This is a genomic window from Treponema sp. OMZ 799 (assembly GCF_024181365.1).
Lineage (GTDB): Bacteria > Spirochaetota > Spirochaetia > Treponematales > Treponemataceae > Treponema_B.
In genome coordinates, this window is the sequence record NZ_CP051301.1 from 2,648,354 (window position 1) to 2,706,024 (window position 57,671).

Below are 57,671 nucleotides of genomic sequence, written 5' to 3' on the forward strand. Positions count from 1 at the left end.
TGCAGTCTTAAAAAAACACGGCCTCCGCGGCGGCAACATGGAAACCGTTTTGTACATTATGGAGTAAATCGAAGGTTTAGCTTACAAAAAAGGGCTGCCTTCCGGCAGCCCCGCATCATATGGAACAGATTTTTATGTAAACCGTTTAAGCAACGTAAATCGTTTACGCAACGTAAACGGCAAGTTTTTGTTTTTCGGCAGGCTTTTTAAGCTGTTGCAAGGCCTTCTTTTCAATCTGGCGGATTCTTTCTTTTGTAAGATTAAAGATAAGCCCTACCTCTTTTAATGAAAGAGGAGCATAACCTCCAAGCCCAAAACGATAGCGGATTATCTCCGCTTCCCTTTCATCAAGGTTTTTAAGCAGCTCGTCTACCTCATCTCTAAGGCTCATGTCCATCGCATACTCTTCAGGCATCTGATGAGTTTCATCCTGTAAAAAGTCGTTTATACTGGAGCTTCCGGGTTCATCAAAAACGGGAGCATCAATCGAAATAGGATCGCGGGCGGCATTCATAATCGTATGAACCATAGAGTTGTTCATATTTAAGATGCCTGCAATTTCATTGAGTTCCTGAGCTTCGTTTCCGGCAAAGTCGATTTCCTTTTTTGCCTTTTCGATTTGAACAAGCTCATTTGCCCTGTTCAAGGGAAGGCGTATCATTCTTGATTTTTCGCAAATAGCCTTTAAGATAGACTGTTTAATCCACCAAACAGCGTAAGAAATAAATTTATAGCCCTTCGAGACATCAAATCTTTCAGCGGCATTCATCAAACCTATGTTTCCCTCACTGATAAGATCCATAAGAGGAAGGCCCTGATTTTGATATTTTTTTGCTACATTTACCACAAAACGCAAGTTTGAATTTACCAGCATATTTTTGGCATATTCATCTCCCTTTTCGGCAAGTTTAGCATATTTTATTTCTTCTTCCGCAGTTAAAAGCGGGATCTGATTTATTTCTTTTAAATAAGTAGCCAACGAATTCTTTTCTGCGTCATAATTGTTTTTTGTCCTGTTATACATAACTTAACTCCTTGTATAAAATCGGGAAGCTTTTTCGGCCTCCGATATATACAAGCAAAAATCATGCTAAGACAAAAATATGCTAAAAAAAATACTTTTAACTTAGAAAAAAAAGGGGTTAATTCCATAAGTTTATAATGAATATATACTTACAGAATTTAATATCTGAGACCGAAAATAATCAAAACCTATTGCCTTTTTGGCTTTTTTTTCTTATATTTTATGGTATTCGGGATAGATGTACTGAAATGACACAACCCGAAATAAAACACAAAAAAGAGTGCCAAAAAGGCACAAAACAGGTTTTTGTGTTCTTTTAATTTTTCAGGAGGTCTTTTGATGAAAGTTAAACCCTTAGGAGACAGAGTTTTAGTAAAACCGGATGCCGTAGAAACAAAAACAGCCGGAGGAATCATCATTCCGGATACAGCTCAAGAAAAAACACAAAGAGGTGTTGTTGCAGCTGTAGGAGACGACAAAGAAAAGATTAAGGTTTCAGTCGGACAAAAAGTTATTCACGACAAATATGCCGGAACTCAAATTCAAATCGACGGTGTAGATCATTTGATTTTAAAATCAAATGATTTGGTTGCTGTTGTAGAATAAGGTTTAGCGTTTTTATCTGACAGATAAAAGCTTATTAAAAAAAGGCGGGTCTTGTTTAAAGCCCCGCCTTTTTTCGTTTTCAGTTTAAAAGAGTTTTATTTTTTCTCTATTGGAATCAATGGAAGTCTTTCAAGCTCAGCATCTTTTCCATATACTGTCTTCAATGCCTTAGCAGCAGCATCAAAATTATCGATTTTTTTGACATCAGTTATATCATAAAACGGAAGAGAACATTTGCAGACAAAATCTCCGATGTAAACGTATTTTACACCTTCAGGGACTTCAAGTCTTCCATTTAAAGGGATAGTTATTCTAAGAGCTTCAGCACCTGCAAAATGGTATTGTAAAGACTCAACATTGATATACCTTTGACCATAAGCAAAAGGCAGCTTTATCATAGCAAATTCAATTTTTTTAGCATCTTCGTCAATCAAACCTAAAATAGGAGTCCTACGGTTTGAAGCTTTAATAGTTATTTTATCCTTTGCATTTCGCGAGTCCTTTGTTTCCAACCTAGAATCAACAGCATACACATAATTTGAAAAGAAATCCGTATTAGGCTCAGGCTTAATTTTTAGCGCAAAAACAATAACAACTTCACTTTTTGCAGGAGGCTTTGGCGGCTTTTTATCGGCTGCAAATACTGTAATATTCACAAATGCAATAAGAAATAATAAAAGGTACTTTCTATTTTTCATTTTCAATCTCCTTTATTCTTTTGTCAATAAAAGCTTCCCACTTAGTATTTTTAAACTTACTCTTCATTTTATTCAAACATTTTAACTCGTACTTGGATTGTTCTTCACGCGGGTAAAGAGAAAGAGAGGCTGTAGAACCGCTAATTATGAAGTCATAAGCCCCGATAAACTGTAACCCGGTTTTCTTGGTAATAAATGTTATATTACCTGCTCTACCCAGACCGGGTGTGAAATTTGTGGTGGTTTTAGTAAACCAGTTACTATAATTCATTTCCAAAAGCTGAAAACTCAAACCTTTATCCATTGGAGGAAAAGCAAAAACTCCGCCTCCAAAAGATTTAGGCAAAAGCAACATAGGCTCTTTTGAAGTATCCATCTGAGCATATGTATGGAAGCCTCCCACATTCAAGTAACCGTATACAAGGCATTCCTTATCTGAATTTACCAAATCTTTTAATTTAACCTGTTCACCGTTGATACCGGCTTCTCCTTCAGTCACACCCTTGCCTCCTAAAGCCAAAAAAAGGCATGAATTAAGGAGCACCATTAAGCCTATACAGCATATAAGCGATGCGGCAATCTTGATAGAATTCTTTTTCAATTCCATAATTAATCTCCTAATATTTATTATATACGCACCGAAATACTTGCGCGAATTCCTATATTTGTTTCTTTTATTTCTTTAATATATGACCTGACAAGGCACTCAATACCGAATGATACGGCTGTAAAACTTACCGGTACAACCTCGATTCCTCCGCCATATTGAAGAAATGGCTCAAAGGGAGGTACAAATATACCCCCGCCTACGAAGGCTTGAGGAGCGATATATAGTGTATCCTTAATATTAAGGGGCAGCTGAAGCCGTAATTCCGGTCCCATTCCGAAACCGATTTTAGGCGGCTTACTAAAAGAAAAATCGGGCAGAATTCTAGGTTTATCGATAATTCCTGAGAAACCTATTTCTAAATATTTAAAGCTATAAAGATACCCTAAGGAGAATCCTGATGTCCAGCCGGTATCCTTTTTTAAACCTGTATAGGCTGCGTATATTCTCATTTTTGTCGGAATCTCTTCGATAGAAATAAAAGAACCGCCGGTACTTTGCTTTTCTTCTTTGGCCTTTTTACCGGTTTTTTCAGAAGGCTTTGCTTCAGGTGCTTCGTTTAAATTAGAGTCTTCAATTTGCCAAAAGTTGAGGTTATTTTTCCAAACGGTAAAAAATTTTGATTTTGCAGCCTCATCATAAAGCACAAACTCATAATTTTTACCGGTCTTTTTTAATCCGGCAATATCAATTTCGTTTTGAGGGTTGTATGAATTGTCCTCGGGATTTATAGAACTATATATTTCATAAGCAAGGGCTGTTCTGATTCCGTTTATTGGGTTTCCAAGTATTGAAGCAGCCAGAATCTCGGTTCTAAAAAGTTTAGGAGCTTTTCGCAAGGCTGTCTTATAGGCATCCAATCCCTCATTTATGGCATAGTCCTCAGAAACATACATTGCAATTTTTCGAAGCCGTTTTAGAATTTCTTCATTTTTTTGCTCTTCTTTATCAATCTTAAAATTTTTACAAGCTTGTGCAAATTCATCTAAAGCTGTTTTTAAATTGTTTTCTGCTAGTTCTCTTCCGCCAGAAACTCTTGCATTGATGAAATTTTTAATTGATGTTGCAGGAATTGCAAAATTGGTAGATTGCCTAAAAACGGCCTTGGCAGAATTTATGCCTATAATCTCATATCCGCTAGGGGAATTTGGAGATTTTATTAAAAGGGGCCCCCCGGAATTTCCGGAATCGATAGGGGCCGAATGCTGAATAAAAAAGGATTTTTTAGGATCAACAGCATTACTAAGCCTTGCCTTTGAATTGGTAACAGTTCCTTTTCCAAGCTGCCAAAGCGGTTTTCCTCCAAGCCCCGGATAACCTGCGGACCAGACATCAGCTCCATCGGAAGGAAGTTTAGCCGCAAAATTTAAAAAAGATTTTACTCTTTTATCGTTAACCTCGGCTATTGCAAGATCCAACTCTTCATCTATTGCTACCACAGGACAATTTTCGATTTTAATCTTTGCACCGTCAATATTTTCAACTTCAAGGGAAAGAGAAGAAGCATAGGCTGCAACATGGTAGTTTGTTAATACATAGGTTTTCTTATTTTGCCCCTGAATAAAGAATCCCGAACCGAAAACACCGTCTTTAGCATTTTCAAAAAGTTCAGCAATATTCGCATAACCGGCCTTTGCAAGCTCATCGGCAGCATCATTCATAAATTGTAAAGTTTTTTCATCATAATTTGGCCTTACAATACATACCACATCCCTTATATCGGCAAAAATAGTTAGGGTCAACAAAAAAAAGGCGATACATATAATTTTGTTTTTCATATAAACCTCCAAAATAAAACAGACTATCGGATAACATCTATAGTCTGTTTTGGTTAAGCTTTATTTTTATTTAATTTTTATTTTACTAAGCTCATTGTGTCCTTAGCAATCATAAGCTCTTCATTTGTAGGAATTATAAGCACCTTAACCTTTGATGAGGCCTTGCTTGCATCGGTGAGTTTTCCCCTTACCTTGTTCTTTTCGGAATCAAGTTCAACGCCGAGGAATTCCAAACCGTGACAGATTTTTTCTCGAAGCTCGATAGAGTTTTCACCTATACCGGCTGTAAATACTAAGGCATCTACTCCGCCGAGCTGAGCTGCATAGGAAGCTATGTATTTTCTAACCCTGTTGCAGAAGACGTCCAAAGCGAGCTGAGCTCTCTTGTTTCCCTGAGAGGCGGCAGCTTCAATATCCCTGAAGTCGCTGCTTACACCGGAAATACCCAAAACGCCGGATTTTTTGTTTAAAACATTGCTCATGTCATCGGCTGAGAGTTTTTCCTTGTTCATAATAAAGGGAAGAATGGCAGGGTCGAGGTCTCCGGAGCGGGTTCCCATTGCTAAACCTTCAAGGGGGGTAAGGCCCATGGAGGTATCTACACATTTTCCGCCCTTGATAGCGGCCAAGCTGGAGCCGTTTCCTAAGTGGCAGGTAATTACCTTAAAATCCGGTGAGGTGTTTTTAAGGGTTTCGGCAGCTTTTTCCGAAACAAAGCGGTGTGATGTTCCGTGGAAGCCGTAGCGGCGTATCTTGTATTTTTCGTAATACTCGTAGGGAAGAGCATAGATATAATTTTCGGCAGGCATTGTCTGATGAAAAGCAGTATCAAAAACACCAACCATAGGCGTATCAGGCATAAGAGCCTTACAGGCTTCAATTCCCATAATATTTGCAGGGTTGTGCAAAGGAGCAAGGTCGATACAAGCTTTGATACCGGCCATTACCCTGTCGTCTAAAAGAACGGACTTATTGAATTCTTCTCCGCCGTGAACTACCCTGTGGCCTACAGCAGTAATCTCATCCATAGATTTTACTACACCATGATTTTTATCGATGAGGGCATCCAAAACAAGCTGAATAGCCTTTTTGTGGTCATCCATTTTTTCTTCAATTAAAACGGCATCCATTCCTTTTTTTTCGTGCTTAATACGTGAACCTTCAATCCCAATTCTTTCGACAAGGCCTTTTACCAAAACATCTTCGTTAGTCATATCGATTAGCTGATACTTTAAAGAAGAGCTTCCGCAGTTGATAACCAATATCTTCATTATATATCTCCTTAAAAATGAAAAGTAATATTATTGAATATAATACCTCAAAATATAATAAAAGTCTATCGATACAAAGGCTTGTTTTTTAATAATTTTTACATTATAATGGAATTTATAATCCTCAATTGATAAAGCATTAGGAGAAATTATGGTCGAAAAAGAAACGAGTAAATCGGCATTTGCAGTTTTTTTGCAAAATAATCTTAATTTTATAATAGCAATAATTGTGTTTTTAATTTTTACGGCCTTCAGCTTTATTAAATTAGGAAGAAACATAGAAAATCAGGTCTACGATGCAATGTTAAGACTTAAACCTGAAATCAAAGAAAAGAGCGAAATTCTTCTTTTAAATGTCGACGACTTTTCTATAGAACAAGTCGGCTCATGGCCTTGGTCGAGGGATGTCTTAGCCGATGTTTTAATCCGCTTAAAGGAGGCCGGCGGTAAGGCTGCCGTTTTCGATATTGAGTACCTGTCCGCAGGAAGGACGGGTGCAAACAACACCTATGTAGAGCATGAATTACCGAAACAATATGCAGCCGTCCGTCAGGAATTCGGAGAATATATAAAAGATTTTTCGGATGCAGTAGCAACCAAAAACATTCCGCTTTCGGAAGTAAAAACGATAGGACAGGATATGTCCGAATATTTTGAATCAAGAATTGATGAGCTTTCCGACTCAATTAAACATAATGTGTTTCGAGATAATGACGCCTATATGGGAGCTGCAACAGGATTTTTCGAAAACGCTTTTTTAACCATAAACGCAGTAAATATAAACATAAGCGGCGAAACAAAGGAGCTAAAAGACTTTGCCTATAACAATTTCTTGTTTACCAATATCGAAGATGAAGCAGGTCTTTTAAAAAAAGAAACATTGGCAAACCGCAGGGCAGCAAATGAAGAGTACGGAATGGCTCCGGCCATTATGCCGATACTCAAACATGCAAGAGGAGCCGGATTTCCGAACGTGGTTATAGACGAAGACGGTGTACGCCGCCGCATTTCGCTTTTAACGGAATATGAAGGCAAGTACATAGGCCAGCTGGTTTTCACACCTATACTTCACATCCTTGAACCGGAAAAAATTATCCGGTCGGGCAGGAAACTCATTTTAAAAAATGCAAAAGACCCGTCGGATTTGGAAAAAAGAAAGGATCTTATAATCCCTCTTGATGAGGATGGAAACCTTTTAATCAACTGGCTAAAAAAACGCTTTGCCGATACCGACAACCCCGAAAACGGCAGTTTTAAAAGTCTATCGGTTTATGCCCTTACCTATGCCGACATAATGGAAAAGAATTTAGTTTCACTTTTGGAAGCCATAAAAAATTTGCAAATCAGAACATCGGAGGGCTATCTTTCTTATCACAGTGCGGTTAGTTCTCTGGAAGATGAATATGCAAGGCTTGGGGAGTGGAAAAAAGAGCTTCTCAATAAATCCAAACAAAATTTTAAAGAATACTTCGCAGCGCGTAATTCCTTTTTTGATCACTACAGCAAATTTTTAAGCGGAGACTTCGATAAAGAAATACACGGTCTTTTTGCAAAAATAAAAGAACAGAGCGGATCAAACCAATATGACGATATAGATGCCTATGTTGCAGAGCTCTTTAAAAATGCAAAAGAAGAATATAAAAACTATTCGGAACACATAAACTATATAAACGGCTTTTGCAACAATGCCTTTGCAATTATAGGTTACAGCGGTGTAGGAACCTCCGATTTAGGTGTTAACCCCTTTTGGAAGTCCTATCCCAATGTAGGTACCCATGCCAATATTTATAATACTATTATGAATGAGGATTTTATAACTCCGATTCCGAAATGGGTTTCAATAATCCTTGCTTTTGTAATAGCAATATTTACGGCCTTTATGCTAAAGAAAATAGAAAGAGGTTTTGTAAAAGTTATTTTAGGAATAGTTTTATTGAGCCTAACTCTTTCCTTAGGAATCCTTTTATTTGTATTCGGAAAGATATACTTACAGCTCTTTCTTCCGGTTATAACGGTAGTTGTAAGCTTTATAGTCATTCTATTACTTAACTTTATTTTTAGCGAAAAAGAAAAGGGGTTTTTAAGAAAGGCTTTCGGTGTTTATCTTTCGGACGATGTTGTAAACGAAATTATTTCCGACCCCGACAAACTCACTCTTGGCGGAGAACAAAAAAGAATTACGGCTCTGTTCACCGACATAAAATCCTTCTCTACCCTTTCGGAAAAAATTACGCCTGAGCATTTAGTTTCGGTTTTAAACGTTTACCTCACACAAATGAGCGATTTAATTCTACATGAAAAAGGCACAATAGATAAATACATTGGAGATGCCATCGTAGCCTTTTTTGGAGCGCCGACAGACTTACCGGATCATGCTTACAGGGCTTGCCTTGCCGCAATCAGGATGAAGCAGGCAGAAAAAGAACTCAATAAGCAGCTTTATGACGCAGGAGACATTCCCATGCCCATCTTTACGCGCATAGGAATAAACACCGGAGAAATGGTTGTAGGAAACATGGGCACCGAAAAAAAGATGAACTACACGATTATGGGAAATGACGTAAACCTTGCAGCCCGTCTTGAAGGTGTAAACAAAAAATACGGCACATGGATATTGGCATCCGAATCTACATGGAACGAAACTAATGATGCTTTCTTAGGCCGCCGCCTCGACCGCGTAAGGGTTGTAGGTATCAATACTCCGGTTCAGCTTTACAATGTTATGGCAGTAAAATCGGAGGCCCCTGCCGAAATGGTAAGGCTCGTAGGCATATTTGAAAATGCGATCGACTTTTACCGGCAAAGGGAATATCAAAAAGCCCTTAACCTTTTTAACAAGTGTTTGGAAGTTGCCCCGGATGATGAGCCTTCAAAGATGTATGTTGAAAGAATGAATATGCTTCTTGCAGATACTGAAACGGCCTCAACTCACAGCGATATCGTAAACATGACAACAAAATAAACCTCTTAGTTTATAAGGACACAAATTATGAAAAACTTAACTCAAGGAAATGAGCTAAAGCAAATAACGCTTTTTTCCTTACCGATGCTTTTAGGCAATATCTTTCAGCAATTATATAATGTGGTTGACAGCATTGTAGTAGGAAAAAACATAGGCGACCATGCCCTTGCCGCCGTAGGAATCTCCTTCCCGGTATGGTTTATTTTTATATCCCTTGTCATAGGCTTTACCATGGCCTGCAATATTTTAATAGCCCAATTTGTAGGAGCAAAAAAATATGAAGAAATAGACAGGGTAATTCAAACAAGTATATTGATCTTGTTTTGGGCAGGTCTTATAGTTACGGTCATAGGAATCTTTTTTGCGCCCTATATTTTAAAGATGATGAACACTCCCTCGGATGTCTTTGAAGAAGCCCTTATTTATCTAAGGCTCATCTTTAGCGGAATGATTTTTTTGTTTATATACAATGCCTTCAATTCAATGCTGAGAGGTTTCGGTGACTCGATGACACCTCTTTATGCCCTGATAATTTCTACCATAATAAACATAGGCCTTGACTGTTTATTTGTCATAGCATTTAAATGGGGAATTGCAGGAGCTGCAATAGCAACAGTGATAGCCCAATTTGTTTCATGCCTTTGGCTCATCCTGTATTCGAGAAAAAAATATGAGGCTTTTAGACTCAACTTTTTTAAGTTAAGGTTCGATAAGCTTATCTGTGTACAGTCCGTCAAAATGGGCTTCCCCTCAGGGATTCAGCAAGCCTTGGTCGGAGGAGGCTTTATGGCCCTCCTTTCGATTGTAAACACCTTCGGCACACAGACGGCAGCAGCTTATTCGGCCGCAGGAAAACTTGACGGTTTTATCGTTATGCCGGCCCTAAATATCGGTGTTGCCCTTTCATCATTTACGGGGCAAAACATAGGAGCCGGAAAATTGGACAGGGTAAAAAGGGGCTTACATGCTTCATTACTCTTAGGTCTCGGAATTACGGTTACGGCTACTACTGCAATAGTTATTTTCGGCAAAAGCGTTATGCATCTTTTTGTAAACAATCCCGAAGTAATCGCATTGGGAGCCCGATACCTGATAATAGTCGCCCCTGCATATTTTTTTAATACGATAACCTTTACCTTGAATGGAGTTGTACGCGGAGCGGGAGAAACGGTTTTCCCGATGATTTCGACCCTGATGGCTATGTGGGTGTTTAGGGTACCGGCAGCAGCTCTTCTTTCAAAATACTTAGGCTCGGACGGAATTTGGTTGGCAGTTTCTATCGGTTCGGCTGCAGGCTGTCTTTTAACCTTCATTTACTATTGTTCGGGAAAATGGAAAAAAAAGGCAGCCAAGATTCTTGATGCAAAAAAATAAGCGGATGATTTGACTTGGCGGATTTTCAATTTTAAATAACAACTATAGATTAATTTTTATTTTAAAGGAAAAAAGATGAAAGAAAAATTATTAAGTTTTTTTTACATTGTTTGCGGAGTTTTGATGATAGCATCAGGCATTCATTTCTTTTTGCTGCCTTCAAAACTGTCTTTGGGCGGAGCAACCGGTATGGCCTTGGTATTGTCAAAATACCTGCCGCTTTCTACAGGGGCACTGCTTGTCGTGGTAAACATTTTTTTGTTTGCCTTGGGCTTTTTAATCATCGGAAACAAATTCGGTCTTAAAACGGTTTGTGCAAGCCTCGGACTTTCAGGAGCCGTATGGCTTTTGGAAATTTTAGTTCCCCTGCAAGGACCGATTGTAAACGATAAATTTTTACAGCTGATAATCGCCGTTATCCTTTACGGCGGCGGCGTAGGTATAGTTTTGAATCAATATGCATCTACCGGAGGAAGCGATATTTTTGCAATGATCTTTCAAAAATATTTCGGCCTCGATTTGGGGAAGGGCTGCTTACTTACGGACTTCACCATCACCGTCTTTGCAGGTTTTGCCTACGGAACCGAAATAGCCTTGTTCTCTCTTGTAGGAGTTATCATAAACGGGCTTGTTATAGATTCGACAATTGACGGCCTTAATGTAAGTAAATACTGTATAATAAACACCGATAAACCCGATGATCTTTGCCGGTTTATGGTAGAACTCGGCCGCTCGGCAAATGTCTACAAGGCAACCGGTGCCTACACAAAGGCAGAGCGCTCCGTTATTCAAACCGTTATGAGCCGCCGGGACTTTGTAAAACTAAAGAGCTATCTAGCCCAAAATGATCCTAAAGCCTTTATGGTTGTAACCAATGCCCATTCCGTATTCGGTTGGCATTGGAGAAGAATAGGAGAATAAAAAAGGTACTGGATTATTTTTGCAAAAGCTGATATATTATTCTCATTCATCAATAGCATCTTAAGGAGTTAAAACTATGCTTAAAGAAATTCGCGGAAAGAGCGCAAAGAACTTGCGCGGAAGAAGCTTTCTAAAATTGTTGGATTTTACTACAGACGAAATCCGCTATTTACTCAACCTTTCAAAAAATTTTAAAGACATGAAAAGGGCAGGAATTCCTCACAGATACCTCGAAGGAAAAAACATCGTTCTTCTTTTTGAAAAAACCTCCACAAGAACACGCTGCTCTTTTGAAGTTGCAGGTTATGACTTAGGGATGGGCGTTACCTACCTTGACCCCAATTCCTCACAGATGGGACACAAAGAATCTATCGAAGACACAGCCCGCGTTTTGGGAAGAATGTATGACGGTATCGAGTACAGAGGTTTCAGCCAAGAGCTTGTAGAAACCTTGGCCGAGTATTCAGGCGTCCCCGTATGGAACGGCTTGACCGACCTTTTCCACCCCACTCAAATGCTTGCAGACCTTCTTACAATCGAAGAAAACTTCGGATATTTGAAGGGGCTAAAATTCACATACATGGGAGATGCCAGAAACAACGTAGCCAACTCCCTCATGATAGCCTGCGTAAAGATGGGAATGCACTTTACTGCATGTTCACCCAAACACCTCTTCCCCACCGAAGACTTGGTAGCTGAAGCAAAGAAGATCGCTGCCGAAACAGGCGGAAGCGTAACCCTCACAGAAAACGTAAATGAGGGAACAAAGGGTGCCCATGTTCTTTATACCGACATTTGGGTATCTATGGGTGAACCCGACAGCGTATGGGAAGAGCGCATTAAGCTTTTAAAGCCCTATCAGGTAAACAAGGCCGCTATGGACAATGCAGACAAGGATGCAATCTTCTTACACTGCCTCCCCTCTTTCCACGACCTAAAGACAACAAAAGGTCAGGAGATTCACAAAAAATTCGGTCTTCCCGAAATGGAAGTAACAAACGAGGTTTTCGAATCTCATAAATCGGTTGTTTTTGACGAAGCCGAAAACCGCATGCATACAATCAAAGCCGTTATGTATGCCACAATGTGCTAATCTCTTAAACTTTATTTACGATGTTTTTCATAAGCCGTTAAAAATCAACAACCCCGACGCAGAGCATCAGGGTATTAAACCCTCCGCACGAATAAAGGCTTATGAAAAACTCGAAGGTTAGCCATAAAAATTTTGACGGCTAACCTGAGACTCTTTCTAAAAAACTTAGGAAGAGTCTTTAATTTTTTTTGGAGGTCAGCCTTGTGATTCTTGAACTTAAAAATATTTCAAAAACTTATCCTTCAGGACGAAGAGCCTTGCAAAGCATTTCTTTTAAAATAGAAGAAGGAGAAATTGCCGCAATAATAGGGCTCTCCGGCGCCGGAAAATCCACGATGCTGCGATGTATAAACCGCTTGGTTGAGCCGGATGAGGGGGAAGTGATTTTTTTGGGAGAAAAAATAAACAGACTCAAAGGAAAAACATTAAGACAATACCGCTCAAAGATAGGAATGATTTTTCAAAACTATAATCTGGTCGAGAGGCTTAATGCCGTCGAAAACGTCCTCCACGGCTGCCTCGGTTCAATTCCGTCCTACCGCGGAGCCTTAGGCCTTTATACCGAAGAAGAAAAAGAAAGAGCCTTTGCCCTTTTAAAGACGGTGGGCATGGAAGACTTTGCCTTTCAAAGATGCAGCGAATTAAGCGGCGGCCAAAAGCAAAGGATAGGCATTGCAAGGGCCCTAATGCAAAACCCGAAACTTTTATTATGCGATGAACCCATAGCCTCCCTCGATCCCCAGTCTGCAGAAATAGTTTTAAACTATATTAAAGAATTTGCAGTAACAAAAAAAATAGCCTGCCTTATAAGTCTTCACCAAATGGAGGCCGCAAAAAAATATGCGGATAGAATAATAGCCTTCAATAGCGGCAAAATAGTTTTTGACGGAAGGCCTGATTCCTTAAATGACGAAATCCTCCATAAAGAAATTTTTACAAATTCTTCTACATGCAGCGGAGAAAAGACTTTATGAAGTTCGATTTAAAAATTCACGCAGAAGAAAAAAGGCATAGAAGGCATTATCATAAAAAAACGGCCTCATACTCTTGGGAAAAAAAGCAGATATTTTTTGCAAGAAAAAAACTAAAAGCAATTTGTATTCTTTTAAGCCTTATTTTAATTTATTACTTTGCGGCGAATATAACGGGCTTTAAAGACCTTAGAGCAATTTTTAAATTTCCGCTTGCGATAGGTTGGCTTATAAAAAACTTTATCCCCGACAGTGAAAGTTTAAAACACACTCCGGTTATAATAAAGACCTTGGGCGAAACCTGCGTGATAGCAGCCTCGGCAACTACGGCAGCGGCCTTTTTTGCAATTGTACTTGCCCTCCTCGGTTCCGAAACCACAGGCATAAATAAACCCTTTAAAATAGGCCTTACCTTGGCAGCTTCTTTTTTAAGAAACATTCCGCTTGTTGCATGGGCCATGCTTTTATTGTTTTCGTTTAAACAAAATAACTTTACCGGCTTTTTAGCCCTCTTTATAATTACCTTCGGGCATCTTGTAAGGGCTTTTAAGGAGATGATAGATGAAACAAGCGAGGAGTCTTTTACAGCCCTGCGTGCTGCAGGCGTTCCGTATTTTCCTGCCCTCTTTAATTCAGTCTTCCCAAGCATAGCACCCGGCCTTGTTTCATGGCTCCTATATACGATCGAAACAAATGTGAGGGACTCGGCCCTCATAGGGATTCTAACCGGAACGGGAATCGGTTTTTTATTTAATCTTTATTTTAAAAGTTTCAGGTATAACAGCGCAGGCCTTATTATTTTTAGCCTGATAATCGTAGTTTTATTCATCGACATTCTTTCAAATAAAATAAGGCGGATTCTTCTATGATTGAACAAGCAAAAAAAATCAGACAGACAAACAAAAAAATAAAGATAAAAAAATTCTCAAAACAAAGGCTTTTAATTTTACTTGTGCTCACCTTTTTATCCTGCCTTACAATCATAACCTTATTTAAAATCGAAAAGCCGGACTACGGAATTCAAAAAGCCTTTTTACAATTTACGGAATATTCAAAAGATTTATTTATTTACCCAAAGCTCTCGCAAAAATATTCTTATGCGGAAATCTTTTTTTCTCTTTTGGTAAGTTTAAGCCTTGCCCTTTTAACTACAGTATTCGGAATTGTGCTTGCCTTCTTTTTAGGAATAGCCGCCTCGGAAAATCTTTCAAACAAGTATCTTGTAAAAATCGTAAGAACCGCAATGTCCCTTATCCGCTCGGTGCCGACCATTATTTGGGTTTTAATTTTTTCGGTAACCGCAAACATCGGAGCGGAAGCCGCCGTCCTCGGTATGAGCTTTCACAGCACGGCCTACCTCGTAAAAGGTTTTTCGGAAAGCTTTGACGGCATAGACAAAAAAACTATCGAAGCCTTAAAAGCCTGCGGGGCAAGCTACATCGAAATTATAAGTCAGGCAGTTCTCCCTGCTTCAATAAACAATTTAATTTCGTGGAGCTTTTTTAGGTTTGAGATTAACTTCGGGAACGCTGTTGCCGTGGGTGCTGCTGCAGGAGCCGGAGGAATAGGTTACGAACTTTTTATGGCAGGCTCCTTAAACTTTAATATGAGTGAGGTCGGCTTTATATCCTATCTTATTTTCGGCACGGCAATTATTTTGGAAGTTACTTCGACCAGGATAAGAAACAAGATCAGGCATTAGGCCTTTAAATTTAACGGGACAGGAAAAATCAAAAAGATTTTTTTCTCCTGACCCGCTAAACATTTTCGTTAAAACTTTTAAGCTAAAAGAACTACTTGGCGTTGTTCTCTGCAATTTTTACAACAAGCTCAATTCCCTTTTCGATCGATTTTGTCGGGATGAGCTCGAAGCGGCCGTGAAAATTATAGCCGCCTGCAAAAAGGTTAGGACAGGGAAGCCCCATAAAAGAAAGGCGGGCTCCGTCTGTTCCTCCCCTTATCGGAACTATATGGGATTCGATACCTACATCGGCCATCGATTTTTTTGCAAGCTCGATTATTTCCATGTGAAGCTCGATTTTTTCTTTCATGTTGTAATAGGAATCTTTCATCTCCATCTTGATTATGTTGCCGTATTTTTTATTTAAAAAATCGACGGCAGCCTTCATCAGCTCTTTTTTATGAAGGAAGCTTTCCATAAAGTGATCGCGGATAATGTAGGACATCTTTGTAAAATCGACGCAGCCTTCGATAGAGGTTAAATGAATAAAACCCTCATAGCCTTCGGTGTATTCCGGCTTTTGCTCTTCGGGAAGCATGTTCTCCAATTCACGCGCTGCAGAAAGAGAGTTAATCATCGTGTTCTTTGCAGAACCGGGATGCACATTCTTTCCCTGAATCTCAATCTTAACGCTTGCAGCATTAAAGTTTTCGTATTCAAGCTCACCCAAGGGGCCGCCGTCTACAGTGTAAGCAAAGTCCGCTCCGAATTTTTTTACATCAAAGAGGTCGGCTCCTCTTCCTATTTCTTCATCGGGGGTAAAGCCGATTTTTATTTCGCCGTGTTTAATTTCGGGATGAGCCAAAAGATATTCTATAGCCCCCATGATAATCGTGATGCCCGCCTTATCGTCGGCACCCAAAAGAGTTGTTCCATCGGTTGTGATAATCTCCTGTCCTTCAAGCTCTTTTAAGAAGGGAAAATCTTTGACAGTCATTGTGTACTCATCGTTGAGTTTAATATCCCCGCCCTTATATACAAAGACCTTAGGATTGACACATTTTCCGTCCAAGTCGGGAGCCGTATCCATGTGGGCGATAAAGCCGATTGCGGGAACCTTTTTATCGGTGTTTGCAGGGAGGGACGAATAAACATAGCCGTGCTTGTCCTGCTCGGCCTTTAAGCCCATATCGGTCAACTCCTTTACAAGATATTTTCCAAGTTCAAGCTGCCCGGGAGTGCTGGGACAACATTCATTTTCTTCGTTGGACTTGGTGTCCATCGAAATATATTTTTTAAATCTTTCAAGATAGTGCATAGAGCCTCCATAAAAGTGTTAAGTTTTTACGAGAAAGAGCCTAACACTTTTGAGGGCTTATGTAAAGGGGGAGACGGCCCAATCCTTGATAGTTCTCTTTTCTTCATCAAAGCTTGAACCCACGGCTATTATCTTTTTACCGCTTCCTGAATATTTATCGGCATAGCCTTTCTCTTTGATTTGCTGTAGAGCATCTTCAGCTGTTCCGTTTGATGCAAGCTTAAACTCGAAGATATAGACCTTGTCTTTAAATTCAATAACACAGTCGGCTCTGCCTGTTGCACAATGAACTTCAGTTTGCACAAATTGGTTCATAAGAGCGAAGACAAGATAAACAGCCGTTTGATAGTTTTGCTCACGTAGGGCAAGATCTTTTTCCGTTAAGTTATCGTACGGAATACCCGAAATTATTCCCCTCATCTTTTGCATAAAACCTTCTACATCTCCGGCCTCGATTTGTTCATAAAATTCCCAAATAGAAAGCCCGGTTTTATCGGTTCTTATCGGGGTATAGGCAGGCAGTAAATTATCCAAAAATCCGTAGCGCACTTCTTCATTCGGAAAACCTAAACGGTAAAGACGAGAAAAATCATTATAGTCTTTAATCGTAAGATAGCCCGCTTGGAAGAGTATGGGCAAGGGATTGAGAGCTTCTGCCCTATAAGTTTCCAAACCGGCCTCGTTCATTTTTACATTTCCGTCAAGGTCGGGAATATTATAATAGGCCTTTTTTAAATATTCCACCAAAAAAGTAGGAGTTCCCGTTGCAAACCAATAATCCCGCATTTTTCCGTCAGCAAAAACATTTAACAAGCTAAAAGGATTATACATATTTTTTCCGTCTTCAGAAAATTTATAGCCGTCATATCTTTGCTTTAATTTTGTAAGAGTTTCCTCATAGCTCAAGTCATTTTTTTCTGCGAGGGCTTCAATTTCAGGGAGGAAGCCTGCTTCAAGTTCTTCTTGGGAAATGCCACATATAGCAGAATAATCGGACAAGAGGCTTAAATCCCGCAGATTGTTTAAATCGCTGAATATGCTTACCTTACTGAACTTTGTAACTCCCGTTAAAAAGGCAAAGCGGACATATTGATCGGAACTTTTAATAACGCCGTAAAAGCCTTTAAGTATTGTGCGGTAGGTTTCGTTTAGGGTTTCATCCTTCCACATTGTTTGAAGGAGAGGTTTATCGTATTCATCTATGAGAACGGCAACCTGCTTACCCGTTTTTTCATAGGCCCGGCGGATAAGGCCTGCAAAGCGGCTTGAAAAAGCGGTTTCGGACTTTTCTGTTCCATATTCTTTTTCCCATAAAGAAAGGTTTACATTTAAAAGCTCTTCCAAGTCCTCCCTTGTTTCGTATTTTGAAAGATTAAAGTCAAGGCAGAACACTGGATACTTCTGCCATATTTCTCTTTTTTCCTTTTCACCCTCTTCAAGCTTTTCGATAGCCAAGCCCTTAAATAGTTCTTTTTGACCGAGGAAATAGGCCTTTAATGTGGAAAGAAGGAGACTTTTCCCGAAGCGGCGCGGACGGCTTAAAAAATGAACACGGCTTGCATTTATTAATTTCCAAACAAGCTCCGTTTTGTCTATGTAGACAAAATTTTCTTTTCTTATAACTTCAAAACTTTGAACGCCGATAGGCATTTTGCGTGTACTCATAAATACAGTATAACAGAAAAATACAAAGTTGGCAATAAAACTATACTCTCAGAAACTTCCTCACAAGAAAATAAACTAACCTTCCCTACATCGAAAACTTTTTTTTCATTTGGCTGAAGATATCGGCGATGCGTTCTTCTTCGGCTTGGGCATCGGGCTCGTGGTATTCGACGAGGTCGGCAGGAATTTCATCCAAAAAGGGAGAGGGAGCGCATTCGGCGATTCCTCCCTGTTTCCGTCTTTGCCTGCAGCTTGTGATAAAAAGTTTTTGTTGGGCTCTGGTGATGGCCACATAGAAAAGGCGGCGCTCCTCTTCGACATCTCCGTCATTTTCTTCAACACTCCGCGCATGGGGAATAAGGCCGTCCTCGGCACCCGCAATAAAAACCACAGGAAACTCCAAGCCCTTTGAAGAATGAATGGTCATAATGTTTACCTCACCCTTATCTTCTTCAGTATCATCGCGGGTTAAAAGGGTAATGCGGTTAAGATAATCGTAAAGGCTTGCGTCCCAATTGTCGGGATTGTTTTCCCAATCGTCCATCGAGTGCAAAAAACTTTCGATATTCATCATTTTAAATTGAGCAGCCTTTTCGCTTTTTTGGTATTCGGCAATAAGGTATTCGTTATAGGCGATGTCGTCCAAAAGTTTTCTAACCTTTTGAGCAAGGCCCTTCCCCGAAAGAAGCTGAGTACGGTGTGCACTTATAAGCTCGGCAAATTCTTTTAAGTCCTCGATGCTCTTTCCCCTCATGTCCTCAGGAGGATTTTCAAGGAGGAGGCGGATTGCACTCCGCATCGAGCAGGCGTTTTCGGTTGCAAGGGCCGAAAGGGTTTCGAGAGTTTTTTTGCCTATACCCCGCCTCGGCGTGTTTATAATGCGCAAGAGGTTTACATCATCGTCAGGGTTTGCAACCACACGCAGATAGCTTATAAGGTCTTTTATTTCCTTACGCTGAAAAAAGCTCGTTCCTCCCGACATTCTATAAGGAATGTTTACTTCCAAAAAGGATTCTTCCAAGGGGCGGCTCAAACTGTTGGCTCTGATTAAAACTCCGAAGTCGGAATATTTAAAGCCTTCCCTTTGCTTTAAGCTTAAAATCATGTCCGAAATAAAGTCGGCTTCAGCAGCTTCGTTTTCGGGAATAAAAATTTCGATGGGCCGGCCCGAATCTTTTTCCGACCAAAGAGCCTTAACCTTGCGGTTTACGTTATGAGAAATTACCCCGTTTGCGGCGGCCAAGATTGTGCCCGTGGAGCGGTAGTTTTGCTCAAGTTTTATTTCAACCATTTCGGGGAAGTCTTTTTCAAAGGTGCGGATATTTTCAAAGCTCGCCCCCCTCCACGAATAAATAGATTGATCGTCATCTCCTACCACGCAGATATTTTTGTCGGCGATTAGCTTCATAAAATTATATTGTTGTGTACTTGTGTCCTGAAATTCGTCAACCATTATATATTGGTATCTTTCGCGGTATTCCGCCAAGACCTCGGGGTGCTCTTTAAATATTTTTATGGGGAGCATTATAAGGTCGTCAAAGTCTACGGCATTGTAAAGTTTAAGCCCTTCCTGATATTCTTTATAAAGAGCCTTGTAAGAATCGTGCTCGTTTGTCCAATCCTTTCTTCCCATTTTGATGTTTGAAAAAAGAATACCTACCTTGTAAACATCCAAGGCATCCGCCGAAAATTTAAGCTCCCTTCCGCATTCTTTAATCAGCTGATTGCGGTCGGTTTCGTCATAAATACTGAAGTTGCTCCTCCAGCCTATTTTGTCGATATGGGCACGCAGGACCTTGACTCCAAAGGCGTGAAAGGTGCTCACGGTCAGGTTTTGAAGTTTTTTACCTGTGAGTTCCTTTACCCGATCCGCCATTTCCTTAGCAGCCTTGTTGGTAAAGGTGAGGGCCAAAATCTGAGACTGAGGAATTCCCTTGTCGAGCATGTGGGCAATTCTAAAAGTGATAACGCGTGTTTTCCCCGAACCGGCTCCCGCAATTATAAGCACGGGCCCGTTAATTGTCGTAACGGCTTTAAACTGTTCGGGATTAAGACCTTCAGTAAATTCATTCATAGGAGGAGTGAGTATATCAAAAAAAGATGGATTTTGCAAGGATATGTTCTAGTTTCTGTTATAATGATTATTGACATAAATTATTTACAGAACTCATTTTTTCTTAGAAAAATTTAAAAAAAAGCACATTGATCCGAAACGATAAATTTTCAATCGTGATCCTTCAGCATTATCATTCCGCTGCCAGCGTTCTTTACCTCCCCACTGAACCCGGTTTCTTTCAAAATATAAACTCATCGAGTCTTTTGGCTGTGTTGATACCATCTCGGCTATATCTTCCTTTCCTTCTTTAAGAGAAAGCCCCGGACCTTCAGAATACATTTCCATTATTTTTTGTGTATACGCAAAAGCTCCGTCTGCTACATCTTTTTCTTCTATCAGTTTTAGATCCTTGTCATTATGATAAGTGTGCAGATCCTTAAGAGAGTTTCCACTGTATATGATCTCAAAGGACTGCCGTTGCTTTAATTCTTTTTGTTCTTCTTTTGTAAGTTTAAATGGCGGATATTCAGCTTTAACCTTATAAAGATAATAAACTAATTCTGAAGATTCATTTTGAACGACAATAAAGTATTCTTTTTTATAGTTTTGTACAAAGCTATAAAAACTCAGATGCGGCAGCGTATAATTATATAAAATATAACATTCCTCATCATTCTTAATTATATTACTATACCAACAAGCCTTCCATTTTAAAGAGCTTTTAATAGTCTTGTGAATCTCTTCATGTGAAGGAATATAGGTAACTCCCGGTGCTATTTTGGGATTATTGGGAGAAAACAATACGATATTGTAAATAAGACCTTCTTTTAAAATTTTTTTAAGATTTTGATTTGTTCCTTCCGGTTTTAATTCCATAAATTACTCTTCTCTTAGTGATAATATATCACTTTTAAGATTGAAAAGTCTAAAAAAAAGTTTAAAAAATCTTTGTGTGATTAATGATGAGTATTTATTATCCATTTTTCAACTTTTGTGATGCGATTGCCCCAAATTCAAGACTTGACAAATTTGACTGTATATGCTAGTCTTGTGCCTATGGTAAAATTAATTTTAAATGGCTTGCACTTTAATTTTTCTCACACCTCAAATTTAACGGATAAAGGTATTAGGAAAATGTTAGCCTAGGTTTACCCCCCCCCTCCTCCCCATTTTCTCTATTAGTTCTAATATCTCTATACTTAGATTACAAAATTCAAAATAAATTTTATTCTTATTTTAAACTTTTAAAAATTTCCTTTTATATTATAATTTTCTCATTTTTTGGTTTTTACAAGGTCTCTGTATTTTTTGCATGGTTTTTCTCAAAAGATAAACTCACAAAAAATTACATTATGCCTTGTTTAAATAAATTTAATTTCGCAGTTCAAAAACTGCAAAAGGAGTTTTAGATGAAACAGAAAAGATTCGTTTCGCGTGTTGTATCTCTCATTTTTTTAATGAGTGTATTAAGCATGGGCAATTTGTTTGCTCAAAAAGCCCCTAAAGAAAGCCCTGCATCCGATTTTAAGTACGACTTAAATAAAGCCGGGGACGGAGTCATAATTTTAGGTTATCGTGGAAAAGGAGGAGATGTTGTAATTCCATCAGAAATTGAGGGCTTACCAGTTCTGGAATTTTCAGCAAATAGCTATGATGGTTTTGCAAATGCTCCAATAACATTTATAGTTTTTCCTGATTCAATAACAATAATTTATGCGGATAAAACTTTTGTTACTAAATCTTTAGGAGGAACCGAGTATAGCTTTGATGAGAATAAGACTTTAAAAAAAGTTGTATTTCCCAAAAAACTAAAAAAAATTCCTGACAGCATGTTTTATCAATGTATTAATTTAAGTGATATAATGTGGCCTGAAGAGTTAGAAATAATAGGAACAAAAGATAGTGGATTTTTAGGTGCCTTTGAAAAAACTGGAGTTAAAGAAATTAAATTCCCTCAAACACTGAAAGAAATAGGGGTTAATTCTTTTTCAGATTGCTGTAAACTTACATCTGTAACATTCCAAGACAATATTGAAATAATTCATAGTAGTGCATTTATGAATACTTCTATAAAAACATTTATCTTACCTGACTCTTTAAAAGAAATAGGGTATGCAGCTTTCAAAAATTGTAAAGAGTTGGAAAGTATAACAATTGGTAATGGTATTGAATTTATAGATGATTATGCTTTTGCAGATTGCAAAAAATTAACTACAGTAAATATACCAGAAAAAAGTATTAGTTATACTAAAAAGCCATGGCTAAGAATGCAAACTTATGACAATTTTTCAGGATGTGATAAACTTGGTCTAAAAGAACGAAAAAAAATAAAAGATACAGGGTACAAAGGAAAATTTTAAATAAACCCTGTGTATCAGATATAAACAAATAACATAGGCTAAATGATGCCGAAAGGAGAATAACACTATGAAAAAATCCAAATGCAAAAAATGCGGTGCAACTTTTTATTATGATGATATGACACCGACAGAAGGATTAAAAGATTTTGCAAAAGACGTAATACCAGGTGCAGGGTTTATTTTTAGAGGTCCTAAGATTTGCCCTGACTGTAAAAGATTAGAAGAGACTAATAATTCAGGAAAGTCTAAAAGTCGTTCAGGAGGAGGATTATTAAATATATCAAACAGCGAATCTCCAGAAAAAATAGCTGAACTTGAAAAGCAGCGAGCCAAACGTGAAGATGCTGTAAAAAGTGACAACGAACGTCAAGATATTTCTAATTTAAATATTGAGGGGAATTCAGATGAAATACAATCTACCTTAAATAACCTTGTAAGTAGAGCGGCAGGACTGAAAGGAGGATTATTTGGAAATGCTCAGGATAAGCAAACTCTCAAAGTTATAAAAGAAAAACTGGAATTTGGTATTATGAAACTTAGATCTATGGGCAATAATAATGAAGCAGATTATTTTCAAAGTAAATTAGATAAAATAAAGTAAGTAAAATGCGTATTTATGTATTCCACACATTATACTTACTAAGTTTTGGTGTGTGGAATATAAATATATAACAAATCTACCTGAGATTTTAAAGCTAGTATCTCTTGTTCCTCCGCCCCTGCCTAAAACATAATATTTAACAATTTTATAGGAGAAAAATTTATGGATAAAATAAAAATTAATATTGTACAAACAATCCTTGCTATTGGTATAAATGTAATTATAGGCTTTGCGTTTTATAACTATGCTCATACGGAATACAAACTTATTTTCGGAATAGCAACAGGAATTTTATTGACTATTATTTCATTTTTAATGATGGGTATCAGTCATCCGAATGCTAAAACAAACCTAAATACAAAAACTGTATCGGGTATATTTTACGTAATTATACTGGTAACAAATTTAATTTTTATGTTTATAAATTTTAAATTACCGATTTTTATTATAATAAACGGGATTATATTCTTGACTTATATGAGCATTTATTCAGCGATACAAAAATCCCGTCAATAAAGAAGGCTTCAAAATAAATGCAGTATGCAAAAAACTCTCTTTATTCACGAACTTAATTCGGATAAAAATTCGAGTACGGGGCAAGTAGTAAAAATGCTATTGGAAAAGCACGGAATTGAACTTATTGTTCCGTCACTCGATATACTAAACCCCGAAAAAACTTTACAGGAAGTTAATTCTTTGATAAGGGAGCAGAATGTTTCTTTGATTATAGGGCATTCGAGGAAAATTATTATTGTAAGCCCAAGCTGATTACATTTTCTGCTGCACCCCAACCTTCAATTTTGCTTTGAGGGCATTTTGTAATTCCTGCGAAAAATTAAGATTGGCAGTTTCGGCAGCTTCTGCAAGCCATTCGGGAATTGTTACATTCTTTCTAAGAGATTTATCTTTCTTTAGATATTTCCTGTCCGTTTTGATGAGTGTAATAAATTCCGCTTCTTTAGGTTTTTTAATATTATAGACCTCTGACGGTATAGGGAGTTTTTCATTATCTTTTAGCATTAAATGTATGCGTCCGGTTAAAGCCTCTTCTGCCATAACAAAAGCTTCTTGCAGTGTATCACCGCAAGTAGCCAATTCAAAATCATAAAAAGCTACGGAATACCCGCCTGTTTCGTCTTTATAAAATATTGCCGGATATAAATACATTTTCTACTCCTTTAAGCCTGCTTGCTTTAAAATACTGTTTATAACTAACTTCGATAAATCTTTGTTACCATGAAATGGAATTGTAACCTTGCCTTTTTTAGTCTTGTGTAAATAGTGATAATGAGACCCTACTGTTGAATCTAAATACCAGCCGTCTTTTTTTATTATTTTTTCCATTTCTTTGAATGTCATAATTTATTATACACATTTATACGTATTCCGTCAAGATTATTTTTCCCCCAAAATTCCCAAATTCAAATCTTACAAATATAAGTTTTAAGGCTTTTTTTGGATGTACAAAGGCAAAGATAAAATTACCTGCTTCGATAGAAAAAATAGCCTATGATGCTTTTAACTGTAAAAGATCGTGGTGTAAAAAGATAATAGTTCCTACCAAAGATGTATATGAAAAGGTCGCTGCATTAAAGTATCCTTTGGAAAGGATTGTCTGTGAGGGCTTCGTTATCGAAGAAGAATAACAAATTGTATTTTGCTTATCGGGGAAGGGTGTAGAGCGTTTCGGTTTTTCTTTAAATACCACCAGCTTTCCACTCTTTTATCGTTCTTTTCCGTTCGTCAAAGCTCGCTCCGATAAGCATAATCGGTTTTCCGCATGAGGCGTATTTACCCGCATAGTTTTTCTCTTTTATCTGTGCGATTGCTTCATCCGGGCTCCCTTTAGCGCCGAGCTTAAATTCAAAAATATAAACGGCCGTTTCAGTCTGCACAATGCAATCCGCTCTGCCTGCGGAGCAATGCACTTCCGTTTCTACAAATTGTCCCATCAAAGCAAACACTAAATATACGGCAGTTTGATAATTTTGCTCACGCAGCTTTGCATCTTTTTTAGTTAAATTGTCATAAGGAATACCTGAGATAATCGCTTTTATCCGTTCCATAAAATCGTCCACATTGCCCTCTCTGATGGCTTTGGTAAATTCCCAAATGGAAATACCGGTATCGCTCAAACGAAGCCCTGTATATGCAGGTATCAAATTCTCCAAAAAACCGTAGCGGACTTCGTCATTAGGAAAACCTAAACGGTATAATCGGGCTTCTGCAATGTATTCTTTTATCGTTAAATATCCTGCCTGAAACAAAATCGGTAGAGGTTCTTTTGCGGCAGCCCGATATGTTTCAAGACCACTTTCATTTAACTCAACTTTGCCGTCCAAATCGGGAATATTGTAATGGGCTTCTTTTAAGTAGTCCACCAAAAAGGTCGGCGTGCCGGTGGCAAACCAGTAATTGCCCGGTTCTTTTTTTGCAAACGCATTGATAAGGCTAAACGGGTTATACACATTTTCACTATCAGGGTGAAAAAGATAGCCGTCATATTTTGCTTTTAATTTTGCGAGCATTGCCTCATGCGTACACGAAAACTTTTCCTCTAATGTTTTTATTTCAGGGGCAAAATTATGTTCCAACTCCGCTTGAGTAATACCGCAGACGGCACCGTAATCTTCTTCCATGCTGATATCACGCAAATTGTTTAAGTCGCTGAAAATACTGATTTTGCTGAACTTGGTAACACCCGTTAAAAATGCAAAGCGGATATATTGGTCTGAACTCTTTAAGACGGAATAAAAGACTTTCAGTGCATTGCGGTATTCTTCATTTAAGGCTTCATCTTTTCCCATAGTTTGAAGAAGCGGTTTATCGTATTCGTCAACAAGCACCACTACCTGTTTTCCTGTTTTTTCATAAGCGGTTTTTAATGCAATTTCAAACCTTGAAGCAAATGAATTTTTTTCCGCATCTTTTATTCCGTATTCATTTTCAATATTTTGTAAAAACAAGTGAAGCCGCTCTTCAAATGCAGTTTTATCGGTGTACTTTCCGACATTAAAATCAAGATAGAAAACGGGATACTCAATCCAGCTTTCGGTATTTGATGCCGCAGCCCGCTCTTCTTCGGCTTTTTCTATATATAAACCCTTAAACAATTCTTTTTGCCCTAAGAAGTACGCCTTGAGAGTAGAAAGAAATAAGCTCTTCCCGAAGCGGCGGGGACGGCTTAGAAAATAAGGCGATGATGTTTGCACCAACTCATTCAAATACCGGGTTTTATCAACATAAAAATAGTTATCGTTCCGCAGTTTTTCAAAACTTTGAACGCCGATGGGCATCTTCCGTAAAAAATCCATATTTTAACCTCCGCTTTCCATAATCTTCCGCTGTTTCCTATAGTTTCTCTTTAAAACTTAAGTCCCTTAATCCAATCTGCTATAATCGGTTCCAGAGTCTTTACATCGAAGCCTAATTTTAATACTTGGACCCTCTCATCTGAGATGCCCCAGTTTTGGTAAGGGTTGTCGTAGTTTTCATCAAAGAAATCGTAGATAAAATTCTCGGCATCGTTTTGCTCGTTACCGAACATCGAAATCTTTTGAACAGCGGACCTTTCAAGCACCTTTCGAATTGAAGGTCTTATGCCTTCAAAAAAGAGGCCTTTGTGAATTTGATATTTATCGCCTCTCATAGTCTTAATCATTTCGGATATGGAGCCTGAAGGATTCGTCTCAAGTTTAGGCCTTTCAAAATAAGAGCTCAAAATCGGATCTTCTTTTTTAGCTTCTGTAAGATTTTCTTTTTTGATTTCGGATTTTTTAACTTCCTCTGCTTTTTTATACTGAACTGTTTCTTTGTTTTGTGCAATATTATCTTTTTGCCCGGCAGCTTCCGAATTTTTTGAAACTTTTTTCAGGCTTTTCTTTTCAGCCTTTTTATTGGGAGTCTTTTTTTCTTTTTTCGGTTTTGCCTTCTCTTTTAAAGGAGCTTCCTTATCAGGAGCCGTATCGGAAAGTTCTGCTTCTTTTTTTACAGGTTCTATCGAAAGTTTTACTCTAGCCCACTCTCTTTGAAGATAAAGGTCTCCGCTTATGCTGTAGTAGTAACCGTTTACAAGGTTCAATAAAACGGCCTGCAAAATTTCTTCATCCTTCCAGCTTCTAAACCTTCCGATTTTTACGGCTTGAAAAATATTAAAATTATTGGTCTTATATTTTCGGCTGTATAATAGAACGATATTTTCAAAGCCTCCGTCAGCATAAACCGGCCAATACTTTAAGGTGTAGGCAATGACCTGATCTTCAACCCGTTTAATATCGGGAGAAATAATTATCGCATCTATTTGTTCTTTTGTAAAAACAATTTTTGAAAAGTCAAAGGTCTTAGGAGGCTTGTATGCAGCCCGTTCTCTTTTTTGACGTGACAAAATTTCAGCCTGTTCATCACGATAAGCCTTTACCGATGAAAGGGTATCGGTAACATAGAGGCGGATAAGCTCTGCCGATTTTTTCATAGCTGCCTGTTTAAAACCTATGATGTCCGCATATCGCGCATATTTTTCGGTAAACGAAATCGAAGCAAACCTGTCGGAAGAAACGGCCGAAACTATTTTTTCACACTCCTGCACAACATTGTAAACATCATTTGTATCAAGATTGGCCGTTCTTTCGGTAATAAACCCTATTACCTGCTTAATCTGCATGATGGTTTTTTGAGCAAGCTGAATTAAATTTGCAGTCAGCAATTCCTGAAACCTATGCGATCTCTGCCTATATGAAGACATCAGTTCATAGCGCATAGAATCATCGGGGTATTTGCGCTTTAGTTTTCCGTTATATAATAAAAGGGCTTCATTTAAATGCCCTGTCTTTCTAAGTTCAAAATATCTTTCAATATCAAGATCATCCGAAAGACTCACTTGCGGATATTCTTGTTTTAAGACTTGTTTTTCAAGTTCTGTTATTTCCATAAAAAGCCGCCGGTTTTAGGCAAAAATTATACCGTAATAATATAGTAAAAAAGGAAAAAAAACAAGAGCAAAGTCTGATTTTAAGCAGGCAAGAATTGAAGCTTGTACACCAGAGCAATTTCTTATCAAAATATCACACCCTTAAATCTACTGACGGAGGCGGATCGAATTTTGGCGGCTCTCCGTACCGGACAAAAACGGAGGCGGCTTCCGAATCGAAAAAACCTGACTCCTTTAAACAAAAAGTAAAAAGCTTTTCCAAATCCTCTTTTTCTTTTTTAGAAAGCTCAGCATCTTCACGCATAAATGTAAACTCTTTATCATGCAAAGAAAAGATCCAAGACTCATCCGCTCCGGACGGTTCTTTTTTAAAATTGCACCTAAGTACCAGAGACTTAAGTTCTTTTAAGCCTATATCCAGCAAGAGGGCTAAGGAGCCTGCTGCCTTGGAAGAATCGAATTCTCTTTCAAAGGGAAGGATAATCCAATGGAGCCCTTCGCCTTTTAAATGGTTTATCATCTCCAAGACCTCATCGTCATTTTTATCTCTGCCGCCGCCGAAAATAGCTGCATAGATTTGCGAAAAAAGCTCATCGGAAAGTTCAAGTCCCTTGCTTTCGATGAGGGAGGCGGCAAAGGCTCCTCTTTCTTTTTCTTTTAAACTTGATTTAGCTGCTTTTTTTTGCAAAAAGTTAAAAATACGGTTTATCGATTTTTCGTCGAGACGAGTTTCAGTTGCGGTAAAAAAGGCGATAATATTTGAGATTAATTCGTTTTGAGGGAGACCCAGTTTAGAAAAGATGTCCTTTGAAGAAGAGGTCTCGCTTCCTTTTTCGGGGAGGAGGAAAACTCTGTCAGAGTCAATGATGACCCGCATTTTAAGGCTGTCGCCTTCTTTGAGAGCACCTGAAACATTCCCCTCAAAAATATGGCCGTTAAAAAAAATACGGGCTGCTCCATCCGTCTTTAAGCTTAAAATTTTGGCATTTACAATGTCGCCGTTTTTTAAGCTCATCGAAGCTGAGTCAGCCCGTCTTGAAGCGGTAAAAAAAAGTTTTGTACCGTCCGTATAAATCACGAAGTCTTTCGCTGATTTAAAATTTTAAACTCAAAACTATGAGTTCTTTTTGGTGATAAGGGTTTTAATCTTAGCGGCCTTACCTACCTTCTCTCTGATATAGTAAAGCTTGGCTCGGCGTACCTTTCCGGGGCGTACCACTTCAACCTTGGCAATTCGAGGTGAATGAAGGGGGAAAACGCGCTCAACGCCTACACCATAAGAATTTTTTCGTACAGTGAATGTTCTTCCGATTCCGGAATTTTTAAAACAGATTACCAAGCCTTCATAAACCTGAATTCGCTCGGTCTTTCCTTCAACGATTTTAAAGTGAACTTTAACCGTATCTCCTACGCGGAAAACGGGAGGGTTTTCAGCCTTTTGCTGAGCTTCAATTTTCATAATAAGATCACTCATTTTCAAACTCCTTAAATATTTTTTCTGCTTCCTTTGTCCACATTCCGCAATTTCTTGCTTTTTCGATAAGTTCGGGCCGGTTTTTAAGCGTCTTTTCGATACGCTTTTTCAGCCTCCACTTATGAATGTTTAGGTGGTGTCCTGAAAGGAGCACTTCGGGAACCTCTCTTCCCTTAAAATTCCTTGGCCTTGTATATTGCGGATACTCAAGCAAAAATCCCGAAAAACTTTCCTCTTCAAGCGACTCACCGGAGATAACTCCGTCTATCAGGCGGTAAACCGCATCGATTATCACCAGGGCAGCAAGCTCGCCTGAGGACATAACGTAGTCGCCGACCGAGATTTCATCATCGACATATTCGTCGATAATTCTCTGATCGATGCCTTCGTATCTTCCGCAGACAAAGACGAGCTCTTCTTCTAAAGAAAGCTCTTTTGCAAGCTCTTGGTTAAAGGGCTTCCCGGAAGGAGTAACATAGATTACTCTTTTAGAAGAAGCATTAACCGAATCCAATGCGAGGCTTAAGGGTTCCGGTAAGAGCAACATTCCGGCTCCCCCGCCGTAAACGATATCATCGCATGAGCGGTGCTTGTCAAAGGCAAAGTCTCTGATGTTCACCAAGTTGCAGCTAATAATTCCCTTTTCTACAGCCTTAGCCATAATCGAAGTTTTAAAAAAAGCTTCGGGTATTTCGGGGAATAAGGTCAGCACATCGAATCTCATTCAAGAATCCAGCGGTGCATGAGCTCCACGGTTTTAGCCTTTAAATCGATTTTTCCGATAAATTCCTTGTTAAAGGGAACATAAAAGCTCGATTCCGCAGCAGCCTCGGAGGTTTTGCCGGCTATTTCTAAGAGGTAACCGCCTCCGCCTTCTGCTACACTTGTTATTTTTCCAACAAGAGTTCCTTCGCATACAAGATCACAATTACAAAGATCATGGACATAAACTTCACCCTCCTCAAGGGGGGCGGCCTTGTCCCTAGGAATAAACAATTCCGAACCCGTCAAGCTCTTGGCGGCTTCGGGGCTGTCTATCCCCTTAAATTTTATGAGAGCATCGGCCTTTCTCAAATTAACTTCTTCAATTTCAAACCAGCCATCTTTATACTTTTGCTCTCTTAATTTTTCCTGCGGGATACTTAAAAAAACTCTGTCAAATCCTAAAAAATGCTCATATTCCCCGGAAAAACTTTCAACTTTTACAAATCCTTCGACCCCGAAGGTGCCACGGATTCGTCCTGTTGCCAGCAAATCCATTATTAGTCTACAATTTCAAGCGAATAACGCTTTCCCGACTTTCCTGCACTTGCGCTCAGCAAGGTTCTGATCGACTTTGCGATTCTTCCCTGCTTTCCGATTACCTTGCCGATGTCGCCGGAGGCTACCTTAAGCTCTATGACAGTACCCTTTTCGTTTTCGCTTTCCGATACCGTTACGGCGGAAGGATCGTCAACAAGGGATTTGGCAATGTATTCTATTAAATCTTTTTGCATTTTGTTTTCCTTTTCACCTGTCAAGTGATTTTACACTTATAGAGTGAATTTTTTTTTGTTAAGTAAGCGTCTAACCGTGTCGGTGGGCTGTGCGCCTTTTCCCAACCAGTTTCTAACCTTATCGGCATCAAAAGAAATCTGATTTTCTGCCGTTTCGATCGGATGATAAATGCCGACTTCATCGATGGTTTTGCCGTTTCTGGGCTCTCTGGCATCCTGAACAACAATTCGATAATAAGGGCGTTTTTTAGTTCCGAGTCTTTTAAGTCTGATCTTTACCACGTAAACCTCCCGGGATTAACCCAAAATTTCAATATAAACCCCGTATTTTAATGAAAACAGGGGTAAGAACGCATAATACTATAAAGAAAAGAATTAGTCAATAGGGAATTCCGCGGATTATGCTACTTCCTGATATCCACCAAATCGGCCCCGTCTATCATGGTTTCGGTAAATTTTCCCATATTTTGCATTGTGAAAATAGCCCCTTCAAGCATCTTAAATATAAGGGGACAGCCGCTTCCCTCGCCCAGCCTCATTTTCATACCGAGAACGGGCTCAAGACCAAGCTCTGCCGTGCATATCTTAGCCCCTTTTTCTTCCGACTTATGAGAAGCAAAAAGGTAATCCCTTACAAGAGGATTTAAGTTTACGGCGCAGAGGGCTGCAAGGCCGGAAATATAACCGTCGATTACGGCAGGAAGTCCGCGGGCAGCAAGGCCTATGTAGCAGCCGCACATTGCAGCGATATCGAAGCCTCCGACCTTAGAAATACAGTCTACTGCATCCCCTTTTTTGGGAGCATTTATTTCGATTGCCTTTTTTACTGTCTTAATCTTAAGCTCATACATAGCCTGTGTTGTAGAAGCACCGCGCCCTACAGTCAGCTCAGGATCTGCCCCGCAAAGACCTGCAAGCACGGCGGCCGTTGTGGTGGTATTGCAAATTCCGAGTTCTCCTATTCCGGCAATATCGAAGCCCTCATCTGCTATTTTAAAGGCCGCCTCTATTCCGGTTTCAATCATGCGGATGCAGTCTTCGCGGCTCATCGCAGGGCATTGAGCTATATTTGCGGTACCGCATTTTATCTTTTTGTTGATGACATCTTTCCGTTCACTCGTTTTTATCATCCCGACATCGTAAACCCTGATGCTGCTTCCTGCCCATTTAGAAATTGCTCCTAAGCCCGTCTTTCCGGTGTGCATAATCTCGGCAAGCAAGAAGGTGGTAATCTGGGGCTGGGAGGTAATTTTCTCCGCATAGACTCCGTTATCGGCACAAAAAACAGCCGTTATTTTTTTATCGATTTTTAGGTTGTCAAGCCCCTTGATTTTCGCAAGCCTGACCGTCATCTCTTCAAGCTCTCCCAAAGAGCCCGGCGGATGAGCAAGGCTGTCCCAAAAAAGCTTAGCCTTCTTCCCCTCTTCTTCCGAAACGGGTTTAATCGAATTCAGCGTGTTTTCTAAAATATTCATAAAAGTACCTCTAAATAAGTTTTTAAGCCGATTTAATTTTTATTGACAAAAATGAGTAATTATACAACTCTACTTATAAAAGAATCTTAAACCGATTTTGCATAAGAATACATTCTTATCGTTTCAAATTCCTTAAAATGTTTATTTTCTTCTTATAGGTACATATACTAACGCAAAACGGAAGTATTTGTCAAGATTTTATATAAACAATAATTTTCAAAAACACAGTCTTACCCCAGCCTATAATAAACAACTGTCAAAATTATTACGGCAAAGGTTGCAGAAACCAAGCTTGTATAAAATATTTCTAAAGAGAAGATTTTTACGATTTCTTTTTTGGTGTAGGCCAAAGAGCGGTAAATCCGGATCTCGTTTTTTCTTTCTAAGACAGTAGTGTAAAAAATAGAAATTAAGGACAAGATTGAAACTGAGCATATCAGTATAAGTAAAATTCTTGAGAAGTCAAAAAAAGAAGCTATCTTGTTATAAGCTATACTTACTCGTTTTTGATGTACTTCATTCACTCTTATTTTTTTATTTTCTTTAAAGGCATTTAAAAGTTCAGTATGCTTTTCTGCGCTTAGATCTGTTTTATATAGTTTAAGGCCGTGTTTGTATAAACCGCCTTTTTTTATTTCAAAAAGATTTGTAAAGCCGTTTATAAAATAAACCGTGTGAGCTTTTTCGTTTACTTTTGTACTGTCGATAAGACCTGTTATTTTAATCTTAGGCAAACGGTATTCTGCCACAAAGAAAAAAGCATTTTCAACCAGACTAAAAACATACTTATCATCAAGCTTGCCTGTATTAAATTGATCTTCCAATCTTTCCCCGCCGATTTTAAGCTCTTTAAGCAAGGCTATTGCACCCGATGAACTCATAAGAACTTCGTCAGCTTTTTTGGGGAAACGTCCGGCAGTTATTATTTTCTTAAAGTAATCGTTAGAGCTTATATCTTCCAGATTTGTATATGAAAGAACAGGCTTTCCAGCTTGAAGACCTTCAATATAATTTGAACCTGCAATTTTTATTCTTGTATTATATGTATAGGAACAATGTTCAATATTGGGAAGCTCTTTGTATTGCATATTTAATTTTTCGACAAGAGTTTCATCACTTAGCTTTTCTTTTACAACATCCAAAACACTTGTTTTGATACCTTCTTGAAGATAGATATCATGCATATAGTTCTTAAAATAATCTGATTCCATAAAAATTGAAAACAATATAGAAAGAAAAATAAGGCCTATGATTATTATGTTCCTGATACTAGCCTTCGCCCGCCCTTTTAAATTTTTCAAAGGTAAGTATCGTGTATTTTTCTTATACGAGTTATTTTTTTTCGGCACACTCAATTTGCTTTTAATTGAATTTCCTGATTCTGCGTTTATATCCTTAGTTATATTTTCATCCTTTAGAATTTGTCCATCTATTAAACTTATAATTCTGTCGCTGTACTCATAAGCGAGTTCTTTATCATGTGTTACGAAGATCACGAGCTTTTCTTTTGAGATATCTTTTAGAATATCCATTATATGGTGTGCATTTTTTTTATCCAAACTTGAAGTCGCTTCATCGGCCAAAATAATATCAACCTCTTTTGCAAGCATTCGGGCAATTGCAAGTCTTTGTCTTTGTCCGCCCGATAATTGTGTAGGTTTCTTTTTTGTAAACTCTCCTATGTTTAAACTTTTTAATATAGAAACGGAATGTTCTTTCCGTTCTTTTATACTACCGGTAATACTGTCAGTCATACCTGCAATAATATTATCTTCACTTGATAAATGGTTTATTAAATTAAAGTCTTGAAACACAAAGGCTATTTTATTTTTTCTGAACTCGTTATAGTCTTCAATTTTTTTATTATTATAAAAAATCTCTCCGGAATCAAAACTACATAAACCGCCGATTATATTTAAAATTGTAGACTTTCCGCCGCCGCTTCTGCCTAAGATACTTACCAAGCCCTTATCGCCGAAAACAATGTTTAAATCTTTAAGAACCCTTTGCTCCAAACCGGCTCTAATCTTATATGACTTATTTATATTTTTTAATTCAAGCATAGTTCCTCCAAACTTTACCTTATAAGTTCATCGATATTAGTTTTTTTAAGCTCAGAGCTTATCGAAATTATAATTATCAAAATGATTATAAGAAAAGCCGCAGAGAGCGAAAAAACATCAAAGTTAAAAAGGCTCTTTAAATTTACTATTCTGCTGCAATCCAATAAGTTAATAAAATACTCGCCCAAAAATAAGCTGATTATCATAAAAAAGAAAACCGATGCAAGGCAGACAAAAAAAGAAATAATTAATCCTTCTTTGATAAACATCTTTTTTAATTCCTTTGTTGTATAACCCAATGAGCGGTAAATGCCGATATCCTTACGTTTAGCCGTAATTAAATTTTTTAAGCCGTTATATGCCGAAAGCACGGCAATAACACCGAGAATAATTAATGTAAAGATTATACTTAATTTATAACCGTAAATATCATCAAGATATGATTTTCTTTCCAGCGAAATATTATCGCTTCCCTTAAAAATGGACTTAAACAAAAGGTAATTAGTGTGCACCTTTTTTCTGGTATCTAAATTTTCATCTATAAATATATCGAAATATGTAAATTTATAAGCAGCTTCAGAAAGATAAATCTTACTTAGATATTTAGTAAATTCTTCTTCCAAAAAATAAATATTTTCATTTACATAGATCGAATCGGAGATTCCTTCTTCCCCTAAATAAAAAGGATAATTTAAATTAATTCCGATATTACGCATAAAGGCGACAAAACCGGACACATCCATATCTTCATTAAATTTTTTCATTTCAAAAAAAAGACCTTCATCAAAATCAGAGATGTATCTTAAGTCATCGATTATACCTACAATCTTTAAATCTTCATCGTAAAAGTCGGAGTCCTTTGGAATCTTCCCTGCAAATTTGCAAACGGTTTTATACGAAATAGGAAGTTCTTTTAAGCGGTTAAATAAATCGCCGGCGGAAATATTTTTAATATCAATAAGATTATCAAAAGTATAAAGCAGTTTAAGTGCATAATATTTGCTGAATAAAATCTCTTTAGGATTTTCAGGAAAGCGTCCTGCAATTATATCTTCCGAAAAGCTCGCCTTATTTTTTTCCTGCATCATATTTATAAAAACGGGTAATTTTTCTTTTTCGACCCTTATACTTGAAGGCAAGCCTAGAGTTAAACCGTAAATTTTTTCTTTAAATTTTCCGTTATAGTCTTCAATGTTTTGAAGCAAGGCGTTTAAACTCATACCAGCACTGCTTAAAGTAATTTTATCGGCCTTGTACTTACCGTAAAGATATTGATCTATTCCATAACTTACAGCCTTAAATGAGCCGATCGAAAATATAAATATTCCTAAAATAATAACTAAAAGTTGTAGCGAATTAAAAAGCTTTAATTTTTCGGATAGAATATTTATATAAAACCTGTTTTTAAAACTTGAATCTTCCGGCTTAATTTTACTTTCCGCTCTGTGTTCAATTTGTGAATCGGATTCAGATTGAGTTTTTTCTTTTATAGATTTTAGTTTTTTATTATCGATAGTTAAAATTTCATCGGCGTATATCCTTGCCAATTCTTCATCATGGCTTACAAAGATAATTGTTTTGCCCTTAAAAACTTCTAAAATTAAATCGCAGATTTCAATCTTTGTTGTTTCGTCCAAACTTCCTGTAGGCTCATCACAAAGCAGGATATCGGTATTTCTTGCCAAAGCTCTTGCAATACTCGCCCGCTGTCTTTCGCCCGTAGAAAGCATAGAAGGTTTTTTATAAATATGTTCGGATAGGCCGACTTTTTTAAGTAAGCTAATTGCAAGCTCTTCTTTATTTTCTATACCGTTATGGAGAGCAATTACGATATTTTTTAATAAATTTTGATGCGGAATTAAATTACTGTCTTGAAAAATAAAGCTGATATTTTCCCGCCTAAATTTATCGTAGTCTTGAATAGTTTCACCCTTATACAAAACCTCACCGGAATAGTTTTTGTCTATGCCTGCAATTATATTTAAAAGACTCGATTTTCCGCAGCCTGAGGGCCCCAAAATAAAACTTATTTTTCCCGAAGCAAAATTATGAGAAAGGTCATCCAAAACAATTTGTTTTTCATCTCCGATAGAATAGCTTTTAGTGATTGATTTTAATTTTATATCGTGCATACCTACATTTTAACATGGTATAGTTTGAGGTGTCAAGTTGATTTTTGGGTAATTTTGGTTATAAAACACGATAAAGCTGTACAAGGTCTTTTTTATTTTTTGTTATAATTTCAGTATCTAAAATTTGAAATCCGCTTTTTATATAAAAATTTATTGCCTTTTCTATTTTTTCGCATTCAATAAAAACAATTTTTCCGCTGGTCAAATTTAAAATATTTTTTACTTGCTTTAAAACAATATCCATTAAATCAGAACCATTAATTGATTTTGATTTTTTATTGAAATTTTTACTAAACTGAGCAATAAGAATCGCAGGTATTTTATAAGAATTAGAATCTTTATCATAATATCCAAAACGGCTAATAATTTTTATTTCTGACTTTGATAGAACCTCTTTTTTCAAAGTTAACATCTTTGTAGCTAATGTAAAATATCCTAAAATGTCGCATCCTTTTTTTGAAGAAACCACAAGATAGGTAGATGAGGTATTAAGTTTTGTTGATTGGACTGCTTTTTCTTTCAAGAATTCTTCAACATCTTTATTTGTTGAAGAAAACACATCCGACATAGATTTAAAAAAAATCTCCCCTCCTTCTGTTGCTAATAGATCAAATAATCTAATAATTTCAAAACTATTTTCTTTTTGCATTTATCAGTTCTATTAGGCGTTCTTGAGAAAGTGTTACAATATTGATATCTTTTAACGGCCTTTGGTTCTCTTGTTCTGAAAATAATTTTACAAAATTACCGGCTTCTTTTTTTGTTTTTATAACAAAAGATTTTGCCAAACTTGATGTAGCCATCTCTCACCTCCATACTATTTAATTATACTATATTTGAATAAAAAATTAAAGCCTCTTGGGATTTTATTGTCCGTAAAAATTAAAAGCACACTTAACCCAATAGTCCTTTAATTTCTTCGGGAGTTAGAGGGCGGTGTTTGCCGGGGGGAAGGTCTGATAGGTACACGCAGCCTATTCTGACGCGTGTAAGTTTTTTTATTTTGATATTAAAAAATTTTAAGACGCGGCGGATTTCGCGGTTTTTGCCTTCAATCAAAACTATGCGCATCTTGTTTTTGGCTAGGCGCTCAGCCGAGAGGGCCTTATAAAAAACGCCTTCAATGCGCACACCCCTTAAAAATTTTTGGAGAACCTCGTCGGGGTATTCAAAAACTGTTAAGACCTCATATTCTTTTTCGATTTCGGAAGAAGGGTGCTCAACCCTTGCAGAAAAATCTCCGTCGTTTGTAAAGATGATTGCCCCGCCCGAAAGCATATCCAAGCGGCCGATATTGTAAAGCCTTTCGGTGTAGATATCTTTTAAGAGGGAGGCAGCGATGAGTCTATCCTTCTCATCGGCAAGGGAACAAACATAGCCTTCAGGCTTGTTCAATAGAATATATCTTTTTTCGGCCTCGGGGAAAATTTGTTTTCCGTCAAAGCAGATTTTTTCCGTACCGGAAACCTTTGTGCCGAGCTCCGTTACAATCTTGCCGTCAACACTTACCCTTCCGTTTAGGATGAGGTTTTCCGAGGCTCGGCGCGAAGCGACTCCGCAGCGGGCTAAATAAACTTGAAGTCTTATTTCTTCCATAAAAATTAAAACACCTTATCGGGCAAGCTCGAATCTTTCTCTTTCGGTTTCATCCAGCTTCGGAAGATCAGCAATGCTGTTAAGCCTAAAAACTTTTAAGAACTCCTTTGTGGTGCCGAACATTGAGGGCTTGCCGGGAACATCCTTTTTGCCGACCTCTTTTATAAGGTCCTTTTCGGCAAGGAGGCGGATCATATTATCGGCGGAAACACCGCGGATAGCTTCAATTTCGGCCCTGGTTACCGGCTGGGAATAAGCAATTATCGAAAGGGTTTCCATGGCGGCACGGGAAAGGCGGCCCTCATTTTTTTTACCGTAGCGGTCTTTTAGGTGCTCCCACAATTCTTTTTTGGGCATTATCACCCAGCCGCCCATCATCTTAGCAAGCTCGATTCCGCTTTGAGGCGCAGCATAGGCTTCCTGCAGGGCCTTGATTGCATCGTTTACGATTTCGGGCGAGAGACCTGATATTTTACAAAGAGCCTCATCGGTTAAGGGGTCGCCTTCCAAATAGAGGATGGCCTCAACCAATGAGATTTCCTTTTCCAAATTATAATTCTGAACCATTATCCTGCTCCCACGGGCGTATTTTTATATCGCCGAACATTCTGTTTTGCCAGATACTCGCCATCTTAAATTTTACGGCTTCTAAAATTGCCATAAAAGCACAGACCACATCCATTAAATTGCCCTTACGCACAATCAAATCGGTAAACATACACTCACCCTTTTGATCCAAAAGTTCGTTCATGAGGGTAATCTTTTCGTTTACCGAAACTTCTTCGTAAAGGTCTAGGATGTGTTCGGCATTATAGTTCGACATAAGTTGTGAAAAGGTTTTTAAAAGATCCCAAGTATCGACCCGCTCCCAAAGTTCTTCTTCTCCAAAAGGAAGGGCGTGCTGAATTTTTTTTCTTTCAAAAAACCATTCCGCTTCGCTTTCTTTTTCTTCCATAAGTTCGGAAAGCTTTTTATATTTTTGATACTCGATGAGCTTATCGACCAGCTCTGAACGCGGGTCTTCAATGTCTTCATCATCAACCGAAACCTCAACCGGCAAAAGCATTCTGCTTTTTATATAAATTAAATTTGCGGCCATCGAATAAAAATCGACAAGGTTATCCAAATCGGGTTCAATTGCATAATCCAGATATTCCAGATATTGCTCGGTTATTTCTGCAATCGGAATATCGTAGATATTTACCTCGTTTTTGTTTATCAAAAAAAGCAGAAGGTCTAAGGGGCCTTCAAAATTATGCACCTTAAATTCCGTATTGGAATAGGTTGTTTCATGTGTATCAATCTGACTTAAAGCTTGTGTACTCATAATGCCGCTCCTCTTTTATTGTTCGGCATTTTAAAAAAAAACTTAAAAAAGACTGTCGTCTGCAGGAACACCAACTACTTCGGCTTTCTTTGTCTTTGAAGCAGCCGGTTTTTCTTCAAAATCATCATCTTCTTCTTTATTGCCTTTCGGAGAAGCTTCTTTTGAACTATCTTCTTTTTTAAGAGCTTCGACAGCCTTTTCTTGAGCTTCCTTTTGCTCCTTAGTTTTTTCTACAAAGCTTGAAACAAAGGGCCTGCCCGGGAAGAGCTTTTCTCTCAATTCTTTTTCGATTTTTTGAGTTATTTCTATATTATCTTCCAAGAATTTAACGGCATTGGGTCTTCCCTGTCCGATTTTATCGTCTCCGTAAGAATACCATGAGCCGCTCTTTCCGATTATCTCTTGTTTTACGGCAGAATCTAAAAGGCTTCCATAGGGACAAACCCCCTTCCCGAAAAGGATTTCCATTTCGACCTTTCTAAAAGGAGGAGCGACCTTGTTTTTTACAACCTTTACGCGGATCTTATTTCCCCATGCTTCATCTTCTCCCTTACTGAGAGTTTCAATCTTGCGTACATCCAATCGGACGGAGGCGTAAAATTTAAGGGCATTTCCGCCGGTAGTGGTTTCGGGGCTTCCGAACATAACGCCTATCTTCATTCGGATTTGGTTGATAAAGATTATCATACAGTTGGACTTGCCGATAATGGCGGTGAGCTTTCGCAAGGCCTGACTCATCAATCGGGCTTGTAAGCCCATGTGAGAGTCTCCCATTTCTCCGGCGATTTCTGCCTGAGGAGTTAGGGCCGCTACAGAGTCAATTACTATTATATCGACGGCACCTGAGCGGACAAGGCTTTCGGCTATTTCGAGGGCTTGCTCTCCCGTATCAGGCTGAGATACCCAAAGCTCATCAATGTTTACACCCAAGGCCTTAGCATATTGGGGATCGAGGGCATGCTCGGCATCGATAAAAGCAGCTATGCCTCCCTGCTTTTGGGCTTCGGCGACGGCATGAAGAGCTATGGTAGTCTTACCCGAAGATTCGGGGCCGAATATTTCGATAATTCTGCCTCGCGGATACCCGCCGATACCGAGAGCCTCATCCAAAAGAATGCTTCCCGAAGGAATTATCTCTATGTTTCCGATAGCGGAATTATTTCCTAACTTCATCAAGGAACCCTGCCCGAATTGTTTTTCAATTTGAAGACGGGCTGCCTCCAGAGCCTTTAACTTATCGTCCGGACTTGTAACCGCCGGTGTTTCAGTCTTTACTTTTGCCACAATGTTCTCCTATAAAAAATTTTTGAAGCAAATATCAATTTGCGAAAAAAGTTTTTCAAGTAGTTTTGCTTTTGCAAAACTACATACAATAATGCGATGTTTTGTGCAAAGCACAAAACTCGAAGATAAACAGTGAGGCTGAATTTCTGCCGAACTGTTTATCGAATCTCCTATAAAAAATTTTCTCATTCTACTAATATTGTATAAATAAAAAAGATTTTTTCTCCCTTTTAAAAAAAATATAAAAAAGTTTTAATTTTTCTTGATCAAATACAGTTCAAAATTAAGAACTGCTAAAAGATTTGTTTATTATATAGAATTTTTAGGCAAAAAGCAAGAAGTCTTAAGCGTTTTAAGTCAACCAAAAAGCTCCGGCCCTCATAAGACAACCGGAGCTTTAAGCAAGGTAGTTTAATTTAGTTCATAGATATTTATAGATTTTACATTCGGTGTTCTTCCATCCTCCGATTTGGGAATCTTTATCTCACCTGCTCTAATCTTATTTAAGATTTCTTCTCTGCCCTTGACATTGGAATCAAAACCTATAATCTTCCAGTTATTGTTTGTCACAGGTTTAATAACACCCTTTGACACATCCTTAACATATTTTACTATCAAGTCTCTTATACGCCCTGCATCTTGCATCTCCATATAAGAATCATAGTAAACATCTTTATCGCTTATAAGGCCAAGTTTTGTCAAAGTGCCGAAACGGTAGTTATTTACAGCCAATTTATAGGTCTTTTTCGGATCGATGGGCTTTCCTTTTATCCTTGCATTTTTAATCCTTTTTTCAGGTGCTTGAGAAATATCGATATCGTAGGTTATACCTTCAAACATATCGTAATTGTAGCCTCTGATATTGGGATTAAATGAAATTGTCACATCACCTTTTTTGGTAGTATTATAATAAGAAGCAGACCACTCCATGTATTTTAAAAGATTTTCACCGCTTATATTTACCCCCATCAAGGTGTTTGCATACTTATAAATGAAGGCTACATCTTTTTTCTTAAAAAGACCTGATTTCAAATTCATCTCAGACCTGAAGGCCGCGGCAGAAGAAACATCAGCCTTCGTATAATACAGCTGAACGGTATTTATAAGATCTATTAAGGCAGTATCCTCCAACTGGATGGTCGGCATGGTAGTAACCTTATCATCACCGGTAATATAATCGACGCGCTTTATAAAGTCCTCGGTTATATTACCTATTACCGTATTTGCATCACTTAAAGAAGTTTGATGAACAAATTTGAATTCTTCTTCCATCTGCTTATTAGATGGAACTTTTTTTGTTTCCCTATTCTCAGCCTTTACAGAAACAACCGTCCACTTATCCTTTTCTTTTTTGACCTTTACTTCTCCTACAGCCAAGGCCCATCCGTAGGCACCGGGTTCTATTATCCAGGTCTTATCCCCGTTCATACCATCCACTATACTTGCATATTTAGCGTGCTCATGCCCTCCGAAAATTATATCGAATTCCGGGATTTGCTTTGCAATTTCAATAACGCCTCCGTTAGAACCGTATTCGGCATTTCGGCCTAGGTGGAAGGCTCCTACCAAGACATCATACTGCCCCTTTAAAGAATCAACAGTGCGGCGCGCAGCATCCAAGGGTTCTTCAAAGCTTAAGCCCTTAAAGTGAGAAGGTGAAGAAGACTCCCACATCGGAATATGGGGCGGAATGAGTCCCACAACAGCAACCCTTACTCCTTCAATTTCCAATAATTGATAGGGCAGGACAAAAAAGCTCTTATCCTTTTCATTCCTGATATTTGCACTTAAGACTGCCCCATTAAAATTACGGATATTCCGTGCAAGAAATTCCTTTTCAAAATTGAATTCGTGGTTACCCAAAACCCAAATGTCATAGTTCATGTAGTTCATTGCCTGAACCATCGGGTGAGTTTCCAAGTCATTAAAAAGTTCGGCATTATTATCCTGAACGGTATCGCCTACATCAATGAGAACAGTGTTTGGATTTTCCTTTCTTAGCTCTTGGACTAAGGTAAATGTTTTAGAAAAACCGGCACCCGGCACCTCTTCACAAACAGCATACTCAAACGGATAAAGCCTGCCGTGAACATCTCCGGTTACACCGAAGGTGAGGGTTACATTTTCCTTTCCCGCTTCACCCTTCCTAATTACCGCATGAGTTAACTTAACCTCATCCGACTGCTTGCCTGTTGCAAGCATTTCCCTCTTTGATCTTACACTGCTATCTTTTACACGGGTCTCCAAACACGAAGTAAAAGAAAAAATGACAAAGATGGAAATTAAAACACACATCAACCTTTTTTTCATAGCATTCCTCCTACTATAAAATTTTTTTTTCGAGAAGTTTTGCTTTTGCAAAACTACATACAATTATGATAAACATAGAAACTTGCTTTTTAAGCCGGAATGTTTATCATATCCCGCTTCTTATTTACGTGGAAGCATTGCCGCAAAAAATGCCGTACAAGGAACGGAAGTGATTATACCCATGCTGCCTGCAAGCCCTTGTACAATATGTATTACAATTTTGGGGATATTTATAAATTGCCTTAAGCTCATACCATATCCCCATATCATCATTATCAGAGGTAAGGATGTCCCTGCAAAGGCCAAGATAAGAGTATTACTCATAGTTCCGGTTATATCTTTACCTACATTTAAGCCGGATTTAAATAATTTCTTTTTTTCGATTGAAGGATCTATTGTCAATATTTCGTGCATTGAAGAAGAGACGGACATGCTTACATCCATTACGGCCCCAAGAGAGGCTATCAAAATAGAAATAAAAAGAAGACCGTTTAATTTCAGATTATAGTCAGGAGCAATATTCAAAAGCTGTTCTCCGCCTTCCATATTCACACCGGAAAGATTTGCCGTATACGAAACTATTATCGAAATAAGCCCTGCTATGCTTATTCCGCAAATGGTTCCGAGTATTGCCGCATAGGTCTTGCGGGAAAAACCGCTTACCAAAATAAAACTTACGAAGGTTACTACTGAAACAAGTAAAATGGAAATAGGAATAGAAGCAAAGCCTGCAAATAAAGCAGGAACTAAAAGGCTCACAATAACGGTGCAGGTAAAGACCAAACCCAATAAGGACTTAAGACCTTGACGCTTCCCAAGGAAGATTAGGGAAAAAGAAAACCCCAAGGCTAAGATATAAATATGAGTATCCCGTTTTTGATTGTACAACCAAATGCTTTCTTTTTCGTCTTGAGTCCTGATTGTGAATACAGCCTTTAGATCCTTATAGGCCCTTGTATTATGCAGAGCACTTAAAGTATTGTAAGTCTCATAAACCTTATTTTTTTTACTGCCGTCCAGAATTTTTACTGAAATTTTTTGTATTCCGCGATAACGTCCGGCAACTATAGGATCCTCAGTAAGATCTTCTTCTAGGACATCTTGAACCACACCCAAAGCAAATTCTTGAGTAAACATAGGCCTTTGCCCTAAACCGGTCCGAATTTGAGGCATAAAGATAAGCAAAAAAATGGTAATCAAAAATATAACTACCGCAAAAATTCTATCACGCATACTCCAATAAAATTATACTATGAGTATATGCGCCTGTCAATGATGAATAGTTTATTTAGCCTTCCAGTTTTTTCATTGCCTTTTTAGGCCAATCGGAGTCATTTAGAAGAGCCCGGCCTACCCCGATTAGATCGGCTTTTCCTTCAGCCAAAATATTTTCGGCAGCTTCGGGGCTTACGATTCCGCCTGTAAGAATTACAGGCACTTGAACCCTTTCTTTTACGGCCTGAGTTATACGGCTGAACCAGCCTTCTTCTTCAAGCTCAGGATTTGTGTAGCCGCAAAAGCCTCCCGAAATATCGAGTAAATCGACTCCGGCTTCCTTAAAAAGAAGACAGGCCTTAACGGAATCTTCAAGGGAACTGCCTCCCGAAATATAGTCGCAAGCCCCTAAACGGACTGCAATTAAAAAATCAGGGTCTGTTATCTTGCGGATTGATTCTATTATTTCTATATGAAGTCTTGTTCTTCCTTCAATGGAAGAGCCGTTATATTTATCTGTCCGTTTATTCATAATAGGAGAAAAAAACTGGTTTAGCAAATAGCCGTGAGCCGAATGTATTTCGACACCGTCAAAATCTGCTTCTTTTGCACGCCTTGCAGCCTGAGCAAAATCGTTTATAACCTTATCTATATCTTTCTGGGTCATAGCACGAGGCAGCTCATAATCAGATGTTTTACGCGGAATCTTAATAGAACTTGAACTTAAAACATCGTATCCTGTTATTTTAGGTTTTGCAGCAGCACCTGCATGAGAAATCTGAGCTATCACTTTTGCTCCATTTTTGTGCAAAACGGAAACAAGCTCTTTAAAACCTTCAATTGTAGAATCATCCGAAATAGAAAGCTGTCCCGGACTGGCCTTACCTTCAGGACTTACATAAGAGTGTTCAGTTATAACAAGACCTATATAAGCCCCTCCGGTTTTTTCATCGTAATAATCGCAAAGGGTTCGGCTTACAATTCCGCCTTCATCAGCCTTTTCGGAAGCCATAGGAGGCATTACCAATTTTGTGTTAAGCTCGATATTTTTAATTTTAAAACTAGAAAACAATAAAGACATATCAAGGCCTCCATAAAAATCAGTGCTATTTAGTATTCTATCACAGTTTTCAAAGAATTGTAAGGCCCTTTATTCCGAACGCTGATAAAGAAGTGTAATAATCAGAAAAATAAGGCTTATGACAGGCAAACTGAAAACTATGAGAGATACATACCGCGGCGTTAAACAAACAAAAAACGCAATTTGCAGTTTAAAAATATATCTGAAAGTCTCCATTATAATATAAGACAAAAACGGACAAAGAGGCGAAAACAAAAAAAGCCTTTTATTTAATCTTCTACCCGGCAATACTCTAAAGCGCCAAGCCAATATAAGAACAAGCAAAGAGACAATCAATAATAAAAGAGGCTCAATCAAGCGGTATAAAACCTCGCTCAAATAGGCTTCTTTTTTTAGACCATATTTCTCCGATATCAAGCTAAAATAGTACAAATCGGATATCTTCATAGTCGATGGTCCGCTTACAGATTTTTCAATTAAAATAAAATCGGGCATGGTCATTGGAAGTAAAATGTTATGAAGATTTTCTCTTGGAAGTTCTCCGGCCAAAACCTTGGGGTAAACATTTTTTTCTTCAGAATATCTGTCAACCGAACAAATCTGAAGCATTAACCTGTTTTTTCCTTCATTGTCTACAACTTCTACAAGTTTTGCATAAGGAATCATTATAGACCATTTTTCGGCATTGGAGACTCCTAAGCGTGTATATACAACATTCATAAGATATATTTCATTACGCAAAGTTGAGCTTCCATGGGAGATGCCGTGTATTTTTATCTCGGAATATTCATAGGTTTGCTCTGCAAGCGTAAAACGTATATCGCCCCGCATTATAAAGTTAGGAATATTTTTAAGTTCATCGGTAAAAAAGACGTTTTTTTCAAGTTCAAGCCGGGATAGACTTAAAAAACGTTCGACCTCAGGATCTTTTTGGTCAGAATTCGAAGCGCGCATAGATGAATCAATTTGTAAGAATGAATAATAAGCCCTTATATAATCTCCACTTTGTAAAGCTTCATAGGCAGCCTTTTTACTTTTATATAAGGCAATAGAGGGAGCATCCTTATATGAAGCCAAACCTTTTTCAACTTCAGCCCAAGCTCGCACTGCAAGGTTTTCTGCATCAACTCTTAAAGGATCCTCATCCCGAAAAGCTTGAACTGCAAGCTTTGCATAATAGTGAGCTGTATAAAAATCAAATGAAAGAGCAGCACGTTCCGCTCTTTTTAAGGCAGCTTCGGCACTCATGTTGTTTATATTATCTTCTGTCTGAATAGTTTTACCTAAAACGGAGCCGGCCGTATCAATAGAATTTTTTTCTTTAGCAATCTTAATCTTTTCATTCAGCTTCATTGCCTCTTCCGACTGAGGCCATATGTTTAAAGCTCTCCCGATATGATCTCCCGCTTGATTGTAGTCGTTTCTTGTATAAGCTTCTTTTGCCAGCTTATTGTATTCTCTGTATGTGAGAGTTTGAGAAACAGAGCGGGATTGGCTTTCCATCAGGATAGGTTTAACCGCTTCAGCTAAAATAACGTATAAGGATAAAACTGCAAGAGAAAAAATAAAGAAATGCTGAAGAAAGCGGATCATATTGGGCGACCGTCTTTCCATTTTTGCAGGTCCGAATTTTCCAAAAATAATAGGATAAGCAAAGATCAATGCGGATGTATAGATAAAAGGAAAATAAAAAATAAACAATAATATCGATTCACGAATTTTCCATGAAAATAAAAACGCCGGAAGTACGGTTTCTTTTATCGGTAAAAAAAATACATAAGCAAAGGAAGCCGGCAGACCAAGTAAAAAGTGAACAAAAAGGTAAGAAAAAAATCTTGAAATTTTATGCATCAATGTCCCCCTCGCTAAAGTCTCCTAAGGTATCGGGAATGAAGGTCTCGAACTCTTCCTTGATCTTATTTGCTTTCTTAGGCTTAATGGCTTTTGGTCCCTTAACTTTAAGCTTCTTTACTTTAGGTACCTTTACCTTTTGCTTTTTTATTTTTTTCGGCATTTTTTTTGCACGCCTTACAAGGAGCAATATCGTTGTATAAGTATAAAGCACTAAGGCTGAAAGACAAAACAAAATAGGCTGTATCCAAAATTTCGGAATTTCAAAAGGCAGCATATCGTCTATGCTCAGGATAAAATAATCAGTTCTTATATAACTGTAAGCGTATAGGATTAAAATCAGTAAAAAAGGAAGGAGGGTAAAATTAACTATCTTCCATTCCGTTATTGTTGTAAATACCCAAAGAGAAAATATAAGAAAAAAAATCGAACCTGAAAAAATAAGATAAGATATGTAAGAAATTTTATACTGTCCATATATATCATACACAAAGGGGCGAACTATGCTGCCGGCTGCCAGCACAAAGGCAGGCTGCTCTATAAAGGCTTCCATGTGCTTATCATCAATTAATACCTTTTCTTTTGAATTAAAGGCTTGATTTATTTTTTCTCCCTGAGAGTATACAAGCGGAATAATTAAGGCAAAAAACAGAGCAAAAGATATAATCAAGGCTAAAAAAGAAAGGCCGTAGTTTTCTGAATGCCGCATCATAAAAACATAGACTGCAAATATCGAAATAATGCAGGCTATGGGAAGTATCAGATAAAGGCAATGCAAAAAGGCAGAGAAAAATATGCCCGGTACATCTCCATACATCAAAGACTGCCAAATTCCAACCGATAAAGAAAAGGCTAAAACAGCTAAAACAAAATTCGAGATAAAAACTACAGGTACAAGCAGCCAATTTTTCATATAAGATTTATTTTATCACAAAATAGGCGATATAACAAGGTGCAAGTAACTCAAATACAAAATTACAGACAAACTTTCCGTTAACTTAACAGCCTCAGCGGCTCTTCTTTTTTATTACTTTTTTTACCCTTGATTTTTCCCCATCCTTCTTTTCGGCCGGCTTTTTTGCATCGCTAAGCTGCTTTACCTTAGCCTTTGCTTTTTCCTTCCTGTTTTTTTCGATAAATTCTATGCACTTATCCAAGCCCTGCAAAAATGTGCGCATTTCATCTTCAAAAACCACAACAGCATGCCGGTCAAAACCTAACCCCTCGGATGCCTTGCTTTCGACAACCTGTAAAAAAACGTCGCCCTTTGTATTTTCTTTAACATTAAAAAAGTAGGTCCGGTTTTCTGCCGAAACCTGAGTTGTAAAAAGTTCACCTCTAATTCCCATAATAATTCTCCTAAGGCTTATATCTCAAGCCTTTATGTTATCAAATCTCCCATAAAAACTTTTTTGTAGACTATGCACCCAGATCTGCACGCCTTACCATTCCGCCCTGCCATTCAACCAAGTATTTTTCATCTTCAAGAGATAAGCCCTTTATATCGGCCATTATTCTGAATATTGGTTCCGTTCCCGAACCCCTCATCCATATAAATGCTATGGGCTCATCTTTCGAGTTATAAAATTGAATCTTAAGACCGCCCTTACCCGAAACGGAAAAGTCCTTTAAGTCTTGAGTCTGTTTTGTTCCATTATTTGAAAAACTGCGGTACCTTACAATACCGAATTTTTCTTTAAGCTCTTCCTTCTTTTGATTCCATTCTTCTTCAAATATCTTTTGATATCGGTCTTTTAAAATTGCATGATCCTCGGTACGGATTTTTAAAACAGCCCTCTCTTCTCCTGTAGGAGTTGTTGTATATTGAGGCAAGGTCTTTAAAATATCCGTCAATGTAAAATCAGGCTTATATTTATCCATTTGTTTTGACTTCTCACACCAAATATGGAATAAGCCCTTTTTCATAAACTCGGTTTTTATTAAAAGCAGCTTTAAAATTGCAAAAATCGTGTTTATAGGATCCCTTACCTTTGCAGGGTGCGTTATGTTTCCTCCGTTGGAACCCTCGCCCAAAATTCGGACATTGTACTTTTTCTCCCGCAGCTCAGCAGCAAGATTAACAACATTGGCCTCACCTACCTCAGCCCTAAAAACTTTAGCATCAAAATAGGCAGCAACTTCTTCAATCCTCAAAGAAGTGGGCCCATTTACGGCAACTGCCTGCCTTTTATTTCCTCTTCCGGAATAGAAAGAATCAGCCAACTCCGCAATTACTGAAAGAGTAAAAACTTCTTGTGCTTCAAGAGGTACAGCCTTATTAAGCTCCTCATTCCAATAGATAATATTTCCCCTGTCGCCGTCGCAGTCGGGCATATAACCCAAAAAACAGTTTTTATCCAATGGACTTGCATCCGGATCCAAGTGAAGATACTCCATCTTTTTTGCACAAAAACCCAGGTTAGCACCCTCAGGTAATATGCCGTGCAAAATATTTCCGGGTTCTTCGTTTATACCGATTAATGCTATTTCGTTATCCCTAAAAAACCGTCTGTCGATGGATGCAGCTCTTGCACTTCCGTTAAAATCGGCCACTATAGAAAAAAGATGACCTTCGTTTTTCGAAGCAGTAACCGCTTTTTTTAGCTTATCAAAAAATTTGTTTTGTATTTTGGGGTCAGCCGAATTTGTAATTACCGCCTTGGAATAATTATAATAAGCCTCCAAGGCTTCTTTTTTTACATAGACAGTCTGCATTCTTATATCTTGTAATTTTTTCAAATTATAATCATGCAGGAATTTTAAAGCTTCATCTTCGGCATTATCTGCTTTAAGACGCTCTTTAAACATGTTGATTAAGGTCTTTGCTTGATCTCCGTCAAGAACTCCCCCGGAGTCCAAGCCGAATTTAAGACCGTTATGTCCTATCGGATTATGGCTTGCAGAAATATAAGCAAAGGCGGCACCTATGGTTCTTGAATAGGCCATGATTTCCGGAGCTGCCGTACAGCCTACAACTTTTAAATTATAAGAAGTTGAAATAAGAGTTTTAATAAACACATCTTCAATAGCAGCACCTGTAGGACGGCTGTCCCGGCCAATTACTATCGTCTTTATTTTAGGAAAATTTATCCTTAAAAATTCTGCAAAGGCCAAGGCTGCATGGGATATTAATATTGAGTCCGCATATTTTATGTCAGGATTTCTATCTTCTTCTTTTCCTGAGTCGGCAAAAACCTTCCTCCATCCTGAAGCAGATAATATCATTTTTGATAATTCATTATTTATACTTATGCTGTTGTTTGTGTCTCTCAATTACAAATACCTCGTGTTTTACCTAAAAATTTTTTAAGTTATTTTTTCTCTCAATACAATCGTATCAACTTCTTCGATTTCTTGAAAATCTCTGGTCATCTTAGAAATATTCAGTTTCTTAGGAACATTTATAAAAAGAACAACCTTGGAATGTTCTTTAGACGATTTTGATGAGCGGACATTTGTAGATACAATGGATGCGGAGTATTCCGATAAAACATTGATTATCTCCGTCATGGGAGGTTTATTTCCGTGAAAATATATTTCCAATAATTTATTTTGCCTTGCAGGGAAAATTTTAAGTTCAAGCCTGTTCACCAGCGAGAGGGTCAGAAGGGATATAACCGTCATCACTATTCCGGCCGTATATAGTCCGCTTCCTATAGCCAAGCCTATACCTGCAATTACCCATATTGAAGCCGCTGTTGTGAGCCCCTTTACATTGGCTCCTATCTTTAAAATAGCACCGGCCCCCAAAAAACCCATGCCAGAAACAACTTGCGCTGCTATTCGGGCCGTATCGCCCTTACCGCTGACTTGAGGAAGCCAGATGGATATTATCATCATACCGCAGGCACCTACACAGATCAAAATATGAGTACGTAAACCGGCTACCTGCCTCTTCCCTGAGCGCTCCATACCTATACAACAACCGAGTAAAAAGCTTAAAAGCAAACGAATTATAATGATTTTGTCTGTTAAAACTCCGGCATCCATAAAACATCCTTGCAAAGGTCATTGTAGGTTTTGAAGTTTTGCCCTGAGGGGGACTTGAACCCCCATGCCGTGAAGCACTAGTACCTGAAACTAGCGTGTCTACCAATTCCACCATCGGGGCAAACAACGCTCTATTATAGCATAAATTAGGATAGCGTGTCAATTATGCGCATTGCCTCACGTTAAATCTAACCGAAAAAAAAGCTGTTCATCACGTAAAAATCTAACTTAAAATAGAAGCCCTAAGGAAGGGCAAAATGAGGTTAGATATGAAAATGAGAAAGAAGCTGACTGAGGAAATAGTGAAACGGTACTGCACTGCGTGCAAGAAACAAAAGACGAAAATCCTCGATGAGTTTGTCGCAACAACCAAATACAACCGAAAGTATGCAATTCACATTCTGAAAAACAGTGCATACATAAAAATAACGCATTTTAACAACGTCGCCAAAAAGAGTGTGAATGTTATTAAAAAGACACGAAAAAAGCGAACCTATGAAAAATACTACGGTCAAGACGTACAAGAGCAAGTCATCCGGCTATGGATTTTTTCGATGTACCTATGTTCAAAACGGCTCGTGCCTTTTATACGTGATAATATCGATTACTTTGCTCAAAAGTTCGGTTATGATGAACAACTTAAAGCAAAACTTGCTCGCATATCAAGCGCAACGGTCGGTAGGATTCTCAAGCCTGAAATTCCAAAACATTCTATCCGAGGTATTTCAACAACACGGCCTTCAAAGAATCTTAATAAGCTCATTCCAATCCGCACCTTTTTCGACTGGGATGAACGCAAACCGGGCTTTTTTGAGGTTGACACTGTCGCAAACTGTGGTATAAGTACTAAAGGACAGTATATTTGCACACTTACCCTTACTGATGTTCATTCAGGTTGGACGGAAAATAGAGCCCTTTTAAACAAAGCTCACCGATGGGTAAAAGAAGCGATAGAGGATGTGAAAATAAACTTACCGTTTCAGATGAAAGGTATTGATAGCGACAACGGAAGCGAGTTTAAGAATATGCAGCTTTTGCAATGGTGCAACACGAATAATGTTATCTTTACTCGAAGCCGATCGTATAAAAAGAATGATAATTGTTTTGTTGAACAGAAAAATGACAGTGTGGTAAGACGCATTGTCGGCTACTATCGATTTGAGGGAGAGGAGACACGAAGCGTTATGGCTGACCTTTATGAGCAATATAACATGCTTGTAAACTTCTTTTTTCCTTCAATGAAGATTATTTCAAAGCACAGGGTAGACGCAAAGGTCATAAAGAAATATGATGAAGCTAAGACACCGTATCGTAGGCTTATGGAGAGTTCTGATATAAGCGATGCTGAAAAAGATGAACTGCGACGTAGGAAGGACAGACTAGATTTACAACAGCTGATTGATAAAACACAAGAGCTACAGAGCAAACTTATTTCAATGGCTCACAGCTGGTCTACATAACTACGGTTAGATTTTTACTTGAGTAACGCATATCATTTGGGTTAGATTTTTACATGAGGAAATACGTTATGTTGGAAACTGCGTGTGAATAAACCGCAAGGGACGCAAAGGCCGCGAAGGAATTTTTAATAATAAATATTTTTATCCGGAAATTTTAGTATTTTTTTCAAATAAATCCTACAAATATAATGAGGAGGGTAAATGTGAAAAAATTAGGAGAAAACAAATGGTAAAAAGATTCGAAGAATTAACATTACAGGATGATTTTATGTTTTATAAGGTCATGCAAGATCCGAATTTTTGTAAAAGACTTATTGAAATCATACTATCAGACACAATAGGTAAAATTATCTATATTTCTGTTCAGCATAATATTAAAACCTATGAACAGGCAAAGTCAGTAAGGTTTGATGTTCTTGTGCAAACAGAAGATGGTAAATTTTATGATGTGGAAATGCAGGTAAGCAATGAAAGGAATATACCAAAAAAAATGAGGTTTTATCAAGCTGCTATTGATATTTCGTTTTTGGATAAGGGGAATTCTTATAACGCTTTAAACGACAGCTTTATAATTTTTATCTGCACCTTTGATGCTATAGGTAAAAATATACCTGTTTATACATTTGAAAATATTTGCCTTGAAGATAAAAACACATCTTTACAAGACGGCACAAAAAAAGTTATAATAAATGCGAATGCCTTTGAAAATACTGAAGACAAAGATTTAAAGGACTTTTTAGAATATCTTAAAACAGGTAAAACAAATAATGAATTTACAAGGGGGATAGAAGAAATGATACAAACAGTAAAACAAAATGAACAGGCAAGGCAAGAATATAGGTTATTATCTACTTTTGAAATGGATATCAAGAACAATACAAAAAGGGAAACCGCTAGACTTATGAAAATGGAAAAACTGGATATATCTTTAATTAAGAAGGTTACAGGTCTTTCAGAATCCGAAATTGAAAAACTATAATTTTAATACGTTAGTTGACCCAAGCTTAAAATTATTGTATAGTCAAAACATGAACAAAGCATTAAAAAGATTACAAGAGAGGGGCTTTTTTCAGCAATGCACCGACTTGCAAGCCCTATCAGACAGGATGGACAAGGGGCCGATCAGTTTTTACATAGGAACAGATCCCACAGGACCCAGCTTACACATAGGACACATGGTTCCGATGTTTGCCTTAAAGCATTTATGCCGCGAGGGACACAAGGGCATAGTCTTGATAGGAGGAGGCACAGCCCGCATAGGCGACCCATCGGGCAAGACCGAGATGCGCAAAATGCTTCCGTATGATGAGCTCGATAAAAATGCTGCTTCGATTCAAAGGCAGCTTGAAAAATTTTTAGCCGAAGACTTCGCTCAAGTCCGGTTTGCCGACAATAAGGATTGGATTGCAGACTTAAATTACATCGACTTTTTACGCGATATAGGCTCTCATTTTTCGGTAAACAGGATGCTCAGCTTTGAGGCCTACAAAAAAAGAATGGAAACAGGCCTTTCCTTTTTGGAATTTAACTACCAGCTCTTACAAAGCTACGACTTTTTAATGCTCAATCAAAACTACAATGTAGAGCTCCAATTAGGAGGAGACGACCAATGGGGAAACATGGTTGCAGGAAGCGACCTTATCCGCAGAAAGGTATCTAAGGAAGTTTTTGCCCTCACCGTTCCTCTCATTACAAGGTCTGACGGCCAAAAGATGGGAAAGAGCGAAAAGGGAGCCCTCTTCTTGGATCCGGACATGGTTTCGCCCTACGACTTTTTCCAGTATTGGAGAAATGTTGCCGATGCCGATGTCGAAAAATTCATGCTTCTTTTTACCTTCCTATCTATAGAAGAAATAAAGACTATTTGTGCAGGAGACATAAACAAGGCTAAGGAAAGACTGGCCCTTGAAGTTACAGCCGTCATCCACGGAAAGGAAGAAGCCGAAAAAGCCTTGGAAGGCGCAAGGGCAGCTTTTTCGGGCGGCGGCAATAAAGAAGCCATGCCCACAGCAAATTTAAACCTTGCAAAATTAAACGAAGGAATCGGAGTGCTTGACCTCTTTGCCGAAGCAGGACTTGCCTCAACCAAGAGCGAGGCCCGCCGCCTTGTCGAACAGGGAGGAGCTTTTATAAACGAAGAAAAAATCTCCGACATCAAGGCTTTAATCGGAAAAGATAAACTCGATAAGGACAACGAAATGATTCTGCGTGCCGGAAAAAAACGCTTTATGAGGGTAATTTTCGGCTAAACCGGAAGTATATGTTTTAAAATAAACCTCATCAAAAATAATCTCTCAGTGAGTCTATCTCGCAGGCGGAAAGCTCTCGGTATTCCCCGCTTTTTAAGCTTTTATCCAAAACGATTGAGCCGACTGCAATGCGGCGCAGGTAACAAAGTTCGTTGCCTGCGCTCAAGCACATTTTTTTTACCTGATGAAATTTCCCCTCGGTTATATGCATTAAAAATCCGCTTCTATTGGAACCTGTTTTGTTTTCACATCTTTCAAATTTTGCAGGAAGACATCTGTAGCCGTTTTTTAGAACAATTCCATTTTCAAATTCTTCGCAGTAATTTTTAAATTCCTCGGCGGAGAGTTCGCGGCTTAGTTCCAAATAATAGGTCTTGACTGTTCCCGACTTGGGCGAAGTAATCTTATGGGTAATCTCCCCGTCATCGGTGATAATCAAAAGACCTTCGGTATCTATATCAAGCCGTCCAATGGGAAAAAGCTTCATCTTGTCAAAGGGAGCTTTTATATAATCCATTACGGTCTTATGCACGGGATCGCTTGTCGAGGTTACGCAGCCTTGCGGTTTATTAAACATAAGATAAACATTTGTTCTAAGCACAAGAGGTTCGCCGTCTATGGTTATTTTATTTAGCTCCGTATCCAAAATAAAAGAAGGAGAAACAATACGCACCCCGTCCACACAGCAGTTTTTTTTGCGTATCATTTTTTTTACATCGTTTCTGGAGCCGAGGCCGCTTAGGGCCAATATTCTGTCTAAACGGGTTTTCAAATTTTTTCAAAGCTCCTTAACTTGACCGCGAGGCTTCTTTATTTAAGCTCTTATTTAAAATCGAATCTATAAAATTCTTTATGCCGTTTTCCTTATCCCTAAGAAGGGCGGTAATGCAGGGGCGGCCTATCAAAACCTCTTCAATACCTAAAGATGAAGCAGCTATAAAATCTTCTTTCTTTCGTAAGCCGCCGTCTGCCCAAACCTCTCCCGTGTATTTTTTTATTTCCTTTAAATGGGCATGGGCAAAGGCTGCAACGCTTCCCTTATCGGTTTCGATACGTCCCCCGTGATTTGAAATTACGGCAATGTCGGGCTTCAGCTCTTTTATCACCTCGATATCATAAGAGGTAAAAACACCCTTAACGGCAAAGGGAAGCTTGGCATATTTTTTTAAGGCAGCCAAACCCTTTGCAGTCTTTTTTTCAAGATTAACAAGGTTCCGCATAGTTACTATGTTATAAGCATCCGTATCTACCCCGATAATTTCTGCAACCTCTTTTGAGGCTTCGATCCTTTCAAAAAGCTTCATCTGGGGATAGGGCTTTAAAAAAACGGCTCCTTTTTTTTTGACATCCCGTAAAGCCTCGATCCCCGAAAAAAGTTTTAAATCGGGGTACCCGTCCCCTATGCTCAAGGCAAGGCCGGCCTTAACCGAGGCTCCTATAAGGTCAAAGTAAAATTGCCTTTCGTCCTCATAGCCGATATTTTCTACAGCTCCCGTAATAGGTGCAAGGCGGAGCCTCGGCAGAGGATGGGATTGAGAGGTATAATAGTTTTTCCACTCGGCACAGTTTAAAATAAAGTTAGAGCTTTCAAAGACTCCGCCCATCCCGGGAAGTTCTCCTATACAGCCTCTGCCGTCACAGATCTTGCATAATCGGCACTTATATTTTTTGTTTATACTCATTTTATTTTCTCATTTTACTTTTGCAGATAGCACCAAAAGTTTTTCTTTAATATAAATCTCGGCTTGGACTTTTTTTGCATTACCCGATCCATGTTGAGCAGAAAACCTAAGCTCTCCTCCCGTATAAATACCGGACTGAAGAGAAGACGATAATTTATTTCCATCATCATCCAAAAAGATAAAATTTACTCTTACCAAGGCCCCGTCTTTTTCTTCGCTCTCTTTTAAATTTTCTAAAAATTTAGGATTTTCGCTCAAACGTAAATTTGCCAAAACTCTGTCCTGATAAATAAGGGATTTTAATTCCGTTTTTATTCCATAAATCCTTCCCCTATTTTTATCGGAGCGGGTAACAAAAAAAGCAATGTTGATACTTACCAGAACAACTATAACAAAAAATACTGATCTTAAGCCCCTGTTTTCCGTTACGCTTTTTATAAAGCTTCTTCTTTTTACAAAATCGGGATCGTGCAGCTGTCTGACCTTTTCGGATGCATTTTTAATTCTATCTTCTCTATTATAGCGTGTAAAAACATCACGCGAAGAAGAATCCCTTTTTTCAAACAGATCATCATCACTCATTATTTATCTCCGATAATCTTATCGGCCCTCCACCATACAATTAAGGCCTTATCGTCTCTGGCAAGAAGGGCTGAGATAATTCCTTTGGAAGAAACATGGAAGGTATTATAAAACATTTCTCCGCTTGAAACAATCAAATCTTTTTTATATTTTTTGTGGGATTTTAAATTCATAATCTCAAGAGCATAGCCTTTACTTGTCGGAGTCAACAAATAGCACCAGCCTTTTTCGGTAATGCCTATCATTTCATAAACTTTTTTAAAAGTAATATTTTCGTTTCCCGATACTTCAGTTCCCTCATAGGCATCTATATCCGTTTTTTTATCATACTTACCGGTTTTAATATTTAAAAAATACAAGCAGCTTTTATCGTAACTTACTCCAAGGTTTGCCTTAGTTGCGGCATCCTTTTCTTCAAGATAGTAATCAATCTTGATATATAAATAAAGATCATCAAAATCCGGAATTATCTTATCTATTGAAGAAAATAT

At 38.2% G+C, this 57,671-nt stretch carries 57 protein-coding genes and 1 tRNA gene (2 of these 58 running past the window's edge); 16 read left to right on the top strand and 42 right to left on the bottom strand.

Annotated features, from left to right (window positions below):
- On the top strand, positions 1–67 hold the end of the coding sequence (locus E4O04_RS12200) for a THUMP domain-containing class I SAM-dependent RNA methyltransferase (protein ID WP_253708314.1). Its footprint begins 1,124 nt before the window's first position; 67 of the gene's 1,191 nt are visible here — the last part of the coding sequence; its start codon lies beyond the left edge, outside the window; its stop codon occupies positions 65–67.
- Between the two features lie 96 nt (positions 68–163).
- Here the strand turns inward: E4O04_RS12200 and E4O04_RS12205 are convergent, their stop codons facing one another.
- Positions 164–1,024, bottom strand: a complete 861-nt coding sequence (locus E4O04_RS12205; RefSeq protein WP_253686967.1) for a sigma-70 family RNA polymerase sigma factor — start codon at positions 1,022–1,024, stop codon at positions 164–166.
- Positions 1,025–1,363: 339 nt separating this feature from the next.
- Between E4O04_RS12205 and E4O04_RS12210 the strand changes: the two genes are divergently transcribed.
- A complete protein-coding gene (locus E4O04_RS12210) occupies positions 1,364–1,630 on the top strand; it encodes a co-chaperone GroES (protein WP_253686966.1) in 267 nt (88 codons plus the stop codon).
- Between the two features lie 95 nt (positions 1,631–1,725).
- Here E4O04_RS12210 and E4O04_RS12215 read toward each other — a convergent pair whose 3' ends face one another.
- The 4 genes from E4O04_RS12215 to E4O04_RS12230 all read right to left on the bottom strand — a co-directional run bounded on the left by E4O04_RS12215 (position 1,726) and on the right by E4O04_RS12230 (position 5,984).
- Complete coding sequence (locus E4O04_RS12215; protein WP_253708315.1) at positions 1,726–2,328, bottom strand: hypothetical protein; 603 nt, start codon at positions 2,326–2,328, stop codon at positions 1,726–1,728.
- A complete protein-coding gene (locus E4O04_RS12220) occupies positions 2,318–2,935 on the bottom strand; it encodes a hypothetical protein (protein ID WP_253686964.1) in 618 nt (205 codons plus the stop codon). The genes E4O04_RS12215 and E4O04_RS12220 overlap by 11 nt, the downstream gene beginning before the upstream one ends.
- A gap of 20 nt (positions 2,936–2,955) precedes the next feature.
- Complete coding sequence (locus E4O04_RS12225) at positions 2,956–4,713, bottom strand: S1C family serine protease (RefSeq protein WP_253708316.1); 1,758 nt, start codon at positions 4,711–4,713, stop codon at positions 2,956–2,958.
- A 77-nt stretch (positions 4,714–4,790) separates the two neighbouring features.
- Positions 4,791–5,984 carry an acetate/propionate family kinase gene (locus E4O04_RS12230; RefSeq protein ID WP_253708319.1) on the bottom strand — a complete coding sequence of 398 codons (1,194 nt, stop codon included), beginning with the start codon at positions 5,982–5,984 and terminating at the stop codon, positions 4,791–4,793.
- Between the two features lie 151 nt (positions 5,985–6,135).
- Here E4O04_RS12230 and E4O04_RS12235 point away from each other — a divergent pair, with 151 nt between their 5' ends.
- The 7 genes from E4O04_RS12235 to E4O04_RS12265 all read left to right on the top strand — a co-directional run bounded on the left by E4O04_RS12235 (position 6,136) and on the right by E4O04_RS12265 (position 15,007).
- Positions 6,136–8,946, top strand: a complete 2,811-nt coding sequence (locus tag E4O04_RS12235) for a CHASE2 domain-containing protein (RefSeq protein ID WP_253708320.1) — start codon at positions 6,136–6,138, stop codon at positions 8,944–8,946.
- A 27-nt stretch (positions 8,947–8,973) separates the two neighbouring features.
- On the top strand, positions 8,974–10,320 hold the full coding sequence (locus tag E4O04_RS12240; RefSeq protein ID WP_253686960.1) for an MATE family efflux transporter: 1,347 nt from the start codon (positions 8,974–8,976) through the stop codon (positions 10,318–10,320).
- Positions 10,321–10,395: 75 nt separating this feature from the next.
- Positions 10,396–11,241 carry a YitT family protein gene (locus E4O04_RS12245; RefSeq protein WP_253686959.1) on the top strand — a complete coding sequence of 282 codons (846 nt, stop codon included), beginning with the start codon at positions 10,396–10,398 and terminating at the stop codon, positions 11,239–11,241.
- Between the two features lie 76 nt (positions 11,242–11,317).
- Positions 11,318–12,334, top strand: a complete 1,017-nt coding sequence (argF, locus tag E4O04_RS12250; protein WP_253686958.1) for an ornithine carbamoyltransferase — start codon at positions 11,318–11,320, stop codon at positions 12,332–12,334.
- A gap of 203 nt (positions 12,335–12,537) precedes the next feature.
- Positions 12,538–13,308 (top strand): phosphonate ABC transporter ATP-binding protein, encoded by a 771-nt coding sequence (gene phnC / locus E4O04_RS12255; RefSeq protein WP_253686957.1) that lies wholly within the window; start codon positions 12,538–12,540, stop codon positions 13,306–13,308.
- Positions 13,305–14,174 carry an ABC transporter permease subunit gene (locus E4O04_RS12260; RefSeq protein ID WP_253686956.1) on the top strand — a complete coding sequence of 290 codons (870 nt, stop codon included), beginning with the start codon at positions 13,305–13,307 and terminating at the stop codon, positions 14,172–14,174. The genes phnC and E4O04_RS12260 overlap by 4 nt, the downstream gene beginning before the upstream one ends.
- Positions 14,171–15,007, top strand: coding sequence for a PhnE/PtxC family ABC transporter permease (locus tag E4O04_RS12265; RefSeq protein WP_253686955.1), 837 nt, complete (start codon positions 14,171–14,173; stop codon positions 15,005–15,007). Before E4O04_RS12260 ends, E4O04_RS12265 begins: the two co-directional genes overlap by 4 nt.
- Before the next feature lie 91 nt (positions 15,008–15,098).
- On the opposite strand, the gene pepT is transcribed toward E4O04_RS12265, so the two are convergent.
- The 4 genes from pepT to E4O04_RS12285 form a co-directional block, all read right to left on the bottom strand.
- Complete coding sequence (gene pepT, locus E4O04_RS12270; protein ID WP_253708322.1) at positions 15,099–16,304, bottom strand: peptidase T; 1,206 nt, start codon at positions 16,302–16,304, stop codon at positions 15,099–15,101.
- 57 nt (positions 16,305–16,361) lie between these two features.
- A complete protein-coding gene (locus E4O04_RS12275) occupies positions 16,362–17,969 on the bottom strand; it encodes an ATP-binding protein (RefSeq protein WP_253708324.1) in 1,608 nt (535 codons plus the stop codon).
- A gap of 85 nt (positions 17,970–18,054) precedes the next feature.
- The gene (locus tag E4O04_RS12280; protein WP_253708325.1) at positions 18,055–20,043 is read right to left on the bottom strand and encodes an ATP-dependent helicase; all 1,989 of its coding nucleotides are present in this window, start codon (positions 20,041–20,043) and stop codon (positions 18,055–18,057) included.
- Between the two features lie 93 nt (positions 20,044–20,136).
- The gene (locus tag E4O04_RS12285; protein ID WP_253708327.1) at positions 20,137–20,901 is read right to left on the bottom strand and encodes a hypothetical protein; all 765 of its coding nucleotides are present in this window, start codon (positions 20,899–20,901) and stop codon (positions 20,137–20,139) included.
- Between the two features lie 533 nt (positions 20,902–21,434).
- On the opposite strand from E4O04_RS12285, the gene E4O04_RS12290 reads away from it, so the two are divergent.
- The 4 genes from E4O04_RS12290 to E4O04_RS12305 all read left to right on the top strand — a co-directional run bounded on the left by E4O04_RS12290 (position 21,435) and on the right by E4O04_RS12305 (position 23,754).
- Positions 21,435–22,385: a leucine-rich repeat domain-containing protein gene (locus E4O04_RS12290; protein ID WP_253708329.1), complete on the top strand. Its 951-nt coding sequence runs from the start codon at positions 21,435–21,437 to the stop codon at positions 22,383–22,385.
- A 67-nt stretch (positions 22,386–22,452) separates the two neighbouring features.
- Positions 22,453–22,986 carry a hypothetical protein gene (locus E4O04_RS12295; RefSeq protein ID WP_253708331.1) on the top strand — a complete coding sequence of 178 codons (534 nt, stop codon included), beginning with the start codon at positions 22,453–22,455 and terminating at the stop codon, positions 22,984–22,986.
- Between the two features lie 162 nt (positions 22,987–23,148).
- Complete coding sequence (locus E4O04_RS12300) at positions 23,149–23,502, top strand: hypothetical protein (RefSeq protein WP_253708332.1); 354 nt, start codon at positions 23,149–23,151, stop codon at positions 23,500–23,502.
- Between the two features lie 24 nt (positions 23,503–23,526).
- Positions 23,527–23,754: a hypothetical protein gene (locus tag E4O04_RS12305; protein ID WP_253708334.1), complete on the top strand. Its 228-nt coding sequence runs from the start codon at positions 23,527–23,529 to the stop codon at positions 23,752–23,754.
- Here E4O04_RS12305 and E4O04_RS12310 read toward each other — a convergent pair whose 3' ends face one another.
- From E4O04_RS12310 to E4O04_RS12450, 29 genes are all read right to left on the bottom strand, one after another.
- Positions 23,755–24,153 carry a type II toxin-antitoxin system HicB family antitoxin gene (locus E4O04_RS12310; RefSeq protein ID WP_253708336.1) on the bottom strand — a complete coding sequence of 133 codons (399 nt, stop codon included), beginning with the start codon at positions 24,151–24,153 and terminating at the stop codon, positions 23,755–23,757.
- Positions 24,154–24,156: 3 nt separating this feature from the next.
- The gene (locus tag E4O04_RS12315) at positions 24,157–24,345 is read right to left on the bottom strand and encodes a type II toxin-antitoxin system HicA family toxin (RefSeq protein WP_002683429.1); all 189 of its coding nucleotides are present in this window, start codon (positions 24,343–24,345) and stop codon (positions 24,157–24,159) included.
- Between the two features lie 148 nt (positions 24,346–24,493).
- A complete protein-coding gene (locus E4O04_RS12320) occupies positions 24,494–24,694 on the bottom strand; it encodes a hypothetical protein (protein WP_253708339.1) in 201 nt (66 codons plus the stop codon).
- On the bottom strand, positions 24,684–26,300 hold the full coding sequence (locus E4O04_RS12325) for an ATP-binding protein (protein WP_253708341.1): 1,617 nt from the start codon (positions 26,298–26,300) through the stop codon (positions 24,684–24,686). Before E4O04_RS12325 ends, E4O04_RS12320 begins: the two co-directional genes overlap by 11 nt.
- Before the next feature lie 50 nt (positions 26,301–26,350).
- Positions 26,351–27,913 (bottom strand): hypothetical protein, encoded by a 1,563-nt coding sequence (locus tag E4O04_RS12330; protein WP_253708342.1) that lies wholly within the window; start codon positions 27,911–27,913, stop codon positions 26,351–26,353.
- A 133-nt stretch (positions 27,914–28,046) separates the two neighbouring features.
- Positions 28,047–28,991 (bottom strand): hypothetical protein, encoded by a 945-nt coding sequence (locus tag E4O04_RS12335; protein WP_253708344.1) that lies wholly within the window; start codon positions 28,989–28,991, stop codon positions 28,047–28,049.
- A gap of 36 nt (positions 28,992–29,027) precedes the next feature.
- Entirely contained in the window at positions 29,028–29,387 is a 360-nt protein-coding gene (rplS, locus tag E4O04_RS12340) for a 50S ribosomal protein L19 (RefSeq protein ID WP_253686949.1), read from the bottom strand.
- Positions 29,380–30,111 (bottom strand): tRNA (guanosine(37)-N1)-methyltransferase TrmD, encoded by a 732-nt coding sequence (gene trmD, locus E4O04_RS12345; protein ID WP_253708345.1) that lies wholly within the window; start codon positions 30,109–30,111, stop codon positions 29,380–29,382. Before trmD ends, rplS begins: the two co-directional genes overlap by 8 nt.
- Positions 30,108–30,647: a ribosome maturation factor RimM gene (gene rimM, locus E4O04_RS12350; RefSeq protein ID WP_253686947.1), complete on the bottom strand. Its 540-nt coding sequence runs from the start codon at positions 30,645–30,647 to the stop codon at positions 30,108–30,110. The genes trmD and rimM overlap by 4 nt, the downstream gene beginning before the upstream one ends.
- Positions 30,648–30,649: 2 nt before the next feature.
- Entirely contained in the window at positions 30,650–30,883 is a 234-nt protein-coding gene (locus E4O04_RS12355) for a KH domain-containing protein (RefSeq protein ID WP_002670215.1), read from the bottom strand.
- 36 nt (positions 30,884–30,919) lie between these two features.
- The gene (rpsP, locus tag E4O04_RS12360; protein ID WP_253708346.1) at positions 30,920–31,165 is read right to left on the bottom strand and encodes a 30S ribosomal protein S16; all 246 of its coding nucleotides are present in this window, start codon (positions 31,163–31,165) and stop codon (positions 30,920–30,922) included.
- A 122-nt stretch (positions 31,166–31,287) separates the two neighbouring features.
- Complete coding sequence (gene cobT / locus E4O04_RS12365) at positions 31,288–32,358, bottom strand: nicotinate-nucleotide--dimethylbenzimidazole phosphoribosyltransferase (protein WP_253708347.1); 1,071 nt, start codon at positions 32,356–32,358, stop codon at positions 31,288–31,290.
- A gap of 230 nt (positions 32,359–32,588) precedes the next feature.
- Positions 32,589–34,421, bottom strand: a complete 1,833-nt coding sequence (locus E4O04_RS12370) for an ABC transporter ATP-binding protein/permease (RefSeq protein WP_253708348.1) — start codon at positions 34,419–34,421, stop codon at positions 32,589–32,591.
- Positions 34,422–34,435: 14 nt separating this feature from the next.
- The gene (locus E4O04_RS12375; protein ID WP_253708349.1) at positions 34,436–36,553 is read right to left on the bottom strand and encodes an ATP-binding cassette domain-containing protein; all 2,118 of its coding nucleotides are present in this window, start codon (positions 36,551–36,553) and stop codon (positions 34,436–34,438) included.
- A gap of 58 nt (positions 36,554–36,611) precedes the next feature.
- Complete coding sequence (locus E4O04_RS12380) at positions 36,612–37,202, bottom strand: hypothetical protein (protein WP_253686940.1); 591 nt, start codon at positions 37,200–37,202, stop codon at positions 36,612–36,614.
- Positions 37,186–37,356: a hypothetical protein gene (locus E4O04_RS12385; protein WP_253686939.1), complete on the bottom strand. Its 171-nt coding sequence runs from the start codon at positions 37,354–37,356 to the stop codon at positions 37,186–37,188. The genes E4O04_RS12380 and E4O04_RS12385 overlap by 17 nt, the downstream gene beginning before the upstream one ends.
- A 91-nt stretch (positions 37,357–37,447) precedes the next feature.
- Positions 37,448–38,149 (bottom strand): pseudouridine synthase, encoded by a 702-nt coding sequence (locus E4O04_RS12390; protein ID WP_253708351.1) that lies wholly within the window; start codon positions 38,147–38,149, stop codon positions 37,448–37,450.
- A 15-nt stretch (positions 38,150–38,164) separates the two neighbouring features.
- Positions 38,165–38,716 carry an SMC-Scp complex subunit ScpB gene (gene scpB / locus E4O04_RS12395; protein ID WP_253686937.1) on the bottom strand — a complete coding sequence of 184 codons (552 nt, stop codon included), beginning with the start codon at positions 38,714–38,716 and terminating at the stop codon, positions 38,165–38,167.
- Complete coding sequence (locus E4O04_RS12400; protein ID WP_253686936.1) at positions 38,700–39,476, bottom strand: segregation and condensation protein A; 777 nt, start codon at positions 39,474–39,476, stop codon at positions 38,700–38,702. The genes scpB and E4O04_RS12400 overlap by 17 nt, the downstream gene beginning before the upstream one ends.
- A 42-nt stretch (positions 39,477–39,518) precedes the next feature.
- Positions 39,519–40,760 carry a recombinase RecA gene (recA, locus tag E4O04_RS12405; protein ID WP_253686935.1) on the bottom strand — a complete coding sequence of 414 codons (1,242 nt, stop codon included), beginning with the start codon at positions 40,758–40,760 and terminating at the stop codon, positions 39,519–39,521.
- A 411-nt stretch (positions 40,761–41,171) separates the two neighbouring features.
- On the bottom strand, positions 41,172–43,070 hold the full coding sequence (locus E4O04_RS12410) for a bifunctional metallophosphatase/5'-nucleotidase (protein WP_253708354.1): 1,899 nt from the start codon (positions 43,068–43,070) through the stop codon (positions 41,172–41,174).
- A gap of 120 nt (positions 43,071–43,190) precedes the next feature.
- Entirely contained in the window at positions 43,191–44,303 is a 1,113-nt protein-coding gene (locus E4O04_RS12415; RefSeq protein ID WP_253708357.1) for a YibE/F family protein, read from the bottom strand.
- A 55-nt stretch (positions 44,304–44,358) separates the two neighbouring features.
- Entirely contained in the window at positions 44,359–45,366 is a 1,008-nt protein-coding gene (locus E4O04_RS12420) for an NADH:flavin oxidoreductase (protein ID WP_253708359.1), read from the bottom strand.
- A 69-nt stretch (positions 45,367–45,435) separates the two neighbouring features.
- The gene (locus E4O04_RS12425; RefSeq protein WP_253708361.1) at positions 45,436–47,217 is read right to left on the bottom strand and encodes a hypothetical protein; all 1,782 of its coding nucleotides are present in this window, start codon (positions 47,215–47,217) and stop codon (positions 45,436–45,438) included.
- Positions 47,210–48,130 carry a hypothetical protein gene (locus E4O04_RS12430; RefSeq protein ID WP_253708362.1) on the bottom strand — a complete coding sequence of 307 codons (921 nt, stop codon included), beginning with the start codon at positions 48,128–48,130 and terminating at the stop codon, positions 47,210–47,212. Before E4O04_RS12430 ends, E4O04_RS12425 begins: the two co-directional genes overlap by 8 nt.
- 94 nt (positions 48,131–48,224) lie before the next feature.
- Entirely contained in the window at positions 48,225–48,566 is a 342-nt protein-coding gene (locus E4O04_RS12435) for a PUR family DNA/RNA-binding protein (protein ID WP_253708363.1), read from the bottom strand.
- A gap of 70 nt (positions 48,567–48,636) precedes the next feature.
- The gene (locus E4O04_RS12440) at positions 48,637–50,490 is read right to left on the bottom strand and encodes a phosphoglucomutase (RefSeq protein ID WP_253686927.1); all 1,854 of its coding nucleotides are present in this window, start codon (positions 50,488–50,490) and stop codon (positions 48,637–48,639) included.
- A 33-nt stretch (positions 50,491–50,523) separates the two neighbouring features.
- Positions 50,524–51,207: an MgtC/SapB family protein gene (locus E4O04_RS12445; RefSeq protein WP_253686926.1), complete on the bottom strand. Its 684-nt coding sequence runs from the start codon at positions 51,205–51,207 to the stop codon at positions 50,524–50,526.
- Positions 51,208–51,246: 39 nt separating this feature from the next.
- A tRNA-Leu gene (locus E4O04_RS12450) sits at positions 51,247–51,328 on the bottom strand.
- A gap of 136 nt (positions 51,329–51,464) precedes the next feature.
- On the opposite strand from E4O04_RS12450, the gene E4O04_RS12455 reads away from it, so the two are divergent.
- The 3 genes from E4O04_RS12455 to tyrS all read left to right on the top strand — a co-directional run bounded on the left by E4O04_RS12455 (position 51,465) and on the right by tyrS (position 54,916).
- Positions 51,465–52,667, top strand: a complete 1,203-nt coding sequence (locus tag E4O04_RS12455; RefSeq protein WP_371922250.1) for a DDE-type integrase/transposase/recombinase — start codon at positions 51,465–51,467, stop codon at positions 52,665–52,667.
- Between the two features lie 226 nt (positions 52,668–52,893).
- The gene (locus E4O04_RS12460; RefSeq protein WP_253708364.1) at positions 52,894–53,646 is read left to right on the top strand and encodes an Rpn family recombination-promoting nuclease/putative transposase; all 753 of its coding nucleotides are present in this window, start codon (positions 52,894–52,896) and stop codon (positions 53,644–53,646) included.
- 49 nt (positions 53,647–53,695) lie between these two features.
- Entirely contained in the window at positions 53,696–54,916 is a 1,221-nt protein-coding gene (gene tyrS / locus E4O04_RS12465) for a tyrosine--tRNA ligase (protein WP_253686925.1), read from the top strand.
- A 31-nt stretch (positions 54,917–54,947) separates the two neighbouring features.
- On the opposite strand, the gene E4O04_RS12470 is transcribed toward tyrS, so the two are convergent.
- The 4 genes in view from E4O04_RS12470 to E4O04_RS12485 are tightly spaced (at most 16 nt apart) and all read right to left on the bottom strand, a layout consistent with a single transcriptional unit that may run on beyond the window.
- Positions 54,948–55,688, bottom strand: a complete 741-nt coding sequence (locus E4O04_RS12470) for a 16S rRNA pseudouridine(516) synthase (RefSeq protein WP_253686924.1) — start codon at positions 55,686–55,688, stop codon at positions 54,948–54,950.
- A gap of 16 nt (positions 55,689–55,704) precedes the next feature.
- A complete protein-coding gene (locus tag E4O04_RS12475; RefSeq protein WP_253708365.1) occupies positions 55,705–56,598 on the bottom strand; it encodes an alpha-hydroxy-acid oxidizing protein in 894 nt (297 codons plus the stop codon).
- A 9-nt stretch (positions 56,599–56,607) separates the two neighbouring features.
- Positions 56,608–57,180 carry a hypothetical protein gene (locus E4O04_RS12480; RefSeq protein ID WP_253708366.1) on the bottom strand — a complete coding sequence of 191 codons (573 nt, stop codon included), beginning with the start codon at positions 57,178–57,180 and terminating at the stop codon, positions 56,608–56,610.
- On the bottom strand, positions 57,180–57,671 hold the 3' end of the coding sequence (locus tag E4O04_RS12485; protein ID WP_253708367.1) for an LIC_12708 family protein. It continues 714 nt past the right edge of the window; the window shows 492 of its 1,206 coding nt (coding positions 715–1,206); the start codon falls outside the window, past its right edge — the gene reads right to left on this strand; its stop codon occupies positions 57,180–57,182. The genes E4O04_RS12480 and E4O04_RS12485 overlap by 1 nt, the downstream gene beginning before the upstream one ends.

What these genes read in the sequence shown, in the direction of transcription:
- E4O04_RS12410 (WP_253708354.1), bottom strand. Translation starts at nt 43,070, where the DNA reads ATGAAAAAAAGGTTGATGTGTGTTTTAATTTCCATCTTTGTCATTTTT.
- cobT (WP_253708347.1), bottom strand. Translation starts at nt 32,358, where the DNA reads ATGAATATTTTAGAAAACACGCTGAATTCGATTAAACCCGTTTCGGAA.
- E4O04_RS12415 (WP_253708357.1), bottom strand. Translation starts at nt 44,303, where the DNA reads ATGCGTGATAGAATTTTTGCGGTAGTTATATTTTTGATTACCATTTTT.
- rimM (WP_253686947.1), bottom strand. Translation starts at nt 30,647, where the DNA reads ATGGATTTGCTGGCAACAGGACGAATCCGTGGCACCTTCGGGGTCGAA.
- E4O04_RS12325 (WP_253708341.1), bottom strand. Translation starts at nt 26,300, where the DNA reads ATGGATTTTTTACGGAAGATGCCCATCGGCGTTCAAAGTTTTGAAAAA.
- E4O04_RS12370 (WP_253708348.1), bottom strand. Translation starts at nt 34,421, where the DNA reads ATGCTTGAATTAAAAAATATAAATAAGTCATATAAGATTAGAGCCGGT.
- E4O04_RS12210 (WP_253686966.1), top strand. Translation starts at nt 1,364, where the DNA reads ATGAAAGTTAAACCCTTAGGAGACAGAGTTTTAGTAAAACCGGATGCC.
- tyrS (WP_253686925.1), top strand. Translation starts at nt 53,696, where the DNA reads ATGAACAAAGCATTAAAAAGATTACAAGAGAGGGGCTTTTTTCAGCAA.
- E4O04_RS12460 (WP_253708364.1), top strand. Translation starts at nt 52,894, where the DNA reads ATGGTAAAAAGATTCGAAGAATTAACATTACAGGATGATTTTATGTTT.
- E4O04_RS12310 (WP_253708336.1), bottom strand. Translation starts at nt 24,153, where the DNA reads ATGTATTTATATCCGGCAATATTTTATAAAGACGAAACAGGCGGGTAT.
- E4O04_RS12330 (WP_253708342.1), bottom strand. Translation starts at nt 27,913, where the DNA reads ATGGAAATAACAGAACTTGAAAAACAAGTCTTAAAACAAGAATATCCG.
- E4O04_RS12315 (WP_002683429.1), bottom strand. Translation starts at nt 24,345, where the DNA reads ATGACATTCAAAGAAATGGAAAAAATAATAAAAAAAGACGGCTGGTAT.
- E4O04_RS12430 (WP_253708362.1), bottom strand. Translation starts at nt 48,130, where the DNA reads ATGAAAAATTGGCTGCTTGTACCTGTAGTTTTTATCTCGAATTTTGTT.
- pepT (WP_253708322.1), bottom strand. Translation starts at nt 16,304, where the DNA reads ATGCACTATCTTGAAAGATTTAAAAAATATATTTCGATGGACACCAAG.
- E4O04_RS12380 (WP_253686940.1), bottom strand. Translation starts at nt 37,202, where the DNA reads ATGCAAAAAGAAAATAGTTTTGAAATTATTAGATTATTTGATCTATTA.
- E4O04_RS12230 (WP_253708319.1), bottom strand. Translation starts at nt 5,984, where the DNA reads ATGAAGATATTGGTTATCAACTGCGGAAGCTCTTCTTTAAAGTATCAG.
- E4O04_RS12390 (WP_253708351.1), bottom strand. Translation starts at nt 38,149, where the DNA reads ATGGAAGAAATAAGACTTCAAGTTTATTTAGCCCGCTGCGGAGTCGCT.
- E4O04_RS12480 (WP_253708366.1), bottom strand. Translation starts at nt 57,180, where the DNA reads ATGAGTGATGATGATCTGTTTGAAAAAAGGGATTCTTCTTCGCGTGAT.
- E4O04_RS12225 (WP_253708316.1), bottom strand. Translation starts at nt 4,713, where the DNA reads ATGAAAAACAAAATTATATGTATCGCCTTTTTTTTGTTGACCCTAACT.
- E4O04_RS12285 (WP_253708327.1), bottom strand. Translation starts at nt 20,901, where the DNA reads ATGGAATTAAAACCGGAAGGAACAAATCAAAATCTTAAAAAAATTTTA.
- E4O04_RS12265 (WP_253686955.1), top strand. Translation starts at nt 14,171, where the DNA reads ATGATTGAACAAGCAAAAAAAATCAGACAGACAAACAAAAAAATAAAG.
- E4O04_RS12435 (WP_253708363.1), bottom strand. Translation starts at nt 48,566, where the DNA reads ATGGGAATTAGAGGTGAACTTTTTACAACTCAGGTTTCGGCAGAAAAC.
- E4O04_RS12290 (WP_253708329.1), top strand. Translation starts at nt 21,435, where the DNA reads ATGAAACAGAAAAGATTCGTTTCGCGTGTTGTATCTCTCATTTTTTTA.
- E4O04_RS12420 (WP_253708359.1), bottom strand. Translation starts at nt 45,366, where the DNA reads ATGTCTTTATTGTTTTCTAGTTTTAAAATTAAAAATATCGAGCTTAAC.
- E4O04_RS12385 (WP_253686939.1), bottom strand. Translation starts at nt 37,356, where the DNA reads ATGGCTACATCAAGTTTGGCAAAATCTTTTGTTATAAAAACAAAAAAA.
- E4O04_RS12295 (WP_253708331.1), top strand. Translation starts at nt 22,453, where the DNA reads ATGAAAAAATCCAAATGCAAAAAATGCGGTGCAACTTTTTATTATGAT.
- scpB (WP_253686937.1), bottom strand. Translation starts at nt 38,716, where the DNA reads ATGGTTCAGAATTATAATTTGGAAAAGGAAATCTCATTGGTTGAGGCC.
- E4O04_RS12260 (WP_253686956.1), top strand. Translation starts at nt 13,305, where the DNA reads ATGAAGTTCGATTTAAAAATTCACGCAGAAGAAAAAAGGCATAGAAGG.
- trmD (WP_253708345.1), bottom strand. Translation starts at nt 30,111, where the DNA reads ATGAGATTCGATGTGCTGACCTTATTCCCCGAAATACCCGAAGCTTTT.
- rplS (WP_253686949.1), bottom strand. Translation starts at nt 29,387, where the DNA reads ATGAGTGATCTTATTATGAAAATTGAAGCTCAGCAAAAGGCTGAAAAC.
- E4O04_RS12235 (WP_253708320.1), top strand. Translation starts at nt 6,136, where the DNA reads ATGGTCGAAAAAGAAACGAGTAAATCGGCATTTGCAGTTTTTTTGCAA.
- E4O04_RS12355 (WP_002670215.1), bottom strand. Translation starts at nt 30,883, where the DNA reads ATGCAAAAAGATTTAATAGAATACATTGCCAAATCCCTTGTTGACGAT.
- E4O04_RS12205 (WP_253686967.1), bottom strand. Translation starts at nt 1,024, where the DNA reads ATGTATAACAGGACAAAAAACAATTATGACGCAGAAAAGAATTCGTTG.
- E4O04_RS12400 (WP_253686936.1), bottom strand. Translation starts at nt 39,476, where the DNA reads ATGAGTACACAAGCTTTAAGTCAGATTGATACACATGAAACAACCTAT.
- E4O04_RS12220 (WP_253686964.1), bottom strand. Translation starts at nt 2,935, where the DNA reads ATGGAATTGAAAAAGAATTCTATCAAGATTGCCGCATCGCTTATATGC.
- E4O04_RS12245 (WP_253686959.1), top strand. Translation starts at nt 10,396, where the DNA reads ATGAAAGAAAAATTATTAAGTTTTTTTTACATTGTTTGCGGAGTTTTG.
- E4O04_RS12475 (WP_253708365.1), bottom strand. Translation starts at nt 56,598, where the DNA reads ATGAGTATAAACAAAAAATATAAGTGCCGATTATGCAAGATCTGTGAC.
- E4O04_RS12305 (WP_253708334.1), top strand. Translation starts at nt 23,527, where the DNA reads ATGCAAAAAACTCTCTTTATTCACGAACTTAATTCGGATAAAAATTCG.
- E4O04_RS12215 (WP_253708315.1), bottom strand. Translation starts at nt 2,328, where the DNA reads ATGAAAAATAGAAAGTACCTTTTATTATTTCTTATTGCATTTGTGAAT.
- E4O04_RS12455 (WP_371922250.1), top strand. Translation starts at nt 51,465, where the DNA reads ATGAGGTTAGATATGAAAATGAGAAAGAAGCTGACTGAGGAAATAGTG.
- E4O04_RS12375 (WP_253708349.1), bottom strand. Translation starts at nt 36,553, where the DNA reads ATGCACGATATAAAATTAAAATCAATCACTAAAAGCTATTCTATCGGA.
- E4O04_RS12240 (WP_253686960.1), top strand. Translation starts at nt 8,974, where the DNA reads ATGAAAAACTTAACTCAAGGAAATGAGCTAAAGCAAATAACGCTTTTT.
- E4O04_RS12425 (WP_253708361.1), bottom strand. Translation starts at nt 47,217, where the DNA reads ATGCATAAAATTTCAAGATTTTTTTCTTACCTTTTTGTTCACTTTTTA.
- E4O04_RS12280 (WP_253708325.1), bottom strand. Translation starts at nt 20,043, where the DNA reads ATGAATGAATTTACTGAAGGTCTTAATCCCGAACAGTTTAAAGCCGTT.
- argF (WP_253686958.1), top strand. Translation starts at nt 11,318, where the DNA reads ATGCTTAAAGAAATTCGCGGAAAGAGCGCAAAGAACTTGCGCGGAAGA.
- E4O04_RS12445 (WP_253686926.1), bottom strand. Translation starts at nt 51,207, where the DNA reads ATGGATGCCGGAGTTTTAACAGACAAAATCATTATAATTCGTTTGCTT.
- E4O04_RS12275 (WP_253708324.1), bottom strand. Translation starts at nt 17,969, where the DNA reads ATGAGTACACGCAAAATGCCTATCGGCGTTCAAAGTTTTGAAGTTATA.
- E4O04_RS12300 (WP_253708332.1), top strand. Translation starts at nt 23,149, where the DNA reads ATGGATAAAATAAAAATTAATATTGTACAAACAATCCTTGCTATTGGT.